The organism is Microcoleus sp. POL10_C6 (assembly GCF_036701585.1).
In the GTDB taxonomy this organism is placed as follows: Bacteria; Cyanobacteriota; Cyanobacteriia; order Cyanobacteriales; family Microcoleaceae; genus Microcoleus.
In genome coordinates this window covers 54,507-105,542 of sequence record NZ_JAUBRB010000020.1, presented here as the reverse complement: position 1 = coordinate 105,542, position 51,036 = coordinate 54,507, and the positions used below count along the sequence as shown (strand labels likewise).

Annotated in this window: 63 protein-coding genes and 1 pseudogene (1 of these 64 cut by a window edge); 37 read left to right on the top strand and 27 right to left on the bottom strand. The window is 43.3% G+C overall.

Translation table 11 applies throughout. The features are described 5' to 3' along the window. Together QUA34_RS13885 and QUA34_RS13880 are read right to left on the bottom strand one after the other, a co-directional pair. Positions 1 to 2,369: virulence-associated E family protein (locus tag QUA34_RS13885; RefSeq protein WP_333387394.1), on the bottom strand; the 2,369-nt coding region annotated here is incomplete at its 3' end. Beyond that, the gene (locus QUA34_RS13880; protein WP_333332939.1) at positions 2,366 to 2,656 is read right to left on the bottom strand and encodes a hypothetical protein; all 291 of its coding nucleotides are present in this window, start codon (positions 2,654 to 2,656) and stop codon (positions 2,366 to 2,368) included. The genes QUA34_RS13885 and QUA34_RS13880, both read right to left, overlap by 4 nt. Before the next feature lie 304 nt (positions 2,657 to 2,960). Here QUA34_RS13880 and QUA34_RS13875 point away from each other — a divergent pair, with 304 nt between their 5' ends. The 21 genes from QUA34_RS13875 to QUA34_RS13775 all read left to right on the top strand — a co-directional run bounded on the left by QUA34_RS13875 (position 2,961) and on the right by QUA34_RS13775 (position 14,905). Then, entirely contained in the window at positions 2,961 to 3,245 is a 285-nt protein-coding gene (locus tag QUA34_RS13875; protein WP_333102126.1) for a helix-turn-helix transcriptional regulator, read from the top strand. A gap of 233 nt (positions 3,246 to 3,478) precedes the next feature. After that, the gene (locus QUA34_RS13870; RefSeq protein ID WP_333387391.1) at positions 3,479 to 4,681 is read left to right on the top strand and encodes a hypothetical protein; all 1,203 of its coding nucleotides are present in this window, start codon (positions 3,479 to 3,481) and stop codon (positions 4,679 to 4,681) included. 332 nt (positions 4,682 to 5,013) lie between these two features. Then, positions 5,014 to 6,582: an AAA family ATPase gene (locus QUA34_RS13865; RefSeq protein ID WP_333387388.1), complete on the top strand. Its 1,569-nt coding sequence runs from the start codon at positions 5,014 to 5,016 to the stop codon at positions 6,580 to 6,582. Positions 6,583 to 6,711: 129 nt separating this feature from the next. After that, entirely contained in the window at positions 6,712 to 6,993 is a 282-nt protein-coding gene (locus QUA34_RS13860; RefSeq protein ID WP_333387385.1) for a hypothetical protein, read from the top strand. 48 nt (positions 6,994 to 7,041) lie between these two features. Continuing rightward, the gene (locus QUA34_RS13855; RefSeq protein WP_333387383.1) at positions 7,042 to 7,356 is read left to right on the top strand and encodes a hypothetical protein; all 315 of its coding nucleotides are present in this window, start codon (positions 7,042 to 7,044) and stop codon (positions 7,354 to 7,356) included. Positions 7,357 to 7,414: 58 nt separating this feature from the next. After that, positions 7,415 to 7,828: a DUF6876 family protein gene (locus QUA34_RS13850; RefSeq protein WP_333387381.1), complete on the top strand. Its 414-nt coding sequence runs from the start codon at positions 7,415 to 7,417 to the stop codon at positions 7,826 to 7,828. An 87-nt stretch (positions 7,829 to 7,915) separates the two neighbouring features. Beyond that, the gene (locus QUA34_RS13845) at positions 7,916 to 8,299 is read left to right on the top strand and encodes a hypothetical protein (protein WP_333387378.1); all 384 of its coding nucleotides are present in this window, start codon (positions 7,916 to 7,918) and stop codon (positions 8,297 to 8,299) included. A 132-nt stretch (positions 8,300 to 8,431) separates the two neighbouring features. After that, positions 8,432 to 8,773 carry a hypothetical protein gene (locus tag QUA34_RS13840; RefSeq protein ID WP_333292193.1) on the top strand — a complete coding sequence of 114 codons (342 nt, stop codon included), beginning with the start codon at positions 8,432 to 8,434 and terminating at the stop codon, positions 8,771 to 8,773. A gap of 75 nt (positions 8,774 to 8,848) precedes the next feature. Continuing rightward, the gene (locus tag QUA34_RS13835; protein WP_333119853.1) at positions 8,849 to 9,193 is read left to right on the top strand and encodes a hypothetical protein; all 345 of its coding nucleotides are present in this window, start codon (positions 8,849 to 8,851) and stop codon (positions 9,191 to 9,193) included. Positions 9,194 to 9,226: 33 nt separating this feature from the next. Then, positions 9,227 to 9,451: a hypothetical protein gene (locus QUA34_RS13830; protein ID WP_333041326.1), complete on the top strand. Its 225-nt coding sequence runs from the start codon at positions 9,227 to 9,229 to the stop codon at positions 9,449 to 9,451. A 5-nt stretch (positions 9,452 to 9,456) separates the two neighbouring features. Continuing rightward, on the top strand, positions 9,457 to 9,840 hold the full coding sequence (locus tag QUA34_RS13825; protein ID WP_333387374.1) for a hypothetical protein: 384 nt from the start codon (positions 9,457 to 9,459) through the stop codon (positions 9,838 to 9,840). Position 9,841: 1 nt separating this feature from the next. Continuing rightward, positions 9,842 to 10,513 carry an MT-A70 family methyltransferase gene (locus tag QUA34_RS13820; RefSeq protein ID WP_333041324.1) on the top strand — a complete coding sequence of 224 codons (672 nt, stop codon included), beginning with the start codon at positions 9,842 to 9,844 and terminating at the stop codon, positions 10,511 to 10,513. Positions 10,514 to 10,624: 111 nt separating this feature from the next. Continuing rightward, on the top strand, positions 10,625 to 11,200 hold the full coding sequence (locus tag QUA34_RS13815) for a hypothetical protein (protein ID WP_333387371.1): 576 nt from the start codon (positions 10,625 to 10,627) through the stop codon (positions 11,198 to 11,200). Between the two features lie 81 nt (positions 11,201 to 11,281). Next, entirely contained in the window at positions 11,282 to 11,560 is a 279-nt protein-coding gene (locus QUA34_RS13810; protein ID WP_333387368.1) for a hypothetical protein, read from the top strand. A 46-nt stretch (positions 11,561 to 11,606) separates the two neighbouring features. Beyond that, complete coding sequence (locus tag QUA34_RS13805; RefSeq protein ID WP_333387365.1) at positions 11,607 to 12,167, top strand: hypothetical protein; 561 nt, start codon at positions 11,607 to 11,609, stop codon at positions 12,165 to 12,167. A gap of 46 nt (positions 12,168 to 12,213) precedes the next feature. Beyond that, on the top strand, positions 12,214 to 12,435 hold the full coding sequence (locus QUA34_RS13800) for a hypothetical protein (protein WP_333348351.1): 222 nt from the start codon (positions 12,214 to 12,216) through the stop codon (positions 12,433 to 12,435). Positions 12,436 to 12,470: 35 nt separating this feature from the next. Continuing rightward, on the top strand, positions 12,471 to 12,863 hold the full coding sequence (locus QUA34_RS13795) for a hypothetical protein (RefSeq protein ID WP_333387361.1): 393 nt from the start codon (positions 12,471 to 12,473) through the stop codon (positions 12,861 to 12,863). 27 nt (positions 12,864 to 12,890) lie between these two features. Continuing rightward, positions 12,891 to 13,241, top strand: coding sequence for a DUF3846 domain-containing protein (locus QUA34_RS13790; protein ID WP_333387359.1), 351 nt, complete (start codon positions 12,891 to 12,893; stop codon positions 13,239 to 13,241). A 106-nt stretch (positions 13,242 to 13,347) separates the two neighbouring features. Further along, positions 13,348 to 14,100, top strand: coding sequence for a hypothetical protein (locus QUA34_RS13785; protein WP_333387356.1), 753 nt, complete (start codon positions 13,348 to 13,350; stop codon positions 14,098 to 14,100). Positions 14,101 to 14,138: 38 nt separating this feature from the next. After that, positions 14,139 to 14,621 (top strand): DUF1822 family protein, encoded by a 483-nt coding sequence (locus QUA34_RS13780; protein ID WP_333387353.1) that lies wholly within the window; start codon positions 14,139 to 14,141, stop codon positions 14,619 to 14,621. Positions 14,622 to 14,629: 8 nt separating this feature from the next. Continuing rightward, positions 14,630 to 14,905, top strand: coding sequence for a hypothetical protein (locus tag QUA34_RS13775; protein ID WP_333041315.1), 276 nt, complete (start codon positions 14,630 to 14,632; stop codon positions 14,903 to 14,905). A gap of 79 nt (positions 14,906 to 14,984) precedes the next feature. Here the strand turns inward: QUA34_RS13775 and QUA34_RS13770 are convergent, their stop codons facing one another. After that, positions 14,985 to 15,482 carry a hypothetical protein gene (locus QUA34_RS13770; RefSeq protein ID WP_333387348.1) on the bottom strand — a complete coding sequence of 166 codons (498 nt, stop codon included), beginning with the start codon at positions 15,480 to 15,482 and terminating at the stop codon, positions 14,985 to 14,987. 352 nt (positions 15,483 to 15,834) lie between these two features. Between QUA34_RS13770 and QUA34_RS13765 the strand changes: the two genes are divergently transcribed. From QUA34_RS13765 to QUA34_RS13725, 9 genes are all read left to right on the top strand, one after another. Then, positions 15,835 to 16,209, top strand: a complete 375-nt coding sequence (locus tag QUA34_RS13765) for a hypothetical protein (protein ID WP_333387345.1) — start codon at positions 15,835 to 15,837, stop codon at positions 16,207 to 16,209. 128 nt (positions 16,210 to 16,337) lie between these two features. Further along, positions 16,338 to 16,670: a hypothetical protein gene (locus QUA34_RS13760; protein WP_333342016.1), complete on the top strand. Its 333-nt coding sequence runs from the start codon at positions 16,338 to 16,340 to the stop codon at positions 16,668 to 16,670. 34 nt (positions 16,671 to 16,704) lie between these two features. Then, the gene (locus tag QUA34_RS13755; RefSeq protein ID WP_333387342.1) at positions 16,705 to 17,040 is read left to right on the top strand and encodes a hypothetical protein; all 336 of its coding nucleotides are present in this window, start codon (positions 16,705 to 16,707) and stop codon (positions 17,038 to 17,040) included. Beyond that, positions 17,030 to 17,263, top strand: coding sequence for an HNH endonuclease (locus tag QUA34_RS13750; protein ID WP_333387339.1), 234 nt, complete (start codon positions 17,030 to 17,032; stop codon positions 17,261 to 17,263). Before QUA34_RS13755 ends, QUA34_RS13750 begins: the two co-directional genes overlap by 11 nt. A 311-nt stretch (positions 17,264 to 17,574) precedes the next feature. After that, positions 17,575 to 17,799 carry a hypothetical protein gene (locus QUA34_RS13745; protein ID WP_333387336.1) on the top strand — a complete coding sequence of 75 codons (225 nt, stop codon included), beginning with the start codon at positions 17,575 to 17,577 and terminating at the stop codon, positions 17,797 to 17,799. 17 nt (positions 17,800 to 17,816) lie between these two features. Beyond that, positions 17,817 to 18,206 (top strand): hypothetical protein, encoded by a 390-nt coding sequence (locus tag QUA34_RS13740; RefSeq protein ID WP_333041308.1) that lies wholly within the window; start codon positions 17,817 to 17,819, stop codon positions 18,204 to 18,206. A 32-nt stretch (positions 18,207 to 18,238) separates the two neighbouring features. Beyond that, entirely contained in the window at positions 18,239 to 18,493 is a 255-nt protein-coding gene (locus QUA34_RS13735) for a hypothetical protein (protein ID WP_333387333.1), read from the top strand. A 60-nt stretch (positions 18,494 to 18,553) separates the two neighbouring features. Beyond that, positions 18,554 to 18,796, top strand: coding sequence for a hypothetical protein (locus QUA34_RS13730; protein WP_333387329.1), 243 nt, complete (start codon positions 18,554 to 18,556; stop codon positions 18,794 to 18,796). Positions 18,797 to 18,833: 37 nt separating this feature from the next. Beyond that, the gene (locus tag QUA34_RS13725) at positions 18,834 to 19,202 is read left to right on the top strand and encodes a DUF7694 domain-containing protein (RefSeq protein WP_333387326.1); all 369 of its coding nucleotides are present in this window, start codon (positions 18,834 to 18,836) and stop codon (positions 19,200 to 19,202) included. Between the two features lie 143 nt (positions 19,203 to 19,345). Here QUA34_RS13725 and QUA34_RS13720 read toward each other — a convergent pair whose 3' ends face one another. Next, entirely contained in the window at positions 19,346 to 19,747 is a 402-nt protein-coding gene (locus tag QUA34_RS13720) for a hypothetical protein (protein WP_333387323.1), read from the bottom strand. A 232-nt stretch (positions 19,748 to 19,979) separates the two neighbouring features. Further along, positions 19,980 to 20,216 (bottom strand): hypothetical protein, encoded by a 237-nt coding sequence (locus QUA34_RS13715; protein WP_333387320.1) that lies wholly within the window; start codon positions 20,214 to 20,216, stop codon positions 19,980 to 19,982. A 346-nt stretch (positions 20,217 to 20,562) separates the two neighbouring features. Here QUA34_RS13715 and QUA34_RS13710 point away from each other — a divergent pair, with 346 nt between their 5' ends. Together QUA34_RS13710 and QUA34_RS13705 are read left to right on the top strand one after the other, a co-directional pair. Continuing rightward, complete coding sequence (locus QUA34_RS13710; protein WP_333041301.1) at positions 20,563 to 20,835, top strand: thioredoxin family protein; 273 nt, start codon at positions 20,563 to 20,565, stop codon at positions 20,833 to 20,835. 10 nt (positions 20,836 to 20,845) lie between these two features. Further along, positions 20,846 to 21,388, top strand: coding sequence for a heavy metal-responsive transcriptional regulator (locus QUA34_RS13705; RefSeq protein WP_333387317.1), 543 nt, complete (start codon positions 20,846 to 20,848; stop codon positions 21,386 to 21,388). Between the two features lie 103 nt (positions 21,389 to 21,491). On the opposite strand, the gene QUA34_RS13700 is transcribed toward QUA34_RS13705, so the two are convergent. From QUA34_RS13700 to QUA34_RS13635, 14 genes are all read right to left on the bottom strand, one after another. Next, entirely contained in the window at positions 21,492 to 23,450 is a 1,959-nt protein-coding gene (locus QUA34_RS13700) for an AAA family ATPase (protein ID WP_333387314.1), read from the bottom strand. Positions 23,451 to 23,631: 181 nt separating this feature from the next. Continuing rightward, a complete protein-coding gene (locus tag QUA34_RS13695) occupies positions 23,632 to 23,790 on the bottom strand; it encodes a hypothetical protein (protein ID WP_333387311.1) in 159 nt (52 codons plus the stop codon). Positions 23,791 to 23,864: 74 nt separating this feature from the next. Continuing rightward, positions 23,865 to 24,344: a nucleotidyltransferase domain-containing protein gene (locus QUA34_RS13690; protein WP_333341765.1), complete on the bottom strand. Its 480-nt coding sequence runs from the start codon at positions 24,342 to 24,344 to the stop codon at positions 23,865 to 23,867. Next, on the bottom strand, positions 24,328 to 24,900 hold the full coding sequence (locus QUA34_RS13685) for an SLATT domain-containing protein (RefSeq protein ID WP_333341764.1): 573 nt from the start codon (positions 24,898 to 24,900) through the stop codon (positions 24,328 to 24,330). Before QUA34_RS13685 ends, QUA34_RS13690 begins: the two co-directional genes overlap by 17 nt. 163 nt (positions 24,901 to 25,063) lie before the next feature. Beyond that, entirely contained in the window at positions 25,064 to 25,969 is a 906-nt protein-coding gene (locus tag QUA34_RS13680; protein ID WP_333341762.1) for an S-4TM family putative pore-forming effector, read from the bottom strand. A 35-nt stretch (positions 25,970 to 26,004) separates the two neighbouring features. Further along, on the bottom strand, positions 26,005 to 27,009 hold the full coding sequence (locus QUA34_RS13675; protein WP_333341761.1) for a hypothetical protein: 1,005 nt from the start codon (positions 27,007 to 27,009) through the stop codon (positions 26,005 to 26,007). Between the two features lie 295 nt (positions 27,010 to 27,304). Beyond that, positions 27,305 to 27,550, bottom strand: a complete 246-nt coding sequence (locus QUA34_RS13670) for a hypothetical protein (protein WP_333387306.1) — start codon at positions 27,548 to 27,550, stop codon at positions 27,305 to 27,307. Positions 27,551 to 27,656: 106 nt separating this feature from the next. After that, positions 27,657 to 28,040 carry a GNAT family N-acetyltransferase gene (locus tag QUA34_RS13665; protein ID WP_333341757.1) on the bottom strand — a complete coding sequence of 128 codons (384 nt, stop codon included), beginning with the start codon at positions 28,038 to 28,040 and terminating at the stop codon, positions 27,657 to 27,659. After that, entirely contained in the window at positions 28,037 to 28,969 is a 933-nt protein-coding gene (locus tag QUA34_RS13660; protein ID WP_333341756.1) for a GIY-YIG nuclease family protein, read from the bottom strand. The genes QUA34_RS13665 and QUA34_RS13660 overlap by 4 nt, the downstream gene beginning before the upstream one ends. Further along, entirely contained in the window at positions 28,959 to 29,123 is a 165-nt protein-coding gene (locus QUA34_RS13655; protein WP_333387301.1) for a hypothetical protein, read from the bottom strand. Before QUA34_RS13655 ends, QUA34_RS13660 begins: the two co-directional genes overlap by 11 nt. Positions 29,124 to 29,505: 382 nt before the next feature. Then, complete coding sequence (locus tag QUA34_RS13650) at positions 29,506 to 29,697, bottom strand: hypothetical protein (protein WP_333387298.1); 192 nt, start codon at positions 29,695 to 29,697, stop codon at positions 29,506 to 29,508. Between the two features lie 131 nt (positions 29,698 to 29,828). Beyond that, entirely contained in the window at positions 29,829 to 30,254 is a 426-nt protein-coding gene (locus tag QUA34_RS13645; protein WP_333387296.1) for a hypothetical protein, read from the bottom strand. Positions 30,255 to 30,375: 121 nt separating this feature from the next. After that, complete coding sequence (locus QUA34_RS13640; protein ID WP_333341752.1) at positions 30,376 to 31,092, bottom strand: hypothetical protein; 717 nt, start codon at positions 31,090 to 31,092, stop codon at positions 30,376 to 30,378. A gap of 4 nt (positions 31,093 to 31,096) precedes the next feature. Continuing rightward, positions 31,097 to 31,918 (bottom strand): TIGR04255 family protein, encoded by an 822-nt coding sequence (locus tag QUA34_RS13635; RefSeq protein ID WP_333341750.1) that lies wholly within the window; start codon positions 31,916 to 31,918, stop codon positions 31,097 to 31,099. An 817-nt stretch (positions 31,919 to 32,735) separates the two neighbouring features. On the opposite strand from QUA34_RS13635, the gene QUA34_RS13630 reads away from it, so the two are divergent. Further along, on the top strand, positions 32,736 to 33,035 hold the full coding sequence (locus QUA34_RS13630; RefSeq protein WP_333387294.1) for a hypothetical protein: 300 nt from the start codon (positions 32,736 to 32,738) through the stop codon (positions 33,033 to 33,035). 185 nt (positions 33,036 to 33,220) lie between these two features. Here QUA34_RS13630 and QUA34_RS13625 read toward each other — a convergent pair whose 3' ends face one another. The 8 genes and pseudogenes from QUA34_RS13625 to QUA34_RS13590 form a co-directional block, all read right to left on the bottom strand. Next, positions 33,221 to 34,918 (bottom strand): restriction endonuclease subunit S, encoded by a 1,698-nt coding sequence (locus QUA34_RS13625; RefSeq protein WP_333387292.1) that lies wholly within the window; start codon positions 34,916 to 34,918, stop codon positions 33,221 to 33,223. Continuing rightward, on the bottom strand, positions 34,918 to 36,390 hold the full coding sequence (locus QUA34_RS13620) for a class I SAM-dependent DNA methyltransferase (RefSeq protein ID WP_333387290.1): 1,473 nt from the start codon (positions 36,388 to 36,390) through the stop codon (positions 34,918 to 34,920). Before QUA34_RS13620 ends, QUA34_RS13625 begins: the two co-directional genes overlap by 1 nt. Positions 36,391 to 36,448: 58 nt before the next feature. Next, positions 36,449 to 38,827, bottom strand: a complete 2,379-nt coding sequence (hsdR, locus tag QUA34_RS13615; RefSeq protein ID WP_333387288.1) for an EcoAI/FtnUII family type I restriction enzme subunit R — start codon at positions 38,825 to 38,827, stop codon at positions 36,449 to 36,451. Between the two features lie 821 nt (positions 38,828 to 39,648). Further along, positions 39,649 to 40,569: a vitamin K epoxide reductase family protein gene (locus tag QUA34_RS13610; protein WP_333387285.1), complete on the bottom strand. Its 921-nt coding sequence runs from the start codon at positions 40,567 to 40,569 to the stop codon at positions 39,649 to 39,651. 70 nt (positions 40,570 to 40,639) lie between these two features. After that, the gene (locus tag QUA34_RS13605; RefSeq protein ID WP_333387283.1) at positions 40,640 to 42,622 is read right to left on the bottom strand and encodes a heavy metal translocating P-type ATPase; all 1,983 of its coding nucleotides are present in this window, start codon (positions 42,620 to 42,622) and stop codon (positions 40,640 to 40,642) included. 201 nt (positions 42,623 to 42,823) lie between these two features. Continuing rightward, positions 42,824 to 43,198, bottom strand: a pseudogene (locus QUA34_RS13600) (transposase); the annotation flags it as partial. 99 nt (positions 43,199 to 43,297) lie between these two features. Further along, on the bottom strand, positions 43,298 to 43,888 hold the full coding sequence (locus QUA34_RS13595) for a cation transporter (protein ID WP_333387280.1): 591 nt from the start codon (positions 43,886 to 43,888) through the stop codon (positions 43,298 to 43,300). Positions 43,889 to 43,932: 44 nt separating this feature from the next. Continuing rightward, positions 43,933 to 44,277, bottom strand: a complete 345-nt coding sequence (locus QUA34_RS13590; RefSeq protein ID WP_333387277.1) for a metalloregulator ArsR/SmtB family transcription factor — start codon at positions 44,275 to 44,277, stop codon at positions 43,933 to 43,935. A 693-nt stretch (positions 44,278 to 44,970) separates the two neighbouring features. Here QUA34_RS13590 and QUA34_RS13585 point away from each other — a divergent pair. The 4 genes from QUA34_RS13585 to QUA34_RS13570 all read left to right on the top strand — a co-directional run. Beyond that, the gene (locus tag QUA34_RS13585; protein WP_333387274.1) at positions 44,971 to 46,920 is read left to right on the top strand and encodes an efflux RND transporter periplasmic adaptor subunit; all 1,950 of its coding nucleotides are present in this window, start codon (positions 44,971 to 44,973) and stop codon (positions 46,918 to 46,920) included. An 83-nt stretch (positions 46,921 to 47,003) separates the two neighbouring features. Beyond that, complete coding sequence (locus QUA34_RS13580) at positions 47,004 to 50,129, top strand: efflux RND transporter permease subunit (RefSeq protein WP_333387271.1); 3,126 nt, start codon at positions 47,004 to 47,006, stop codon at positions 50,127 to 50,129. A gap of 58 nt (positions 50,130 to 50,187) precedes the next feature. Further along, entirely contained in the window at positions 50,188 to 50,664 is a 477-nt protein-coding gene (locus tag QUA34_RS13575) for a DUF2808 domain-containing protein (RefSeq protein WP_333387268.1), read from the top strand. 101 nt (positions 50,665 to 50,765) lie between these two features. After that, positions 50,766 to 51,036, top strand: the 5' portion of a protein-coding gene (locus QUA34_RS13570; RefSeq protein ID WP_333387266.1) for a hypothetical protein. 224 nt of this gene lie beyond the right edge of the window; only the first 271 of its 495 coding nucleotides appear in the window; the start codon lies at positions 50,766 to 50,768; its stop codon lies beyond the right edge, outside the window.

Below are 51,036 nucleotides of genomic sequence, written 5' to 3'. Positions count from 1 at the left end.
GGTTCGGGTTCAGTTTTGCACCAAACTCGAACTCGTTTGCTGGATATCGATCGAAACTCTCGCTCCCACCCAAATTTTTTGAGGATGGCGGAACAGCGCATCTGATGCGATCGCTCTTGTCGGCTCAGGTCAACTTGGAGATGAGTGAGAAGGTCGCTGAGTCGGATATATTCGCGGTGTTCAATAAAATTTTCGATGACATCTTCCCAGGGATCTGATGACTGAAACTCTTGAGCAATGTGTTCGGCAGTTTCTTCATCTTCATAGTCAAGACAAGGTTCTTCGCCAGATTTGTAAGCCAGCATCGCAGCAGCCCAAATCGCATCTCGTTCTTTCTTAAGCAATTTAGTATCAATCCGGTGCTTGACCGGAATTACCCAAAATCGCCGGTTGCCTGTTTCATCAGCGAGAAATTCTTGCTTGTTGGTGGTTGCGACAATGATGCTGGGTCGGTTGAAGTCTTCAATATCTCGGCAATATGGCGGTCGAATTTTGTCTGTTCCGGTGGATAAAAAAGCTTTGGTTGCACTGACATCCCGCCGTCTGAAAACACTCTCTAGCTCTGCCCATTCTACAAACCAGGCTTGGTGCAATTTCAGCCGTTCATCTTTGTCAGAAACAGTTCCCAGGGAATCGTCAAAATATTTGCCTCCCGCCAGCACCTTAAAAAAAGTTGACTTTCTATAGCCCTGTTTCCCTTGCAGAATCAGAACTGTGTCTATTTTGCATCCTGGTTCAAACGTTCGTTTCACAGCACCAATTAATGTTTTTCGGACAAACATTTCATAAATTGGATCGTTGACACCAAAATATTTTTCAGCGAGACTATCTAAAAACGAAGTATCTGGTGCTGGTGGCAAAGAATTTAGATACTCTTCAATTGGTGAATACTGATTTTCTACTGCTATTTCTGTCAGGATATCTTGAACATCTTCTCGACTGGATTTTACGAGAATTCCGTGTTTAATTGCGAGTTGAATTCGCACTCGATCGAGTGATACTGGTGTACCGTCAATTTCGATTCGCTTGCTGAGTTTATTCAAACGAAGCCGTTTGCCAAATTTTCTAATGATTTTTCGGTAATCCTGAATCATTCTGTTATCTGAATTTAAAATATTAAATTCAGGTGATGAATCAGAGCTAGCAGCCGAATTAGGAGAGTTACCCAAATCAGATTCAGCCTCTGCCTCCATTCGCGAAACTAAATGATCGGGTTGCAAAGACTTAATGAATCGCCAGTATTCACCTTTAATGCAGCTTTCAATCCCATCACTAACATATTTAGAGATGCTGGCGATCGGATTCGACTTAACTGCGTAATTCCAGATTTGATCCCACTCTTCTTGATCCCAGCCACCGCCGGGAGAACAACGCCGACAAGCATCAAGAAATAGAGTGTAGGCATCCTCATTGGTTACTTGTCCGAGTCGGCTGAACTCAGATTGAACTCCAATTAAATCCCGTGCCAGTGTTGCCATTGAGGTATTTCTGAGAGTCGCTACTCCATTCAAAAATTCCTTGTTGGGCTTTCCCAGACCGCACTGTAGAGAAATTGGCACCGGCACCGGAACAGTGATGTCTTTATACCGTTGAGATATTTCCTCCGGTGTCGCAGTTAGAGTTGCGGTGGCAGTGCGCCCCGTCGTGGCAGTCGCACTGTCTAAGACAGTAGCGCTGTGGGTGGCAGTCGCAGTAGCAGTGGTAGAAAATTGCAGTAAAGCTTGGTGCTGTTCCTCAAGTTCTCGTTGTTTCCGAGCGAGTAACTCTTGATAGAGAATGAGAAGTCGATCGCGCAAATCACTGTAGCTGTAGCGAGTGCCGGACTCTTCAACAAAATCGGTTTTAACGGGTTCGCGATCGGGCTTAACGTGCCACGCACCCGCGAGCCGAAAAACACGACTGGGATTTTTGTTGCTCTCGTCTGCTTCCATCACTTCGATCAGAAGCACTTGCAGTTCCCGCCATTGTTCCTGTGCGATCGGCTCATCAAAAAGCCAATACGGTTGCATCGACTTGTCACCGCTAAATATGGTGAAAGTTGGTTCAACAAAACCTACTTCGCTCCATTTTTCAAATTGTTCTGCCAACGGGATATCGTCCCACTCGCAGAAAATACCACAGCACTGCTTAATCTCAGCATCGCTATGTCCGGCTGTACCTGCGCCTGCACCATTAACCACGACATAAACACCGCGCTTGTCTGCTTGATACTGCTCAATCTGTTGCCAGTTAAGCTCAGAACTTTTGCGACCTTTATCCTTTTTCTTGCGTTCATCAGAGCTATGATAGAAAAACCTCAACAAAGCTTCGCCCGGTTGATAGCCCAAGTAATTCAGGTGCTTTTGTGCCAGCTCACGATCTATATTCATTGCTTTCTGACTCCTGATTTTGATTTTGCTGCGACTAAAGTTTGCAATTGTTGGCGCAAACGATAGATTTCCTGATTGACCGACGATCGTTTTTCTTCCAAATCATTGATTCTTTCTCTCAGTCGTGTGATTTTTTGACTTTCATTTGCTTGAATTTCGCTAGCTGGGAAAGTACCTTGGGCTGGATCTGACCAATAGCACTCGGCACACAGCCCATTCGTTAATAAGCCGAAGCATCGTTTGCCGTCCTTGTGATAATTCGATCGACACCATCCGTTTTGGGTCATGTTCTGTACTGATTTTTTAGGGCAGTTTTTCAGTTAGCCAATAGCTGAGTTAGCTGTTTCCCAAATCCGTATGGAATTACCGCATTTTGTTTTCTGGAAAACTGTGCCTGTATGAAATGTGGTTTTGGGGTGCGTGGTTTTTCGTTACGGATTTTCAACATGGGTGAATTTGTTGAGATGGCTGCGAGAATAGTGCTAGCGATCGAGGTCGAATTAGCCCCCGGCCTCGATCGCTAGTTGTTCTACGAGAAGAGACAAACTGGCTAGACAAAATAAGTAGCCAATTTGTCCTGTAATTGATATTATGACAGAAAGACCTAAAGATCAATCCTTAGAAACTAGGAAAATTACTGTGTTGCGATACTTACGGGAAAAAGCGGGACTAAGTAGGGAGCAATTAGTAGCACGTTTGGGAAATCGGATTGCAGTGCGAACTTTGCAGCGATGGGAGACGCTGGGGAAAGAGCCAGCCCTTACTCGGGGCGACTGGATCGACCTTTGTGATGCTCTCAATGTTCATTGGGAAGAGCTTCCCAGGGATTTGTCAGATTTAGTAGAGGAGGAAACAAACTACGAAATGCTTGCTTAACCTTAACAAGACAAAATGGCTTGTCATAATGTCTTATTAAGTGGTATGATAATCGCACAAGCCAAAATTAACAGCCCCAAAAATCTGAGAACCAGCAGCCTCAGTAATCAACGATCTGCTTAGGAATGTGACGCAAGGCTTGCGCGATTCAACTTTTAGGACATTGCAAAAGCAAAATTGCTTCAGAAAGAAGTACGGAATCTTTTTGTCAAAATTACCGAGTTAAAAAAACCATGCCAAAACTACCCACAACGTTTCAAACGCTTGACTTGACAGGATTTGAGGTCGATCGAACTCAACAATACACAGGAATTAGTCGAGAAATGATTGATTTTACGTGTGCTGTGCTTAACAAGAATCGTATAGGCATTGTGGTTCGGAGTGTGGGTGCAGCGCTCAAGGAAATTTACGGAATCGGAGGGAGCACCGATATTATCTGCAAATTGCTGAAAGAATGGCGTACAGATAATCTGTCGCTGATGAAGCAAGGAAAATCAGAGAAGGATTTAGCAACAGCACTGTTGGAAGCAGCGGACGATGGTTTGCTGGAGGACTCCGAAATACCTGAAGATATTCTCAAGGTTTCTCATCAAATGGCGATCGCGTTCTACAGACTGGCTTATCAAAAAGCTGATACCAGCGTGAGTGGCGATCGGATGAAACAGTTAGCTCAGGAAAATGAGCTGATGCGTCAACAACTCAAAGATTTTCCTCAAAATCAAATGGAGTTGAAATTTTATCTAGCAGAGTATGAACGCCAACGAAACGAACTTCGGGAAGCGTACATGAATCTGAACAAACAAAAGTTGACCGATTCTGAAGAATTTCGTCAGCAGTTAGATTTGCTTCAAGCCGAAAACAATGAATTGAAAGCCAAATTGACACTTGCTGAAAAACGGTTGCTCGAAGTTGCAGAATTTGAAAATGCTTCTCGCGATCGACTCAGTGAGATATCTAAGCTTAATGGACAAATCGAAGCACGGGAACGAGAAGTGTCCAGTCTCCATTCTCAAATCCAAGCTCTGCAATCACAAGTTGGTGAGAAACAAGTCCTAGAATCTCAAATAGAACAGCTAAGAGCTCAACTTAAAGAAGCTTCGACAACAATCACTAACCTGCAAACTCAACAAAAAATCAGTGGGGCTTTAGAAGTCGATCGAGAATTTGAGGATTCAGATCAAGTTACCGATGCTCAGCTTATGGTTGAAAATGAAACACTCCAGGCTGATTTGTCTGATGCTCTCAAAGAAATTGAAGAATTGAAAAGCATCGTGGCTAATTTATCATCGGATAACACTCCTGATAACACTCCTGATAACATTCCTGATAACATTCCTGATAACGTTTCTGATAACGTTTCTGATAACGTTTTTGATAACGTTTCTGAAAAACCTCCCAGTAAAAGCAAGAAACCAAAACTTGCTCTTGTTCACTAGAAACAGAAACAGAAACAAAAACTCAGTAACAGCTTTGAACAACTGTTACTGAGAAAATTTGGGTTGCGGGGTTGGAGTTTTAAGTATTAAGTGAGGACTTAAACTCAATACTCAAAATCACTCTCGTATCAACCAGTAATCGTCAAGCGGTAATAGGGTAATTGGCAATCGGTACTTGGTAATCGGTAGTAAGTAGATAGACGGGATTAAAACGACTAATGTAACCGTATGTAAATAGGCTTAAGTTAGCCATTAGAAAGCATTTGGAAACTTTACATCGTTTACATAGTTGCGTTTTAAAGCGCCGACTTACTTAATCAGGGGATAGAAATATGATAGACCTAAAAAAAGAAATTCAGCTAATGTTGATGGCACGATTTCCTTTGTTGTGGGTAGTAAGCCCAGAAGAGGAAACCGCCGAAGAAATTTTGTGTGATATAGCAAAAGCTAAGGAAGGGCAAATCTACTTCTGGGATTTTGCCCGTGGTTGGACGGATTCGGGTACATCCAAGGGAAATCCGATGCAAGCCTTGGAGCGGATCAGCAAAGCGCCGACAATGGAACAAGTCACTGTCTTTGTCATGAAAGACATCGCGACTCTTATTGCCCCCGGTGCCAATGGACAGATTGCTGTTAACCAGCTAGCGATCGTCCGCGAACTGAAAAATTTGGCAGTGACCATCGCCCGTGACCGTCGCTGTCTCGTCATTCTCTCCGATCAACTCAGAATGCCTCAAGAGCTGCGGGAAGAAATTACGGTGGTAGATGTCTCTTTACCAGGCATCGAGGAGATATCGAAGTTGATTGATCGACTGGTTGGCAAGAATATCAAACTGAACCCAGAACAACGGCAACAGCTAACAAAGGCTTGCCAGGGGCTGACTCGGTGCCGGATCTCCCGCGTCCTTGCCAAGTGTTTAGTTCTTGGAAAAGTTGATATTCGGGCCCTCGCTGCGGTCATCGAGGAGAAACGGCAAACCATCCGAGAGACAGGCATCCTTGAATTTGTCCCGGTTCAGTCAGGGCTGGAATCTGTCGGCGGACTCGAAAATCTCAAGCAATGGGTGAAGGTTCGATCGCGCTCTTTCAGCGACGAAGCCCGTGAGTATGGCTTGCCCAATCCCAAAGGGGTACTGCTGGCCGGCATTCAGGGAACAGGTAAATCCCTGCTGGCTAAAACCATTGCTGCTGAATGGAAATTGCCCCTGCTACGCCTCGATGTCGGTCGGGTCTTTGGCAGTATGGTCGGCGAAAGCGAAAACCGCATCAGGCAAGTCATTAAGTTGGCAGAGGCGATCGCACCATGTATTTTATTCTTAGACGAAATAGACAAAGCGTTCGCCAACATTATGTCTGGTATGGATGGCGACTCTGGCACGAGCCAGCGGGTATTCGGCGCGCTGCTGACCTGGATGCAAGAAAAGACCGCGCCAGTGTTCGTGGTGATGACCGCCAACCGCGCCGAAGTCCTCCCCGCCGAATTGATCCGCAAGGGACGGATCGATGAAATTTTCTGGGTTGACTTGCCAAACCACTCAGAGCGGGAAGCAATTTTCCGAGTTCACCTCAGCCGCATCCGTCCCGATCGAGTGAAGTTGGGAGACTTCGATTGTGGAATGTTGGCAAGTCAGTCAGCCTGCCTGTCCGGTGCAGAAATTGAGCAAGTTATTTTTGATGGAATGCAAACGGCCTTCAGTGCCGGACGGGAATTCACAGAGCGAGATTTGAGCGTAGCAATCATCGGCTGTGTTCCTCTGGCACGGATTGCTCAAGAACAAATTGACGATTTAAAAACTTGGGCAATTCGATCGGGCGCTAAATCCGCCAGCATTGCCGATCGCACTCAAACCCATTCCACTTCTTACTCTCATCTTTCACCTCTTGAGGTTGACGAAAATTAATTGTTATTAAAAAGCGAAGCGTCGCCCTGAGCGTAGCCAAAGGGTCGAAGGAACCGCCTAGCCGAAAGGTTAAATGCTTCGCTTTTTGATTCTGATTTATAAAACAAGTCATTTACTCTCAAAAATCAGATGGAAGAAATTGAACTAGGCAAAGTATTTGCTAACCCTGATGTTAAAAGAGACGGATATCTTCTCAAAAAATTGATTCTGAGAAATAAATGTGCTATTGGATGGTGGAGTTATGGCAGATGTGGAAGCACTAACGGTCTTTTGTGGTTGCAAAATTACGCAGGCTATTACTCACCTGATTTCTGTCTAGAATTCCAATCTGAAGAAATAGCATTAGAACGGACTCGGAAAATTCTTGAAGAGTGGGACAAGAATGATAAACGTCCTACTTGGACAGTTTAATGCGAGAGTTTAAAGTTGAGGAATTGGTCACATAAATTGAGGCAGAATATGGAACCCCATTTTGTTCATCCTTTGTCAAGCGTGGAAACGATCGATACCGATGAAGGTCAAAAACAAGTCATGAATAATTGGGCATTTGCCTCAATGATTTGGACAGCTACTATAGCTGGCAACATAAATGCTATTGCTATGGCTACCGAACTGTTTACTGACCAAGAACAATTTTATGTTTTAGTTACAGGTTCTAAAGCGGGAAATCAAGCAGCTATAGCAACGGCGATCGCACTTCTTGCCTTTGCGATCGATGACAAATTAGAACAAGCCTTTCTCAATCAACAAAATCAACACAATCAAGACAATTGAAATACTCGTGTAATGCTTCGCTGTAAGGAAGTGATTTTTTAGTTTGTGAGTCAGATTTATGTCAAAAGTAAAGATGGATGCTGAAACACTGTCGAAGAATTTAGAACACTTTCATGGAAGTGAGGAATATTACAAGCATTTCCTTGGACTTCTGTACACCGATGGAGTCAAATACTTGGCTGAAAATGCTGAAGCTTACTGGTTGATTGATGCGATCGTCTCCTATCAACCCAGACTGAGGAAAGTTCGTAGTTTAAGCGAGTTTCAACTTTGGTTCCTTCATGTTGGCGATACGCATGAATTTATCAAGCCTAAATCGCCTAATGATGCTGTTCTGACTTGTTGGGAAGATACGCCAAAACTCGGAGTTACACCTGCCGTTATTCAACAGATACCTTATACCGAGTTTCCCCTGCCGGAAATCAAGCTTTTCTTACGAGATAGAGTTCTTTTCTTGCCAAGCGAAAATTAAGCCTTGAAAGCCTGTCCAGTTCTCCTACTCTGGAGACTGGACACAGTTTCGCACTACATCACTCAACTAATATCAGGAGCAAATCAAATGACTGCTACCCAAGAAAATTCCGATTGTACACTCCAAGAAAAGCATAAACAACTGGCAGAATTGCAAGCAGAGGTTAACAAAATTTTTGCTGAAGCAATTACTAATCAGGTCACAACTGTTGACTTTGCAACTGAAATTTGGGTTCAGGCAATGTTAGAGAAAAAACCTTATGTAGCAATTGCTTGTCGCATGATTCACCACAGCACAACTTTTCTGGGAGATGAATTGCTGCAATTTCTGCGATATCTAGCTACTGGAACTCTGCAACAAGATGCTTCGATAGTATACTGGGCAGTCGATTTAGTTAATCAAGGTTTAATTATCAACAACACCCTCAAAGAGAATAACGAAAATGGCGAATGTGAAATGCAAAATCTGTAACGGTCAGCTCATATTTCTGGGTCAACTCGGATACTTGAGACATTACACTTGCCGAAACTGTGGCATGAATTTTAACAAAAGTCCCAAAATTGTCAGAGACGAATTCGACCGCATTATTTCTGTCAAATACTAATGAAAAAACTTGTCCTAACTCAAACCAAACAATGCCAAAATTGTCCGTGGAAAAAATCAGTAACAGTGGCTGATATTCCTAACTACTGCGTTAAAACTCATGAAGCATTACGCGAGACGATCGCTGATGAAACTGGCAATGTTTCTCAGCTTCAATGCAAAAATATTACAGTGATGACTTGTCATAAGTCGATTCGATCGCCCTGCATTGGCTGGCTTCATAATCAGCTTGGTAAAGGTAGCAACGTCCCTTTACGAGTACACATGATATTTTACTCCAACGTTAAAGAGATTGAAATTGACGGTGAACAGAAAGACACCTTTGATGAAACTCTTATTTAGGCTCATGTCAATCAAACCTAAGTGAAGCAAATAATGCTTCGCTTAGAGGGATTGACCTTGAATATAGGAAACCAAATGTTTCAAGAAACTAATGAACAAACTCCAGAAGCAGAAATCCGAGAATTAAAGGATGGAATCAAGGAAATTGTGAACTGCGCCGGAAAACGAGGCTTGAAGATTAGAGAGTTTGCGATCGAAATTTGGCAGAAGGTGATCGATCGAGATGTTAATTATTTAGCATTTGCAAGTCTCTTGTTAACAAGTGTCACAGGTCTACAAGGAGAATCCTGCTTTCTATACATTGAGCAAATGATAGAAGCTACTTTGTTGGGTAATTTAGAGACAGAAGAGACAGCTATAACTCTGATGGCTGATGGATTAGTGAAATATCAGGAACCAATTAACAAACTAATCACTTGATTGAGTTAATCTCTCTCAAATCAAATAGTTACCATGAAACACATTGTCATCTTAGAAGTCATTGATGAAAAAAATCTGACAGCAGAAGTTATGCAGGAACCGCCGATGGTTTTAACTTGGTGGGGAATGTTCTTCTTGTTTAATCGTAAAACAGCTCAAGATTCGATCGAAGGTCAAATCATTACCTATATCTATGTCGAGATATACGGCTGTGCTTTACGAAGTATCAAAGTTTCAGAAGTAAAAAGAATGAGGTGAACATCATGAATGCTCAAAGAGAACAACAAGTAATAGACGAAGCTGCCAGAATTCAAAAAGAGGTTGATAAAGTCTTTGAAACGGCTCGATCGAATAACTGGAGCTTGGAACAATTTGCAATCAAAGTTCTAGCAGGCGCAACAGAATTTGAACTGGCATATATTGCCATTGGTTCTCAACTTGTTCAAAATGTAACGGGATTAGATGGTCAAACTTCGGTGGAAATTCTCAAGTATTTGATTGCTGAAACGCTAAATAAGAATACTGTGAAAATTAGACAGGCACAGGAACTATTTTATCAGGGATTACTTATCAACAAAGAAAACGCTGAACAACAGAAACAGCAACAAAAAATGGCAACAAACACCTCAAAAGAAAATAGAAATTAGGATGAAAACTTACAAAGCTGATGACAAAGTAGGACAACTGAAACTATCGATCGCCATCAATCTAATTCCAAATCTGCCCCCGGTTCCCTGCAAAGATTATCGGCTGATAGTTCTCGATCCGCCGTGGCAGTATGGTTTAAGAGAAACAGACCCCAGCCACCGAGGGCGATGTCCATATCCTGCGATGACTGACCAGCAGATTATGGATATGCCGATTAGTGCGATCGGAGCTGATGATTCCTATATCCTTCTCTGGACAACGAACAATCACCAATTCTTAGCCTTCCAATGTCTCCTAGCGTGGGGATATGAACATAAAAGTACATTCACCTGGGTAAAGGTGACGATCGCTGGCAAACCCCACATGGGAATGGGGCATTATGGTCGCAACTGTACCGAGCACTTATTGGTAGGAAAAAAGGGTAAGGTTCCTAGCATGAAGACACTCGGAATGACCAATGTTCTTAACGTCATTTATGCCCGTCGTCAGGAACATTCAAGGAAACCTGAAGAGTTTTGGGTGCTTGCAAACACCCTGGGTCAGAGACTAGAAAACTGTGAGAGCTTGGGCAAGTTGTCCCAGCCGTCAAGAATTGAACTATTCGCTCGGCAACAGCGCCCTAACTGGGATGCTTGGGGTGCTGAAACTAACTTGTCTAATGCTTTAGTTTGATGACTTAACCCTAGTTTTTCATCGGAATTACTAGGGTCAAGTTTTTCATTAATGCTTCGCTTTGAGATATTGATTTTTCCTTTCTTATTTACCATCATGCTTGATGATTCCATGAAAGTTATAACGATTAACGATGAGGGCTACATTGTTCGAGTCCAGGGCTATAAATATTTAGCTGCTGAAAACTCTTCAGAAACTGTCTTAAAAACTTACATCGAAGTCCTGAAAATGGTCGATGAGGTTACAAAGTTCACTGGTGATGGAACTCAGTTAGTAGGTTATCTATCCAACACTCATGACTTAGCTAATTCAAATCCTGAAATGTGGGATGTGCCAAAGTTTATCCCGTTTGATGACCAGTTTTATGATGAGAAACGAGCAACTTACTTCGATGATACAGGCTTTGACTTTGCTCAAAAAGAACTAGAAAAACTCTCAGAAGTTCGTCTAGTGAAAGGCATCAAACGCCACCTAATCAAAGATTACGATCGAAAGATAATCGTATGTTTGCGGATGTACGACGCTTGCCGAGAGGGTTGGTTTACAGCATTCAAAACTGAGTTAATAGCATTCAAAGCTCCCGAAATCTACAACTGGAATAACTCTGTGTATCGCTTAACTTTGACTGCCGATGAAGATGAAATAACAACTGCTTACTACACACTTTCAGGAAAGTACAAACGATGATGGAAGCAATTGGAGTTAACTTAAGTCTCTGGGTTAGTGCTTCGCAGAAAGGTATTGATTTGTTCTCTCGTATTGACAATCATGACTAACCTTGATAACGACTGCAAAACGACAGAATCCGAATCTAATGAATTGCCAGACACCACTGAAAACGGATTTATTACTGTAAGTGATTTCTTTGCATATCAGCATGAATCAATCGAAACTGCACTGAAAAATAGTGAGTTTCAATACCTAATAAAGTTTCATCTGTTTGACCCTGATGCGCTCTGGAAACAAGGTGCTTTTAGAGTCTATGTTGCCCCAGAACATCTCGAAGCAGTTAGTAATTTGTGTAGAGTTACAGAAAAATCCCTGTAAATTAGGAAGAGCGTAATAACTGGGTCGCTCCCAGTTGATAACTATCATGCGATCGAATTCTGAGCCTTTGATTAATTTACCTTTCCCAACTAATGAACAATGCGATGTACCCCGAATTTATCTTCAACAAGAAGGTTCTTTCCAGGGTACTTGGATTGATGCTATCAACGCTTCTGAAATGCAGCAAAATATTGAATACATTCAGGCTTCAGTTAATGGTTCTGTCAAAATTAGTTCATTTCAACGCTTTCACAGCGTTGAGTTTCTGATGACACCAGAAATGCCAATACCATTTATCGCACAAGTAGGTAAAGGAATTGTCAAATATGGCAAGCCATTTTGTGTCTATTTCTCCTTCTACGAGCATCGGCAAGAACCAGAAATCTTGAAAAACTTTGGAGAAGATTACAGAGGTTGTTTCGATCGCACTGAAGATTTTATCAAAGAAATTCTTACCCAAGAAGCTTTTGATTCACAGTTAAAACGCAACAATCTTAGCTGGAAGCATCTAAATATCGAAGAAATTATCCGAGATTGGTTCTATTCGACAGAGGGAATTTATCGTCGGATGTTGGATGAGAAAGTCTACATTTTCAAACGTCGTTAATGATTTCAGATATAGCGTAATTACTGGGTCGCTCTCAGTTCTAAAAATGGCTTCACCTGAGACAAATATTGCCGGATTGCAGAAAGTAGCTGATTTTCCGTTGAATCAGCTTCATAGAGTTGTTTCTTCTATGAAGCAAATGACTCATCAGCTAGAGTTTTACGTTTATCAAGGCAAGTTTTGCCTCTACGTTTTACCCGAAAATACTGAAGCTGCCAAAGTGTTGCTTGGAATTCCGATGCGCTCCGCGCCCGCAAGCTACGAATAGTAGCGTAATTACTGGGTCGCTCCCAGTTTTAACCCATGCCTTACTACATTTTAGTCACAGAGGAGCAAGAGGTAGAAGTTTATACCACTCCTGAAATGTTGACGATCGAAGAAATTAACGAAGTAATTGGTAGTGAAGCAGTGCCAGCTAATTTCCAAATAGTAGAAGAGTTGAGTTTTTCTGATCCTTCGATCGTCATGCTTTGTGATGCTGATGCTGTATCGAAAGAACTTCAGCCAACTTGTCTGACACAGAATGGCGATATTGTTTGTGGTCAGGTACTAATCCTGGCAACTGATAAATCACCAGACAATTTGTGCTTACTTAACGTCCGCCCAGCCAAACTTGTCAAAGAAGAACTGAAATTGTACCCAAAATCAGTCAAACCAGAACACGATTTCAGTGCTTCGCTATGGGATATTGATTGATTTTCTAAGTCGTTTACAGGAGCCAAGATGCCACGATTTTACGCTTTAATTAACTCAACAGGAATTCAAGAAGTACAAGTAACTGAAATACCAAAACTGCCTGAAATTCAAAAGCTTGTAGGAATTCCAGGTAAAGAAGCATTTTTGGAAGCGGTTTATCAGTGCTATTGTGACCCGTCGATCGCTATTCTGTGTGATGACGAATTCTTGCTTAAAGGTTGTCAACCAACTTTAGTTCTTCCTAATGGGACTATTCTTCATGGACAGCTTTTCATTGTGGCACGGAATATCCAAATTGAAGATTTCTGCCTTTTGACTCAGCAACAGCTAGAAATTGTCAAAAAAGAAAGCAAAGTTTATCCGTTAACGCCACGCTAGCAACAAATTCACCCGTAGCTTGCGGGCGCGTAGCGCATCGTCATGCTCTAGTTGAAGCACTGGGCATGACTGGCTTCAACATCAATAAAACACGAAGTAGCAAATAATGTTAGACCAACAAAACCCTAGAGAATATGATGCGGTACTCGGCAATCAAGTCTTAGTTCCGATCGATGATGCTGCGGTGCTCGGAGGTCTATTCGGTGTCAGGAGCCGTTTAGCATCAAGTCATCTGGCATCCCAAATTGGTGCTACGTCTGAAGCTTGCAAATATGGTAAGTCGGGTTTCGATTTGATGATTCAGTTTTTGCAGGATAAGTCGATCGACCCAACAGTTAAAAGTGCTGGGAAAATTTCTGTTTCTTCAATGTTAAACGATACTTTAGTGACTGATGATTTGGGATGGTATCTTGTTGGGCGTGGGCAGTTATACCCTAAGAGCAAAATAGATACTTTGCGATTAGCTTGTGAACAACTTCTTGCTTACATAAACACGTTGTACGGCAAAAGGAAATGGTATTTCGGCGGAGGCTACAGCTATATCACCTTCTCTCAAGTTCAAGATTGGGAATGGGCTAAAGGCAACCGAAAAACTTTAAGTGATTCAATGAACTACTTAGTACAAATTCTGTCAGCCGAAAAGCTCAGAAGAGTAATAATCTTGAACTTTGTTTACTACTGCCAAACTTACTATGATATTTCGCTAGCCTATCAGAGAGAAGTAATTAGGAGCAAATTTCATAGCAATATTGAGCCGAGATTGTTAAGCCAAGGCATTTATCATAGTTTGCTTCCTTGGTTTGAAGAGAGTTTAGAAGAACTAATTGCCTCTTCATTTGAAGATTTAGTAATGGAATAATGCTTCGCTTTCAGAGTGTGATTTCTCAATTACACAAAATGAAAGACAATTTGATGGAATTCCCGATCGACCAGCAAGTCTACAATTTAGCTTTAGGTTATGCCTCAGAACAAGCAAACCTACAACATGGGCTGAAAATTTTCTACAATACAATGACAGTGTGGGCAGTGAATTATCTTCTAGGGCGGATGAACTTTGAAACCCTGATAGATAAAGATGATGATTGGACTGTGGGAATTGAATCAGCTTTAGAATTGGCTGACTTGATGTTGCCCGGAATCGGAAAAATTCAATGCTGCCGAATTGATGAAGGAGAAACACGAATTATTGTTCCAGCCCAAGACGATCGCATTGCTTATATCTTTGTTGAATTACCGGGGTCAGTAGAAAAGGTCAAACTTTTGGGCTTTCTTCCGGCTGCCGACATCCACGGCGATACTGTCGAAATTTCCGTTACCAACCTTCAGCCATTTGACCGCTTATCTGACTATTTGGAAGCTATTCAATTACAAACTGTTTAAGGAGAACAATGGCAACTTTAAAAACTTTGATGATGTCTCTGGCAGGGAAGCCCAAGCCTGATCCAGCTCAAGCGGTTTGGATCGTTAACTGCCCCCCGCCAGAACAGGATGATTTTGCGGGAGCTATCGGACAAGCTGAATGTCAACTTGAAGATAAATTCCGATTCGACAGAGAGGGCGTTTATCTTGGCACTACAGCTTCCTTAGCGGGTGCCGTCGCCCATCTCACTGCTGAAGAAATCGATCGGGATTGGCAATCTGTTTGCAGGATGATGAATTGGTAATGAAACCCCGTGCCTTGGGTATAGCCGAAGTATACCCAAGGTATAAACTCAGCAGCGCAGTGACGGGAGTAGCGCCCCGTCAAGCGCGTTGTAATGTAACTCCCGGAGAACGCTCCTGATTCATGAAATCTTGTACCTCATGAGTCAGTCTGTGGGCATCTTCAGCGCTCAGGGAATCTTGATCATGATCATTCAGGTAATCAGCGAAGAATGCTGCCGTTACATAACTTTGCCAGACAAACATTTCGTTTTGGGTTCCGGCAATGGGACTATCGAAGCTTTCGCCTACATGAAATACCGAGTTATCTTCGGGATTTCCATAGAATTTAGCTGATTCTTCTTTCATCGGAGTGCTAAAAACTCTGTAGCGTTTCCTAACTACCGATGTTAAATGGGTAATTGTCACCCCTGGCGGTGGATTATTCTTATCTCGGTAGTTGCCTTGGTTCATCCAGGCATAGAAAGCATCTATGTTCCCTGATACTTGATATCGATCGCCTTGCTCACTATGATTTCCGTACTCAGACAGTAGCATTTCCTTGAATAACTCAAAAAGTTTTTCATCTGATTGGTTCACTGAGAAACAGCATTTCTTCAAGAGTTCGTTGCAGTCTGTCAGAACTTGGAAAGCATCTGTTACCTTGGTATGAACTGACAACGGTTTACTGCTTACTATGTTAGAGTTCTTTCTTCTGATTCCTAAGTAAACTGTATGTCGATCGCTTATTACTGCTGGAGCAAGATAGCATCCAATAATTAAACTTTCAGACTCAGGTTTAAATCCAAATCCTACTGCTTTTTGTCGTCTCCGTTTCGCTTCACCCATATTTCCTCACTTTGAAACTCAATATTATTCTATTTTAACGCTATTCTTTACTTAGCGAACATTATCAGCTTCGCCCTTAAGTAGTGATTTAGCAGTTCGTATTATGCACAACCCAGATTTTTTAATCCCTCCTGAAGTCGAAAAAAAACTCAGAATCTGTACTGTAATTGAAGAAGCTTCATGGCTCTGTGAAGGTCAGCTTGTACCTTGTGAGGTCAATCATGAAGTCGTTGCCCCCCAATTTTTAACTGGCAAAGCAGAGAAATTGATTTGCTTCTCTCGACAAAAGTATGTGACGATCGGCTTAACTCCAATCAAACTCTTTCTAACCAAGGAAAGTGCTTGGGAAAGTGCTTGTCTTGACGCTGTTTCTGATTTAGGTTTATCAAATACTCAGGTTATTACTAAATCGATCGTCACTCAGGTAGTTAACAAAGCTACCCAATTGATTCAGACTTTAAATTGGTGGTCTGTATAATAACTGTTTCTTGTTTCCCGTTTCTAGTAATGTTTCTAGGAATGTTTCTGTTATTTGTTTCTAGTAATGTTTCTAGTAAAAAGTAAGATTTTGCTTCGCTGTGAGGGTATGAGATGGAGGATTAAATAATGACAGCATTTGAGACAGAACATGGCACTTGGCAAAGCAAAGATGGTAAATCAATCCAATATACCAAACAAAGTTGCCTGCTTCATAGTCACGATGATTGGAGCGAGTATCATCTACAAATTACTAGATGGCCGAAAACTACCTCAATTGAAATTGTGGTAATGAGTGGAGATCAAGCCTACGACGATGCTGAAAGCCGATGGTCAAGTTCCGACGTTTATCGGTATGTCAAAATGCCTCATGCAGAATTTGATGCCAAAAGAGATGAGTTAATTCAGAAAGTTCTTGAGTTAGCAAATACCCAATTTGGTGTTTTAACACTTCCAAGTTAAGAGCGTATTTCTGGGTCGCTCCCAGATTCTTATCATGTACGACCATAGCCTGATAACGCTAGGCAGAACCCTTAAGAATGCTCGACAACAGCACGGTTTTAGCCAGAAAGACTTGTGTAAATTGCTGATTGTACCGTCAGACAATTTTCAGACGATCGACCGCTGCCTGCTCTCAAAAATAGAAAATAACCGAGTCGATGTGCGATCGAGTGAGTATGACTGGCTGATATCCAGAATTGCTGGAATATTTGCCCTCGATGTTGTTTGGCTTGAAGAAATCCGTCAGCAAACTGAAGTTGAACCATTCGATTTGAGCAAAGCGCTAGCCGTATTTCCCGTTTACTTCAATCAACAACACTATGAACTATAAAACAGTGTATCTGCATCGGGTGGTGGCGGAACAAAACATCAATCGTAAGCTCAGGCCCGGTGAAGTTGTTCATCACCTGGACGAGGACATATCTAATAACTCGCCAGAAAACCTGGTGATTTGTTCTAGTCCTTCTGTTCACGGACGATACCATGTCCGTTCTCTAAGACAGAAACTTGAAGCCGATCGAGCTCTGATTCAAGTAGGCGATTTGTGGCTTTAAATCAACAGCTTGCTCAAATAAGTTATTCCAGTTCCAGTAAACCATTTTAGGTATTTCCATAAAAAGACAACACATGGTTCTGACCGTCACAACAGCTTTGATCCTCGTAACAGCTTTGACCACTCCTTTGTTTACTGGTGTTCAAGGAACTGAAACTGGACAAACCGATGTTGACCAATATCGGGCGTGAATACGATGAAGAGTCCTATCCGATCGGCATTCAAATTGAAGAACTAGAAGGCAACCGCCAAAAGTCACAGTAATTCTTCAGTAATGCTTCGCTGTAAGGTAGTGTTGTTTCTTTCAATGCTATGAACTTAGAACAATTAGTTCGATTTCTGAAATATGAAGCCGATCTCCCTACCTTTTTCCAGACTTCTGCCAACTATTACTATCATAATCAGAAACTACCTTCAGAGATTGAAACTCAGAAAATCAAGGTAGTTTTAGCCGTCAGCGATCAAAAAGAAGGTCAGCAGCCAAAGAGTAATGATCCACTCTATCAACAAGCCTATCAAATCGCTCAGTCTATCTAGTTGGAGCTGATAAGTAGATGGAAGGCATTAATATTTGGTCTGGCTCTGATATGGGAATTGGTGCAGCTTTGACCAATCCCACAGAGCTAGCTTTCCGAAAGGGCAACATCAAAAAGCGCTACCCGGTAGTATTCAGAGACGTGAATTTTCCTGATGCTGAAGCTGCATATCAAAAGCACAAAAGTCGTGATTTGCAGGAATCGATCGAGATTATGACGGAAATCATAGTCTGTAAATTACAACAGCATCCACGACTGTTTGAAGAAATTACCAAACGAGGCGGTGTTGAATGGCTTAAGCAATGCCGTCACATTGTTGGAGTCAAGAATAGCCGTTGGGAAGGCATAGGATTAGAAAGCAATTTCATCCTGTGCTTGGTATTTGCTTATCAATTGTCTAGTGAATAGCAGGATTGCCGGGTCGCTCCCGGTCTTAAATTATGTCTCTACCTAACCCTCGGTCTAAGTTTGACATCAAGTTTGCGATTGTTCAGGCGAGTTATTGGGTTGGTCATGCTACTGAATATGGCATCGTTTATTGGTGGGTCGAGCTAGGAAGATGGACTCAAGAATTTGAAGATGCTTATTTGTTTGATACTCGATCGGCTGCTGAACAACGCTTAGCTGAAGAGAATCGTATTTCTGAAGAGGCTCAGATTAATTCGATCGTCCCGGTTAAGCTCTATCGTGATTAAGTTTGAATGCTTCGCTTTGAGTTAATGACTTTAATCAGTTAAGGAATGAGATTTATGGCAATGTCAGTCGAACAAATCAAGTTAATCCTTGCTGGCACTGAAGAAACTCTGCGACTTTTGCAGAACCAGCCAGAGTATCAGGCGATCGAACAGAGCGAGAATTTTGTTACACAGAATGAACTACGTTTGGCGGATGCTATTCAGGCACTGAGTGAAATTTATCAGGCAATTACTGAATCTGAATGCGATTTAGTCAGTCCTGTCGTTAGTTCACATCTACCCCCCAGCGGAATTTCTTACTAATTAATCAGCGCATTGCCGGGTCGCTCCCGGCAGTCTCATGAAATCTACAACTGTTAAATGGAATCCCCCCACTGCTGAAGAGTTGCCGTGTAATTGGTCAGTGCAGGCGATCGGTGATGATGGCGGAGCTTATAAAAGTCGTGACGGTTTGATTGTAATAATTTCTTGTTCAATCGAAAAAGACGGCAATTCGTGGGTTCATCTCTCACTGTCTCGTAAAAAATCAGTTCCAACTTGGATAGATTTGGTCAAAGTCAAAGAGATTTTCTTGGGTGCAGAGGCTTTGGCAATTCAGATTCTGCCTGCTCGATCGGAATGGGTAAATGTTCATGAGTTCTGCCTCCACCTTTATCAATGCCTTGACCAACGACCAATCCCTGATTTTCGGAAACTAGGAACAATTTAGTCAACGACCCAGCACTAAATCATAGATTCTAGTGAGGGCTTGCAAAAGTCTGTAGTTGACCCGTCTAAGTTCCTTGAGAACTACGTTATCTAGGTCATAGCACCCAAGAATGCTTCAACAGTTCTCGGCTCTGCTGTCAGCCATTAAACGTCCGATTTGGGTTTAGGCAGTGTGGCTGACCTAACAAGCTTAGATAACATTGACCAGTTGAACTTTACCCTAGCCATAGGAGCTTTCAAATGCCCAATAGAAATGCAGTTTTTGTAATTGATGCCGATCGCCTGTTGCCGGGGAATGTACCGGGGTTCAACGATCGGTGAAGCAACTGTTGGCAAAATATTCTTACCAACCATGATCGCTGCAATCATGTTTCGCTTGTGGCAATCGTGGCCGCATGAGTTTGTGGTGTTAAGTGTGTGGCCTCTAGGCGCGTTTTGGGTGTTTGTTGGGGGATTAGTCGGCTGCACTTCCAATTGGGGTGTCGAGCGAGTGTTTTCCCGTTGCTGATAATTATCGTTGCGAACCATCGCCTCAAACCGAATCATTCATCCATCCGCATTCTGGGCAATCCCAATGCACCGGAGGGATTTCGGGCGTTGCTGAATACAAGTATGAATTCAAGATTTCCCAATTGCTATAAGCCAAGTATGGTGAGTTCTGTAACATCAAGCGAAAAGTTGATTCATACCCTGATTCAGCAACGCCGTTTTTAGCTTATGGGGCGGTTATTCCGGCGTGGGAAGGGGGTCTAGTCGATCGCCCGAGCGCAATAACTGTCTATCTGGAGGGGTTGCTTTGATTTCCTGTCATCCCAGGCATATTGTTCATCATATTCTTGCAACAGCTACATCCGCCTTCAGTAGGCTGCTGCGGAGCCTGATTGGTTTGCGCTATTGTTTGACTAGCAGTCTGGTTGTGAGTGTCTGCAAACGAGGAATTAGCTGTCAAAGCTAACAACGTTAAGCCAGCTATAGTTCCACCGATTACTGTTTTAGCAAGTGTGAGCATACTCATCTTTATCCTCAATTGAGTGACTAATTTTCTTAGAACTAAGTCCATACTAAACTCTCCACCTGACTAGAGAGTCAAGACCTAAATTCAAAAAATCGAGTAAATATGCCTGAAGAATGATGTTGACTTTTCTACTTGACTCTCTACTCGATTTCAGGGAGCTGGGTTTGGTCAGCCTACAATTTCCCTCCCTTCAAGCATATATTTTTATGCGGGTATGGGCATATAGAGCGTTTATCAACAATTCACTTTTTGCTAGCGCTGTAAAAAAAGTTTCCCATCCCCTTGACATTGAAGTCAGGTTCAAGGTTTAAGCTACTCTTATAACTCTTCAAAAAAGGTTAAGAGAATGGCCAAACGTATAGTCGAAGTCTTCACTGCTGGGTGTCCCTTGTGTGATGAAACCGTTAAGTTGGTGAGGGAGTTAGCCTGCCCGAACTGCGAGGTGCAGGTGTACGACCTACGCGAGGGTTGCGCTACTAATGAGTGCCGTGAGAAAGCAAACCAGTACGGCATTCACCGCGTCCCTGCTGTTGTTGTAAATGGCAAGCTTGCTGAGTGCTGCTCCAACCAGACTCCAGTATCCCGCGAAGCACTTGTGGCTGCTGGCATTGGGCAATGATAGAGCAAGTATGGGGAAGGAAACTATCTTTCCCCATCACCACAACAAAGGAGATGGTACGAAAGTGAAACAAGGTCTATTGATAGGTGATTTGGGCAAGCAAGTAAATCTCCCCACTCAAACGATTCGCTATTACGAACGCTTGGGACTACTCAAGCCACCTGAGCGAACACAGTCACAATATCGTATCTATTCAGAAGAAGCGTTAGAACGTCTGCGGTTTATTCAAAAAGCTAAGCACTTCGGACTTTCCCTAGATGAGATCAAAAAGCTCATTGACATCAGCGCCCAAGGTATTCCTCCCTGTGCAAGCCTTAAGGCAATAGTAAAGCAGCATCTAGATGAGTTGGAGTGCCGTATTGAGGAAATGGTTGAATTTCGCCAGGATTTGGCTAATCGGTATTCAAAGATTGAGGCTTTGGTTGAAGAAGAGTCAACCACACCGAACAATGTCATCTGTGGTAGCACAATCTGTCGGCTGATTGAGCAAGAAAACGATACCCCCCCAAACATTACCAGCGAAACAGTTGTTAAAGAGCGTCTTAAGCGTTGATATGCGATCGCACTCATGAATTTTGGGCATGGCGGAGGTTTTGAGGTTTTGGTTTGGGTTTAGTTTCCCAAAAATTGAGGTGTTGGTGGCGATCGCACTCGCGTCAAGACACCGTTGCGTTACCCGCATCAAGGATACCTCGCAAAAACTCGACTAATTCAGCAAAGCTATCGGGGTTATTTTCAAGCAACCATTCTGTAAGCATGATTGAGTGTTTGGTTTTCCTAAACTTGACCCGCGCGAACGATAACTCGGCAAACAGCACATCGAGCAGTTTGGCTGCGTTAATATTTTTGTCAACGTATTGGGGATTTGATAGCTCCTCTGGAGTAGCATCTTTAGAGAAACAATCCTTCTTCTCCTTCAACTTATCTTTATTGCTTTCCAGCCTTTCTCGAACAGCTTCGCTGGTAAGATCGTGTTCTCGTCCCGCATCGTCTTGATTGAGAACGGCTGCTATAGCATCGGGATGCAGCAGGTAATTTTCATACATACACCTTTCTAGAAAATGAACTGCTTCCGAGCTTCTTTTCTGCAAATCCGCGAGATCCTGTTTAGTCCTATTTTCCTGGTCAAACACAAATCCAACAGCAGGAGGGTACAAATTATTCCCACCGCTGAGCCGTTGGTATAGGTCAAACATAACATCAACAAAGTGAGCTTTCTTTCCCAATAAATCACCCGTGTTTTTGATGCTGACAATTTTAGTTCCTGTCAAGAGTTTTGGAGCTAGCTTGGACAATATGAGCGGAAAGCACTGCTCCTCGGTCGGCCCTTCCACCCAGAGGATGCTGTCCGCACCGAAAACGTCAGACAAACTCACTCCCAGTTCAGCTAAAAGAGAGCGCTGTTCCCTAATATCTCCGGCATTCATCGTTGATGCTTGGGTTTCGCCATCCTCATATCGAAGCTTCACGATAGTTGAGGGATTGGCAGCAGCAATAATCTGGGCCGAATGAGTGGTAATAAAATACTGGTGTTGCGGAAACTCTTTGAGGATTTGTATCAGCTTCTTGGCAGCGCCTGGATGCAAATAAGATTGGGGTTCGTCAATAATAATCGGTCTGGATTCTGGGGAAGCCAGTATCGCGTAAAGAATCGCCAGCACTTGACCGGTGCCAGTCCCGCAGTCTGACAAGGAAAATGCCAAATCCTTTCTCTTGCTTTCGGCGGCTTTTGCGGGCCAAAGCAATATTTCAACAGGGTTGGGTTCCCGAGAGTGCTGCTTCGAGAGAATTTGAGTTGAAACTGACGCGAACTGAGGAAACATGGTAGAAACATAGTCATTGAAACGCTCGTACAGCTCTTCTTTACCTCGCGACTCTAATAAATGAATAACTTCGGCTAGGTTTGAAGCCCTTGGATTAAGCTCTTCATTGTTTCCCACAGAGCATTTTCCAATGAACCGCTGGGCTTGAAGTTGGGAAACGCAGTTTCTGAATTTGTGAAAAAGTGTTACGAAAAAATCTTCACTTGTATAGTTAGAGTCTATTTCATTAGTTTCTTGGTAAAATGTAAAACGACCGCTTTCGTCTTTTTTAATAAGATTTATGTTTCGGTTCCTTGAAAATCCCGACCATGTTTTGCTTGGTTGGTAGTATGTTAATTCAATAGCCGGATCTAAATCTTTGATTGAAATGTTATCCCGGTTTACTGAATTAGCCGTTAATTTTGAAACACTTAACTCTACATCATTGGGATTGTCCATCCAATTTTGGAATAAAACAAGCACTTCGGATGGGGATAAGAACGAATCGCGAGTAGAAGATAATTCTACATAGCAGTCTGCTGATAAATCATCGAAGAGGCGATGAATTTCTGCTTTTGTGAAGATTAAAGTTAATTTAGCGGTAGATTCTCGGTTCGGCGTTGAATTGGGTTGCGGGAACGTTTCGATAGTGCGGTGCGGGCTTGTCTCAAAGCTCAGGCTCAAAGCTTTCAGCAGCGCTGTTTTTCCTGAATTGTTGGCTCCCACAATAATGTTGATGCCAGGTTGGAATTCTAATACCCCAGAATCCTGGAAGGATTTGTAATTAAGTAACTGGAAACGGGAGATGTACATAACTGTGTTTTTGAGGAAACGATACTTGAGCGCTCCGAGCCTGGTGCGGTAGCGAGGCGGGCTGACTACACTTAAATTCAAACACAAACATAGTCTGGTTGGAGTAAAAAAGCGATAAATTTTCACATCGGCACTTCAAATTCGAGTTACGACCATTGGGAAGATGTGCTTTATCCACCACCTACCGCCTCGCAAAGAGTTCGATCGCTACATTCAGCAATATCAAACAGTCGAAGTTAATAGCACCTGCTACCGCAGAGATTAACAGCAAGACTGAAACGACAAGGGTGATGATCGAGAAGCGCAGAACGATCGGGCGATCACGGAACAATGATTGCACCCTTCGATATCTCGCAGCAATTCTCCTCTGATTGTTGGCAGCCCCAATCACCGGACACAGATACTCTTTGCAGTTTATTTATTACTTGAGTTTGTTCCGTGCATTGAAATTGTTATGCAGTCTTGAATATCTTTAACTCTGGTCCAGTTATCCAACTCTTGATTGATACGTTTTTCGTAATCAAGTGTAGTCACTGGCACCAACATATTCCCGACAAAAATGTGTTCGACATTGGACATCCAGCCAGTATTTATAACCCACCTGCCATTGATCTTATTCTCAGGGTTGCCCATAACTTCAATAGTGCAGTCATCTATAACAGCTTGAAAAAAGTCGGATCTGACGTTTTCCGCCTCGGAGTGAGATATTTTTCCTTTTGCATATTTCTCTAGTCTGCCAAAAATCAATACTGCACCGTCGTGGCTTGTAATAATATCAATATCGCTAGTAGATGGCAGGCAATCTCTCAAATATAGATTGCAACCACCCACAATAGCCCATATACACTTTAATCCATCTAAGTGCTGAACTATTTTTTTAACGGTAGATATCATGTCGTTTTTCCTCTTCTTCAAACGAGTATTTCGACACATCTTTGTTACCAACTTTTGCTCTCATTTTCTCAATCTTTCGCCAGAGCACTGATGACAAATGAGGTGCGTCGCGGTTGATATCGTTCAATTGCTCTCGGTATTTTTGAACTACCAGTCTAGCTTGTTCTAATGTTGAGTTATCTGGAAAATCTGTTTTCCAATTCTTGCAGGCTCTCCAGAGCGTATGGTATCTCTTGGCTGCCTGTTCATGAGTAACAGCCTTATCTTTGAATCGAAAAACGTGTTCAATGATTGTCAACACAGATACAATAATAGCTAAAACCGTAGGAGTTGCCCTTACTATTGAATTATCTTTAGGAAGAAAACCCTCGAATTGAGTGCTCAACAACCAAGCTGTTATGACGGTGAGTCCGAATGACTGGAAATAGTAGAGTATATTTGCTTTTTCATAATAGTAGTCAGCAAGGTCGAAGTGCGCTCGTTTGGAATCATGACAATCCACTAGATGCCGTTGGAACTCATCTTCTATTTGTTGATATAACGAATCAGTATTCATAAGAGGTACTACAGACGCACTATTTTGTATTCATGCCCCGTGCAGCACTGCTTCATAACGGGCGTGCTTACCGAACGCAGATGATCTTGATCTTAGCAAGGCAACCAACCATTTTGGAACGTTGCAGTGCAGCGTGTTTATTATACCGTGCCAATCAACTGTGTCAAGGGTTTTGCGTCAATTGCTGAACTAAAGATTCAGCAACTTTATTCATTTGTTCCTCATCTTTGTTCCTCAATCGTGAATAAAGCCAGTCCATAATAAGTGGACTGCGCCGCCGATTATCATAAATTTGCGTTTGCAAGCTGTATGATTCTCTCTCCAGGTCTTGCGGAGTGTACCTTCCACTGATTACCTCTTGGACAAGTACCTCTGCGTTTTCTCTCAGCCGATCAAGTCTGGTAGCAGCTTCGTTATGTTCAGTGTATTGACGTAATCCAAAGACGAAAGCTGGAATTAATGGAACTAGAACAGCCAGTAGGAACTTTTCAAGGGTTAAGCCTCCAATCAAACCGATCAGAAGAACAATCATTGTCAAAGAAACCAAAATAATGATTATCCATTTAGAGTAACGGCGACGCAATTGAGCATCCCACCTAACGTTAGAACGTTGACAAATAATTCGTGCTTGATGAATTGGCAACTGCCCAACACTAACTGGATACCAATCCTGGAGTTTCGTAAAGTCTATATTTTTACGTTTATATCTATTAGAAGCATCAATAATCGTTTCTGGCTCAACACGAAATCCACAGTTTAGCCTGGCCCAATTGAACTGAAGAATCTCACAGTCAAATAGCTGTTGAATCTTTGCAGCTTTCTCCTGGATAGATTTTTGTAACCGTGAAAATACGAGAAGTTCCAGGAATGTAGCAATAATTCCCCACAAAGCAGCATAGACAGCGAGAGCAGGAAATAGAGCAACCAAGATCGACCATGCAATCACTATTGGTACACTAATGATAAGGCTGATTATTTGTAAGTTTTTTGCGTCAGAATAAAGTTGACGCTGTGCAGATAATAGCTCTAACTTACGTTGAAGATTTTGTTCTTGAGGAATATTATTCATGGGTAATTATCTAAATCTTTAACTGAGATGGTTGCTCAAGTATAAATTGGAAAATTTAATCCAAAGATTTCGCCCCATTTTGCAATAGAAAGCTCGTGATCACCGTCATCTTCTAAAGCTCTAGCTTTTGTAGCTCTCAAATAATCAAGAGCTGCTCTTTTGGAGATTTTATCTTGATTCTCACGGCTTAGTTGATTAATATTGCCCTGAATTCCTTTAGGATCGTCAACCGGATAAAAAATTGCAGTATGAATGTATTGCAAGATACCAGGAACTTCTAAATCCAGATATCCAGATGCTTTTGTGTCCTGTTTAGAGTAGAAATCTAGAATCATGTTTTCAATTAGATATGAAGACATTGATGGCATAGTTAATCTTTTGTTCCAATATTTCATCAATCTGATTGCATTCAATACATTGCCGTTGTGAAGTCGATTAATATCAGTAACTCGATTTCTGTCAATTCTTGGATCAGTCTTTTTCCAATGTCCCTGACCATCAGGAATAAGATAATAATCCTTGTTGAACCAGTCCTTTTGTGTAATAAAGCAAGGTACAAGGTCGAACGTCCAAGGATAGCTTCTTAATTTAAGAGTCGCAGCCTCCTTGTTACGTTCAATATCTTCAGCTTTTTTATATTGTGGAACTTGATTGAGAAGATTGATAAACTTGTTGATAACTTTTCGTGAACTAAGAGTGTTTGTGTTGTCAAAACACAGTGCTTTCAGTTTATAAGTAGACTCGGAGACGTAAATCTCAATCTTGTTTATGAACTCGTGATAAACCCCTCCTTCGGCACCCAGAGCAATCATTATGTCAATGTCATCAAGTTCCCTTTTTTTGGTACGTCTGGCAAAAGAACCGAAAAAAATGTCCTTTTCTGAATACAAGCTTGGGAAGCTTACGTCTTTACTGGGGAATAGATGAATTTGAGATAATAGCCAATTTCGACTAATTCTAGCTCGTTGAGTTTCATCTGGATCAAGATTGACATAATCTCTTAAGAAAATGCTGAAGGCTTCGTTAACCGTTTTAGCCATGCTTTTCTAGGTAAATTAAAATTCAAGGGATGTGCTACATCTAGCGTTTTTATTAAGCACATTGACGTTAAATGTAGTATTTTTGAAATACTAGCTTTCAAATCCCTGCATATGTACTACTCGAAGGTGCGGATAGCCGTACCTCTCAGTGTTGCCTCAGAGATAACCTTCAGGTTGCGTCCCAACCGAGGACTGAGCGGCATAACTATGTATTCAACGTCAGATGTGCTGGATAACACCTTGGACAGCACCGCAAGTTAAGCAATTCGTTACGTTTGACATAACTACCCCCTGCTTACTGCTCTGCAAGCAGCTTGTAAATATCACGTTTTACCTGAACCACCCGATCGCGTACTTGATTGGCTTTCTCCAAATTGCCACTTCGAGCAATTTGGGTGACAGCATCATTTAAATCCGTTAAAGAACGTCGCAACTCAATCAATTTAGAAGGCTTAATTTCTGCAAAACTGTCGTGAGCGTTTCTTGAATGAGATTGCTGGTAGCGATCGCCCCTCGCTGTAGGTTGGGTTGAGCCTGTCACGTCCTTGCTTATAAATCACTAGATAACGTGAAACCAAACATGACTCGATTGGGCGACGCGATCGCCCCTCTATAACCAAGTAAACCTTGATACTTAACATCTGCACTTAGAGCTTTTTGAAGTATCTGGCAACTGGGAATAGCTCGAAGCCCACCTTTTCATAGGTGTGACGGGCTCTTTCATGACCAGGATCGCCCCCAGTCTCAACCATAGCAATAGACATCCCAGCATCTTTCATCCAACCCAGAGCAAATTCTATCAAAGCGGTGCCAATCCCTTGACCTTGAAAGTCTGGATCGACAGCAACCATATAAATTTCACCCATGCTGTCCCAAACGTGTAGTTTCACGGGTACAAAGCCCACAGTAGAACCTGCATCGATCGCAACCCATACATTCGTGTCTTCCGCAGCACAGACATCCTCCACAGCTTTTTCTTGGCTCACACACCAATGATTGGGATAGAATGCCTGGTAAACATCCGCGTTCATCGCGTTCTGAATCGAACTCGGACATCCCGATCGCCGATCGCATCCGACTCAACATCACTCAACACTTTTGCTTCCATCCCGTACAAATCATTCAGCACCGCCTTGACGTTCGGAAACGCAAAATACTCTGTCAGCTTGCCAATGCGATAATTAAAAGCTTTGTACCGGTGCTTGAAGTACAGCTCCACATTCCCCCGGTGTTCCCACAGTCCCAGCAAATTGACGGTCACATCCGAGTAATGCGCTTTCACATCCCGCTGCACTTCCGCGATGCGTTCCTCGATCGATCGAGTTGTTACCCCAATTTTATAGAAGCAGCTTTCGTCAGCTTTTACCTCAAGGAAGTAGAGCGAGTTCACCAGAATCCGACGAAGCTGTGCTCGATAAATCAGCAAATCAGCCCGCCGTTCATCCAAACAAGATAAACCCGCAGCTTCAGCAATCTCTACAGAGCCTTCCAACGAAGCCAGCTCCGACAGCAGCAAAGGTTCCTGGACTTTGTTGAACAGCGCCAGGGGAAGTGCGCCGACGGGGATTTTGCCGAGGTCGGTAAACTGATAAGTGCGATCGCCCTCCGACTCTAGCAATCCTTTCAATTGCCACCGAAAGTTTACCAAGTCTTTGGGAATGCCGTAGTCCTGTGCGCCGTACTCTTTCCACAGCACTTTCAATTGCTCCAATTCCTCACCCTTAAGCTGGATGGTGAAGTTGTCATACAGAGGCAGCGATGGGAAAGCTCTGGTTTTAATCCGCTGCGACACGGGCTTGCAAGTGTCCTCGGTGTGCGCGAAGTGATGTTCTTTCACTTTCCCCTTTTTCGCTGTCAATCCGCCACCGCAGTAGAGGCAAGTTAGCTGAGTTTTTCCGCGCACAACTTCATCAATGCTCGCCAAGTTACCGTCGGGAGCAACACCAAATTTAAGCCACATAGTCAAAAGTTCTCCTAAAAGCAGGTTTTCGTAGATGCACCTGCTCCACACGATCGAGAATTGTAACAAATCCAGGGGTGAGAACTTCTGGCTTGGTGAGTAAAGCGATCGACACTCGATGCTCTTGATGCGTGACTTTAATCCTTGCATCCAAAATCTAAAATCTAAAATCTAAAATCTAAAATTGCTCGTCACCAATCGGGAATTTCTTCAGTCCGAGTCTGATAGGTATTGTGAGAGTTGCTCTCTCGCTAACGGCACAGCGGGCAATTCATGCTCTAATCCGCTACTTGGTTCAAGACCGGACTGGACAAAATTAGCCCGTTCCTTCGCTGACCGTCATACAGCGCGATCGCACAAATTTGTCTGGTAAGCGTGATTATGGTTTGGTTCGGCTGCTCTGGGGTAATGCTTTGAGACGAAACAACCGGGGCCGCCACCAACAAGCCGTTACCGAAATGCTTGACTCTATGTTTTGAATGTTTTTACAGGGTTGTCTCAGTAATTCGTTGATTAGAGCTTGTTTTTGCCTGCCATCAAGTCGAGGATTTGGTGGCGTTTGACCTTTGTCTGTCTGTGGGGTTGAGTTTTGAGGTGGCGGCGATGATGTTACAAAGGCTGAGGGAGAAGGAACCGGAGTTTACAAATTCGGTTTCGCTAAGGCGGTTTATGTTGTGTTGGGATTCATTCATAGCGATCGCTCGAACTGGTAGAGTTTGGTAATACACAACCAACTTGAGTGGAAAACCAGAAATAAGGGGGAGCAAGACCCTTTCATTCTAGAATTTAAAAAAATCTCTAACTCTTGTACAATCAGATGTTTAATAATGATTAGCTTTTACGTTTAAAGAGATATCTATCAATCCTTAATCTGAGAATAATTCTTAGATGCTAGTTCTGCTAACTTGGAACGCAAATCCTTACGAAGAAGCTTCTTTTGGCTTTTAGTTAATTCATTAGTGACTGAATCCTCCTCAAGCCCTGTAATACCAGCATGACCCTCAGCACCAGGGCGAGGGTCTTTAACACTTTTATCTTTGACTTTACAGTAAATGTAAATATAAACCCAAATAACATTTAATAGATTAGGATAAACGCATTGTCCAGAATTTGCTTGAATTTGACGAATTTCATTAACTTTAAGATAGAGAACTAATTTCCGAGGCGAGTCTGTTGGAAGAAATTGGTAAGCTTGTTCAGGGGTTGTAAGATAGTCCACCCAAACGCTCAGGTGAGGTGGAACAGATTTTTTATCTTCTGTTGATAAAATAAAATCGAGTTCCAATTGAGCCGCTGAGATGTTGCCATTTTGTACAAAATCTAGGGGTGGTCGAATAAGTCTAAGGACGTAGCAAGCATCCGGGACTGGGGCTAAATTAGCTCCAGCCGATTTTATCTCAAAGAACTCACTCACTAAAGAACGAACCTTTATTCAAAATATTAGCCGAAAAACCCTGTTCAAGCGTAGTATCTTCTCCCCAAACTTCTCCAGTGTTTCTATTTCGATAGAAAAATTCTATTTCACCAGAGCCAAAGATTTCGCACTCTAAATAGTGTTCAGATTTTGACCATGTGTACATGAAATTATCTCTTAAACCTGGACAAGCATCTGGCACTTCTAAGCATAGCCCGGTTTCTTCAAAAAAACGTTTGAGTGCTTCCCACACAAACCAGGATAGATTGAGAACTCCTTCTGTAAAGCCTGCATCTATTTCCTCTTTTACCTCACTTTTTAGTGAATCAAGATATAGTCGAAGTCTCTGGGCTCGTTGTCTCTGATAATTTTTAGCTTCAATCTTTTTATGAATACGGGGTAAATTATTGGATAAATCATTTATCGGAAGTGAAAAAAATTTACTACGTCGTTCTTTAATATTAGTTTTCGGCAAACTATCGTAAGTGCTCGAACCAATCTCTACCTGTTTTGGAAGGTAATTGCCATAATATTTATTACCTTCATAAGTCCCAGGCTCTACCGATATCTGTGCTAGTGAACGAGTTGATTTAATTATGCGGCTAGAAGTAGCACGATAGTTTTTTTTATTATTAATGAGTGGGGTTGTCAAGAAAATCGTTTGCTCTTCTGGTTCTTGTTTTTTTAATGGAGGGATAATTACAGTCATAACTTTACTCTCCCCTCTTCCAAACGGTTGTCTGTATTTTTTTATCAGTTAAATCCGCAAATGTCTGGACAATCCATTCATGTGCTACATCAAACCAACTTTGCATAGAATCCAGAGAATTATAATTGCCCATTCCATGCACACTTAGTTCAAATAAAATAGTTGGGTGATTGTTGAGAATAACATTCCTAATAGATATATGTAATCTGCCCAATTCTTCCGGCAAGTCAAAAGTTGTGTCCCAGTCAATATTCTGAGGTTTTGGAAGAAAGCGCTCTAAATCTACCTGCCATTTAAAGTCAGGGAAAATTTTACCTATATCCTCAAGAGTTTCCCATGCTTCTCCTTGTGGAATTTCATTAACATAACTTAGTTCATATTGATGTATCTGAATTTTACCTAAATCGCCCTCTTCTATGAAGGAATTAAAGCGGTTTAAATGAGCTTGAAACATTTTAATGAGACTTCCATACCTGGGATACTCACTATCTGAACTAATTTTTCTCCAGTTATGAATAAATCGGTCACGTTGAACTTGGATAACCCTTGTTTCATCAGAACTAATGAACCATACTCTTGGCAAAGGAATAATATCACTCAGTTCTATCGAAGCTTCAATAATTCGATTATTGACAACTTCTAGTCTTGGTGCCAATGGGGCAACGTCGCTGCAAAACGGGTAGTCAGGTTGAAACCTCTGCCATAACAAGCCAATATGGGGACTAAGAAAAGCTTCGATAGGGTCAAACTGAACACTACAAACCACTTCGTTAACAGGTGGTTGATCATAAGATGGCAATTGTCTGGTGTTCACGCTGACTGTCACGCTGTCTCCTTTAGTTACCCGAACAAACTACTCTATAGATTTATGCTCTACCATTCAGCCTAACGGAAAATGAACCTGATTAGTTAATTATTTAAAAAATTGACTCACACCTCGATATTTTTATAGATCATAAGCGTCTTCTTATCCCGGGGCAAGGCTATCAGTTTTTTCAGTTTAGGTTGTTCATGTCAGGCTTCCGAATTTTAGTAGCATCTTAGGATTTTTGGTAGTCCCTCATCTCCCCAAAACCCAGAAAACACCTTTGACACCACCTATTCACCTATAACGCCGGAACTTTAAACCTAGCTCCACAGTTGGGACACTCCGACAGCAACCGCAACTGATGTTGATCGCACCCCTGCATACTCTTAAACTGCTACTCAATCTTATGACAAGGGGACTCAGCATAACACGCCCCACACAACCGAATCGGTTCCAACTTCATCCCTACTCCAAGAGACGGTAACACTCCCTGTAACCCTTGGATTGTACTTACCCATACTCAGTAGCTACGAGCTATCAGACAAAGATTCGAGATTATGGATTTTAGCGGATGATTACCCGTCAACTCTTCTCAACCGTGTCTAATCTGTGCGAGGTAGTTGCAGGCGATCGAACCCTTGCCATAGCCAGCAAGTACCTGATGTAGGAGCAAGGGTTTGGGGCTGTCTATCAGGATATTGCTCTATCCTGACCTAGATTTTTTGGTACGCCCGCCCTAATGAAGCTGTAGCGGTTTCAACCCCTAGGCTGGAAAATATAACAAAGCTGGCAAAGTACCAGAAAAGCAACACGCATTAAACCAACAAAACGACCTATGACACTTGGCAAGCTCGAACTCATCATCAAAATTAACGAACTTCCTACCAACGTACAAACTAATAAAGACAACTGGAAAACCTTTGAGCTTGACTGTGACGACCGGGTAGTGTCCGTTAGTGTTAAGCCAAAAATATGGAAGAAGCTTGAAGATGCTGCTGCCAACTATCCCATGTGGGTGGCTGCTATCGGTGGCAAGATGGGTGAATCAACCCCTAACGGCTTTGTGCTATCAGACCCAAGTATCCAAGTCTTTGAGAAAAAACCAAAGGAACCCAAACCTGAAGCAGAGCAGTAAAAGGTTCGATCGGCTGCACGATCGGCAAGTGCCGGAGTGTGACTGGCGGCAAGGCGATCGGGCTTTTTGTGTTCTAGTACGAAAAGTCTGATCGACGCGGCAAAAGCTGTAATGCTGTGTAGATCGGCTGCACGATTCAGTCAGAATAGCTCATGTGTACTGGCTGAAGCCTAACCTACCAATATCTAAATTGTCAGGTGGCTGATGGCGGATGCGGCAAGGCTCTCTGCTTGTTGCTGGCTCTCGCGCAGGCTGGCTTCAAGCTGGTCGCAAAGTTTCATCAGTTCATCAACTTTGGCGACAATGCGTTTTTGTTCAGCAAGGGGTGGAAGTGGAATCAACACTTCATCCAAAATACCTAAGTTAATGTTCTTTTGAGCAGTTGAGGGCGCAAAATCTTCAAGTCTACTCTTCAAAGTTCTTATGAAAAACTCAAAATATCTTGAATCTGGAATTGGTTGAGTTGGTAGAAATCCAACAATGCTATCGGGGAAACAAGCATCAAAGCCTAAAATCGCCGAATCCCCTATATTAGCCGCGATAGTGATACAAAGAGTACCTTTCGACCAAAGACGACTTTGAGCAAGTCCTTGGTTATTATAGAGGGTGGTGTATGTCTGAATTATACCGTTTGCGCGAGCTACATCTCCAGTTTGTACCAATGGTATAGAACCATTTTCGTAAAGTACGGAATCATTTCTTGGTCGATGCTTAGACTTTCCTCTATCTAGCTGACCAATCTCTGTAAATCTGCACCAACACCATCCAAGCGGCAATTCAAAAGGCTTATCTACATCCTTAAGAGAAGGAAGACCTTTTGGCTGCCTTAATTTTTTGGTGTAACTAGCGTGCTTGGTAGCAATAACCTTCAACAATTTTTCAGCAGGTTCATCATAAGGATTTTGAGGAACAAGCTTGCCACGTACAGCTAAGTGAAGAAGGGTCTGCCGTAAACTGTCTATGTCTTCAGCGTGTTGGCTAATATTGTGCCAGTTGTCGCGCACAAATATCCAAGCAGCATCCAATTCCTCATCAGTTTCGGCGTTTATGATAGAAGCGATCGCACTTCCCCTCAGTTTTTGCCGCAGGTTGTCTCGCGTTTGCTTGGCGGCTTCGTAGCGATCGCATAACGCCATCAACTCATCCACCTTCTCAACAATCCGCTTCTGTTCAGCAAGAGGAGGAAGAGGAAATATCATATTGCGAATGATACCTGCATTTATGTTAGGGTCTTTGCGAAGTCCAGCCGCAAATTTCATCCATGTAGCTCTAATAGATTTTACATATATATGTATAAACTCTGGGACAACATAACTGCTCGGATAAATTCCACAAACAGATTGATTGATAGTAGTTTTTATTCCTAGTATTCCTGATTTGCCAATCGTTCCACCTCCTCCATACATTGCAATACATATAGTCTTAGGTGGGTAATACTTAAGATTGCAATCAGTAACTGCTTGTTGGGTTATTTTTTCTTCACACTGTAAAACGATTCCATTATTTAGATCAGTAGTCTTGACCCAGCTTTCAGTACCATTTATAAAATACTCTTGCTTCGTTCTGCTAGGAGTTGTTCCGCTAGACAAAACAAATAACTCACCTATTTGTGAATAAATCCAATTTTTGGGAATTTCAAAAGGGAAGTTATCCAGGACTACAGACTCCACAGGCTTATCTCGGCCTAATTTATTATTGTTAATAAATTGAGCTTTCTCAAATTTAATGTCCTCCAACAAAGAATCAGCGGACTCATCTTCTGGATTCTGTGGAACTAATTTTCCCCTCACTGCCAAATCCAGAATGAGCAATCGCAGTTTTGGAATACCACCAGGCGCTTCTGCGATCGCATCAAAGTTTTCTAAAAACGTCTTGAAATCCATCAACTATCACCTCGTTCTAGGGCTGCTACCAGGCTGTTTTTTAGAGCTTGGCGGTCATTCTCTGCCTTAATAACAGCTTCCTGATATTGCTTCAGCAGCGCTATTGGGTCTTCATGGATATTTTCTGGGGCGTTAGGGTTCTTGATATCCAGGTTGTAGCCATTGGAAGCGATCGTTTCAACAGACACCTTCCAGGCATATTCCGTTTCCTCTCGGTTCTTCCACCAGGCTTTCTCGACATCAAACTCCTCAATCCGCATCGGCTTGGTCTTGTTGTAAGACTTCGCCCCCGCTGGGTAAGGATGCTCGTAATACCAAACCTCTGTAGTAGGTTCGCCTTTGGTGAAAAACAAAACATTGGTGCGAATACCGGTGTAAGGACTAAAAACCCCATTCGGAAGCCGGACAATCGTGTGCAGGTTACAGTCACGCAGTAGCTTCTGTTTAATGCGAGTCTTGATGCCCTCCCCAAACAACGTACCATCTGGGAGAACGATCGCAGCTCTGCCACCATCCTTCAGCAATTCCATCACCAGCACTAAAAACAGATCTGCCGTTTCCCGCGTCTGAAACTCGCTAGGAAAACCCCGCTCAATTCCATCTTCTTCCATGCCACCAAAAGGCGGGTTCGTCACCACAATATCCACCTGGTCATCGCGCCCATAGTCCCGGAGAGGCTTGCGGAGTGTATTGTCGTGCAGCACAGTCGTCGGCACCTCAATGCCATGCACCATCATGTTCGTCACACAAAGCAGGTGAGGCAGTTGTTTTTTCTCCACACCCAGAATGCTTCGTTTCACCCGTTGTAACTGTTCAGGCGAATTCGCTTGTTTTTTCAGATGTTCATAAGCACAGGTCAAAAAGCCACCCGTACCGCAGGCAGGATCAAACACCTTCTCGCCCAGTTGTGGATTCACCATATCCACGGCAAACTGAGTCACCGCACGAGGCGTATAAAACTCTCCGGCATTCCCGGCATTCTGAAGGTTTTTGAGAATCTGTTCGTAAATGTCACCAAAGACATGGCGGGTTTGGGACTCGTTAAAGTCAATGCTGTCATTAATCTTGTCTACCACCTGCCGCAGCAGTGTACCCGACTTCATGTAATTGTAGGCATCCTGAAACACACTTCGGAGCAGTTTGGCTCGTTCTAAAGCGATTCCTTCCAGGTCATCAACCGCGAGTTCCTTTAGTGTGGGAAACAATTGTCCATCAACTAATTGCAACAAGTCCTCTCCCGTGGGTGCATTCTTGCCCAATTTCTTGCTATCTGCCCACTCATCCCAGCGCAGATCCAAAGGTAGCGGTGAATTGTAGTTATCATCATTCAACTCTAGCTCGGCATCCTGGTCGCTGAAAATTTTGTAAAACACCATCCAGCCAAGCTGACCAATGCGCTGGGCATCGCCATCTACCCCGACATCTTTCCTCATGATGTCTTGAATCGATTTAATGGTGGCACTCAGCGACATAAAAACGTCCTTCTCAAAAGATACTAAAAAACAGTTGTACTCTAGGCAGGTAACAGGCTCAAGCTCCTCGGTTTTCGTACAACAGAGACTCTAGCTCTCGAATCGCGGCTTTGTACTGTTGTTTGTTACCAAAGCTGCGGACGAGCTCCATCGGAGTTCCCAGTTTGGCAAACGGGTCAAGCTGTAAGACAGTCGTATCTTCGATCGCAATGATGCCCCGATCGGCATACTTATCCAATAGAGCATTCAATACAATACAGGCAGTTGCACCATATTTGGCAAACACATCGCGCTTTCGTACTTTATCGGCCCGTTCTTTACGAGTTAGGGGTGGACGGTCAAAGGCAACATGGCAAACTAAATCGAAGAGGTCATAGTCCTTACCGACCATATCCTCCAAAGCTTCTAGAATCACCCCATGCTCTTTCAACTCTTCAACAATCGCTTGTTTGCGATCGGCTTCGTTCCACTTATTGAGAAAATGGTCGAGAGACTGGTATGCCTCGCTGACAGTGCGACGAGTATAATCCTTTAGCGACTCTGTAGTTAGTTGTCCATCCTTGTTGTAATAGCTCACCCGCTCCTTTGCTACCTCGAACTCCTGCCGACCGACTCGATACTTGATGCGAACTGACAAGTCAGTGCCGATGCGATCGTCATTATCGTCCACGTCCTCGCCATCATCATTGCCTTTTGCTTCTGTATTAATGACCGTTCCGGTTTGTTGACTTTCTGTACCAAAGTTTTCATCCTGAATCGGTGGGCCGTCCCAATCCGGATCATCAAAGAGTTGGGTGGCGTTGCGGAAATCAATAATCGTGAAGAAATTCTTGCCATAGTCCGGGCGTAAGCGCGTACCCCGACCAATAATCTGCTTAAACTCTGTCAGAGATTGGATACGGCGATCCAACACAATCACATGGCAGGTTTGGGCATCTATCCCCGTCGTCATTAGCTTAGATGTCGTGGCAATCACTGGATACGTCTCTTTGGGATTGATAAAGTTATCGATTTGAGCTTTACCTTCCTTCTCATCTCCAGTAATTCGCATGACGTAACGATGGTCTTTGAGAACAAGCCCTCGATTCAGCGTTACGTTAGCCAAGGCTTCTCGCATTCGTTCGGCGTGGTCAATGTCCTCACAAAAAACAATGGTCTTCCGCATTGGGTCGCCATCGTGAAGAAACTGAGTGACATATTCCGCGACCCGTTGAGTCCGTTTGCCAAAGGTAATGTTTCGGTCATAGTCCAGCAGGTTATAGTCCCGCTCCTCAATTAGTTGACCATTATCGTCATATTCTCCTGCTTCTGGCGTCCAACCTTCCAGGTCTTTATCTAAGCCAACTTGTATCCTGCGGAAGGGAGCCAGGAAACCATCTTCGATTCCCTGCTTGAGGGAGTATTCAAAAATCGGTTCACCAAAGTAATCAATATTTGAGACGTATTTGGTTTCCTTTGGCGTTGCCGTCAGCCCTACCTGAATTGCCTCTGAGAAATAATCGAGTACCTGTCGCCAATTGGAGTCCTCTGCTGCGCTGCCCCGGTGACACTCATCAATCACCACCAGGTCGAAGAAATCTCGGTCGAATTTCTCGTAGAGGTTATCTCGTTCTTCATTGCCGATGATTGCTTGATACAGTCCCAGATAGATTTCATAGGCGGTAGTAATCTCCCCATTTTCATTATCAACCAGCCTGCGGTCTAGCTTGGTCATGACCTCACCAAAGGGGCGAAAGTCATTAATAATCGTTTGGTCTACCAGTGCATTGCGATCGGCCAGAAACAAAACCCGTTTGACAACTTTCGTCTTCCACAGTCGCCAGATAATATTAAAGACTGTGTAAGTTTTACCCGCTCCGGTTGCCATCACCAACAAACACCGTCTCTGACCACGAGCGATCGCCTCAATTGTGCGATTGACTGCAAGTTGTTGATAGTAACGGGGTTCCTTCCCGCCAATCTCAACGAAATAGGAGGACGTTAGCAAATCCTGATTAACGGATTGTAAATCCTGCCACTGTTTATAGTGCTGCCATAGTTCCTCTGGTGATGGAAAGGCATTCAGGCCGAGTTGCTGTTCTATCTGAGCGTAGGTTCCACTCTTGTCATGGAATAAGAAGGCATCCCCATTCGAGGAAAAGACAAAGGGAACTTTCAGAGCCTCTGCGTAGGCAAGTGCCTGCTGTATCCCTGCCCCCACACTATGCTTGTTGTCTTTGGCTTCAATGACTGCGATCGGCTGATTTGCTGGGTAATACAGCAGGTAATCTGCCCGTTTCCCAGATCCTCGCACCGCCATCTGACCCCGGACTATCATCTGACCGTCTGTAAAGCTATATTCCCTGCGGATTTGACCCTTTTTCCAACCCGCGTCATAAAGGGCAGGTGTAATGTAGCGATCGCAAATATCGGCTTCACTCAGGTCTTTCTTATTCATTATTTGGCGCCTGAAAGTTTCTCTATAAAATATGCCTAAGAAATTAGCTCCATCAGCACTTATGAACTTAGCTGGCGGAAAGGCTTTTGGGAGAGCTTACATCAAAGCTAACTCATTAGGCAGTATCTCGTACCTGGTAAACTCACGGAATTTGGGTAAGTGAAATGGCTGAAGCGGAGTGACGGGGCGATCTGATTTATGATTGTTCGCGTTATTTGGCGTGTCTAACCGTTAGATATGTTTTTAGTGTAAGAAATTTGCCTGTGAAGGTGTCAAGGTTATCTCCATCGAGTTAGCTCAAGTTAATCCAGAAAAATACTTCGCTCAAATAGCTTTGTGATATGCACTCATCCCTCCAAAAGGCAACCGACACCGCTCAGCTCCTACAACGCCGGAACCTTAAACCTCGCCTCACAGTTAGGACATTCTGACAGCAAGCGTAACTGATGCCGTAGCTTGCGGGGCGGAACGCCATCGCACCCCTGCATCCTTTTAAACTGCTAGATGAATTATTTTCTATTCTTAAAGAAGTTTCTACACGGGCTGCTGCATGAGGCACAGCAGTAAAACCTGGGGCGTTACACATAATCTCACCTGAAGCCCAATTGTGATTGCAGTGAAACCTGGCTTCTTGTGCTGAGGAACGCGGGAAATGGCAGTTTTCCTGGCTCTTGAATGTTTAAAATCCAAGATAGCCAGCGATCGCCCATTAGCTACAACCGCACGATTACCATAAATATAAAATTGTGTATTTTTTCATACCTTAAACGGAGATGCGTGCGATCGACTATGATGAGGTCGATCGCCAAAAATCACTCTTGTCAACGTTGCTGATTTGAGAGGTTTCTAAATTCGCGAGTTCCCTGATAACCTGATAAATCAGCTAACTCCTGCAAAGATTTTTGCCCTGAGTAGAACTTACCATTAATTTCCCAAGTAGGAGTACCCTGAATCTTGGCCGCTTCGCAAAGATCGCGACGAGCATTTTTCCCTTGCGGATTGCACTCGATATAATTGATAATGCGAGCCGCTTCTTTGCCAAAACTTTCCTTCTGCATCTGACAGTGATCGCAGGTAAAAGAACCGTACATTTTAGCTCCCACTCTTTTTAAATGTTGGGCTAAAGCAATTTCTGAAGTACCAGAAGATGTTGTAGTGTTCATACTTGTTTCCTTAGCCGTACCGAGATTATTGACATCGGCATAAAGAGCCAGAGAGGAAATCAGCACTAACATAGACACCAGAATTCCTATAAAAAATAGTTGCCCGATATCATCCCATTCGCGACCGATTAATGCTAAGACAAACAAGCTAGTTGCAAACAAAGCAGAAGCAATACAGTAAATACAAGCTGCTTTAATATCAACAGCCAGTACATACATCAGATAGCCGCTGAAAATCGTCATAGCTGTGCTACCAGCAAACAGAAATAGTCCCGTCCAAGACTCTAACTTAGAGCGGAGACTCTTCTGTTCTGCTGGATTAACAAGTAGGGGAGCTACGGCAAAAACTATCATGCTCAAGTAGCCCAAAAAACCGAACAAAGAAAGAGGCAAACCAAAGACATAGGCATAGGGACTCGAAAGCACGATATCGCAGCCTTCGATCGGACAAACTGCCGTTCCGTTGGATAACTTGACCACTGTTAGATAAGCAGTGATCGCAGCCCCTATCGAGGCAATTCCTGCCGTGATGGGACGAGAATAGCGGTGAATCCAAGGCTGAGAACGTTGACGACGCATAGTATATTTGACCTCAAAATGTATGTTTCAATTGTGGCGTAAGTTCGGCAATGCCCGCCCAGCGAACACTCTATTTCAAAACTCTAGTCGCATTGAAAATTGCTGCTAAAGCGACCCCAACATCGGCAAAAACGGCCTCCCACATTGTAGCTAACCCAAAAGCACCAAAAGCAATAAATATGCCTTTGACTAACATGGCAAAAATGATATTTTGCCAAACAATATTGTGAGTTTTTCTGGCAATTTGGATAGCTTCAGCCACCTTGGACGGTGCATCTGCCATAATTACAACATCGGCAGTTTCGATCGCCGCATCCGAACCCAGACCTCCCATTGCTATGCCAACATCGGCTCTAGCAAGTACGGGGGCATCATTAATTCCATCCCCAACGAAGATAATTTTATCGCCTTTTTTAGATTGGGAGATCAGTTTTTCTATCGCCTCTACTTTTCCTTCAGGTAATAACTCAGCTAAGTAGGAATCTAAACCGAGCTTTTTCGCAACACTCTCAGCTACAGCTTGATTATCTCCTGTTAGCATCACGATTCGATCGACACCGACTTTCTTGAGATCGCGAATAGCCTGTACTGCGTCTTCCTTAAGCTCATCAGCAATTGAAATATAGCCAGCGTAGCGGTTGTCTACTGCTAAATGGACGACAGTACCTTCAGCATTGCAGACATCGTGAGGGATATTTTCTCGGTGCAGCAAACGGTCATTTCCCGCAAGCACAATTTGATTATTTAATTTTGCTCGGATGCCGTGTCCCGCTATTTCTTCGTAATCTTTCACATCCGATGAATCTATTTTTCCGCCGTAAGCTTCCATAATAGATTTCGCGACAGGGTGATTTGACTGAGATTCTACTTTAGCAGCTATTTCCATTAACTCTGTCTGGGAAAAACCATTCGTAGGCACAATTTGTGCTACTTTAAAAACTCCTTTTGTCAAAGTTCCAGTTTTGTCCAAAACAACTGTCTTGACTGCTGTCAGGGTATCTAAAAAAGTCGAGCCTTTAACCAAAATCCCGCGCTTGGCTGCACCGCCAATTCCCCCAAAGTATCCCAGAGGAATGCTGATAACCAATCCGCAAGGACAGGAAATAACTAACAAGACAAGGGCGCGGTAAACCCATAAAAAGCGATCGGCATTAGTTGCCCCTGAAATCAACAAAGGCGGAATTAAAGCCACTGCTAGCGATGCAAACACTACAAAAGGCGTGTAGTAACTGGCAAATTTGGTGATAAATTTCTCAGTTTCAGCTTTTTTGCTTCTGGCATTTTCTACTAATTCCAGAATTCTGGATATTGAAGATTCACCGAATAGTTTGGTAACTTTGACGGTAAGAACTCCTGTCTGGTTAATTGTTCCTGCTAAAACTATTTCTCCAACTTTCACGGTTCGAGGTACTGATTCTCCAGTTAGTGCAGATGTGTCAATCTGAGAACTGCCGTCTATAATTTCACCGTCTAAGGGAATTTTTTCTCCCGGTTTGACAAGGATGATCTCGCCGACGGCTACGGTTTCTGGTGCAACTTTTTTGATGTCGCCATTTGCTTTGAGGTTGGCGCTGTCAGGGCGAATTTCTAAAAGCGATCGGATCGATTGACGCGATCGCCCTACGGCAAATTCTTGAAAAAGTTCTCCGATTTTGAAAAACAACATCACCCCGACTGCTTCAGGGAGTTTGTGAATGGCTACAGCGCCCAGTGTTGCTATAGTCATTAAGAAATTTTCATCAAAAAATCGACCTCGCAGAATGTTGCGACCCGCACTGGTTAAAACATTCCATCCGCTTAAAAGATAGGCTGGGATGAAAACCAGATATTCACCTATTGAATAGGGCGTGTTGTGCAGTTTTTCTTCAAAAATTAAACCGCCGACAAATAGTACAACAACCAATATCACAGGAATCAATTCTTGCTTGAGGTTAAAATCTCCGTTCCCCTGGCCGTGGCTTTGGTTCTGGTTATGATTCTCATGACTGAGATCGGGACGATCGTCGTGACTGCAACTACAGCAGCCGGAATCTGATGCTTTTGTCTTTTTCATGATGCCTCCTAGATAGAAAAATACAATTAACTTATGAACATATATTCATACTATATCTCCAAAGCTAACAATTTGGTAAATTATTGAGTTAAAAGTTTGGCTGCTAATTAGCTCATGTTTGCGGTCAAAAGTTGCGATCGAGAGTAAGAATTATTATCGTTTTGCTCATGTTAAGTAAAAATTATTGACTCATATTATTTGCTTACCTGTGTCACATCCCATTGCTTGGTTTACCATTGCTGCATTTTTGATGCTTTGACTATCCACGATGGCTTCAGACGGACTCACCGCTCGGTTGTGGCTAACTTTAACCCAGGCTCTAAGTCGGTCATGTAGCCTCAGCAAAGTTCCGTCTTTACGCCAGGTGCAGAAGTAGCGATAGACGCTCTGCCAAAGTGGGAAGTCTCCCGATAAGTCACGCCAAGTACAGCCTTGGGTTAACAGGTAAAAGATTGCATTCAGGACATTCCACACCTCAACCTTGCGAAGACGTTCCCTAGATTTTGCAGGTGGGATTAAAGGTTCAATCAACTCCCATTGTTCCAGGGTTAAGTTGCTGGAGTACATTTTACTCATAGCTATCTTCGGTACTGTTTCTATGTCTCGGCGATGAAAAAACTAAAATGAAGCGAGAAACGTTCAAATCGTTGCTGCAAAACCTGTTAAGCGATATTACTACAGCCGTGGTTGCTTCATTCTGTCGCGTTGTGCATCCCGAATAATACTGATTCCACCCCAAACGACTAGGCTTGCGATTCCAAATCCAACAATTAAATCGGGAAACCGAGAATTAAATAGAGTGACTAGGAAACCTGCGACGATCACACTAAAATTTGCAATTACATCATTCTGCGTAAATATCCAACTTGCCCGCATATGTACCTCACCCTTACGATGCTTTGAGAGAAGGTACAAACCATAACTGTTAGCAATCAGCGCCAAGAAAGCCATTGCCATCATCCAACCTGATTCCGGTGAGCTTCCCCAAACAAACCGTCGAATCACATCGACGACAACCATCACGGCTAACGTGATCTGAAAAATACCACTTAGAGTCGCTGCACGATTCTTGTGATGCGCCGATTTGCCAACTGCATACAGCGACATCATGTAAACCGAAGCATCTGCAAACATATCTAATGAGTCTGCCACTAAGGCAGTTGAATCCGCTAAAACTCCTGCCACAATTCCGACGACAAACATTGTGCCATTGATAAGTAACAGAATTCGCAACGTTTTACGCTCGGCTGCGTTCTTGGCTTCCATGTGACATCCACAGTCTGACATCGTGCCTCCTGTTTAGCTTGTTGTTATTCGTTCTCTGAGCAGTTGTAGCGGGTACATTCATAAACTCCTTTTGCTACATCAGCCAGTAACTCTTCAACCATTTCCAAAATCTCAGCAACTCGTGCATCGGCGAGTTGATAGCTCGTGTACCGTCCTTGCTGTACGGTGTTTACCAGACCGCAATCACGGAGACAGCCCAAGTGGTTTGAGGTGTTAGATTGCGATAGCCCGGTTGCTTCAACAATTTCACTCACGGTCATTGGACGCGATCGCAGCACGTCCAAAATCGCCAATCGGGATGGATCGGAAAACCCACGAAAGAGTTTTGCTTTCAAGCGAGTGGACTGGGATTGAGCAGAGAAAATCATATGCTTAGCTTCAATACAAAGCTCTTTTACATCATCATATCAGCAGATAATGATATGTCAACACCTGAAAGCTTATTTATACCCTTACATGAGCAGCGTCGCAGTTCCCACATCCGCTATTGCCCAAGCCGGAGCATCGTTAATCCCATCTCCCACCATCGCTACAATTTTCCCTGGTGCTTGCAGTGTTTAGATTTGAGCTGCTTTTGGGTCTAGTCCAACTTCAGCAAAAACGCGCTGGATACCAGCAGAAGGGGCCATCCACTCAACTCATGCCTTGGAATTTGACTGTCAGATGATCCATATATGCACTGTGAAATTGGGAATGGGTAATATTCTGACTTCTGTCTTCAAGCGCCTGGATAGCCAAGAGATGCGCTCGCTTTCCTAACTTCATTTTCCGGTAGCACAGTTTGAATTGTCCTCAATTTCGTCTTGAGATCGGCTTCAACATTGGCATTTTAGCAGCCCGTAGGCATCTGGGCTGCTGAAGCGAAATTTCATCCTAATTTCATTTGACTGTGAAACACTAGGTTGAGTAGAGCATTTCTAGCTCTCGGTCATTGCTTATCGGTCGCTTATGGGAAAATGCTAATAAGTAACTTTACCTAATGGGTGTCACTTACTTACCTTGGCAAAATACCAATCGTTAAACCTGGGGCACTCAACCTCATTTCAAGGACACTGCCAACGATGATATTCCACAAGTATGTTCAATCTCCGGCAATTATTAGCAGTTTTTCTGGAACTTTGTTCAGCATAATTTTGCTAAGTTCTCCTGTCGCTGTTTTTGCCCACGCTGGCCACGGAGATGAATTTAAGCATAGCGACGAAGCAACTGAAACTCCTACTGCTATTTCTGTCGATGCCGAAACAGCAAAACGATTAGGAATTAAAGTTTCCCCTGCCGCTCGACAGCGACTAGATATCGGCATCAAAACCACCGGACAAATTGAAACTTTACCCAACGAAAAAGTAGAAGTTACGGCTCCTGTTGCTGGGAAAGTAGTAGAGTTGCTAGTTAAGCCTGGGGACAAAGTATCAAAAGGTCAACCACTTGCGGTTTTATCCAGTTCAGAATTAGGACAATTGCGGGTTGAATCTCTCTCGAAACGTGCCGAAGCTGAGGCAGATTTGCAGCAAGCTGAAGGCGATCTAAAACTAGCACGAGAAAATTACGATCGCCAACTTCAAATATCCGCAGCAGAAATCGCCCAAGCCAAAACCCAATTGACAGCGGTAACTAAGCAGTACCAGCAAGAACAAGAATTAGTAAATAATCGTTCCGTGGTGCAAGCCGCTAAAGAAAACTATCAGCGCCAAGTTGAAATATCGCAAGCTGAGATCGCCAGAGCCGAAACTGAACTGACTGTGGCAAAAGAACAGTTCGATCGCGACAAAGAATTAGTGGCATCTGGGGCGATCGCGCGGCGCACAATGCTGGAATCGCAAGCTCGCTTCGCCGAAGCACAAGCCGCTGTTGCTAAGGCAAAAAGCCGTCCTGAAGTAATCAAAGCTCAAACCGAAATTAAACAAGCCGAAGTAGACCTCCCAATGCGGGAATTGCGGGATGCCCAAGGCAGAGTAGCAGAAGCAAAAGCTCAACTTACCAGAGCTCAGAGCCGCCGGGAATTCCTAGAAGCCGAGAACCAACTCAAACGCGGCAAAACTGCCGTCGAAGTCGCTCAGTCGCGCATTCGCTTGGCTGATGCGGCGTATCAAGCGCGGCTGCAACAATTAGGAACTGCTGCCAACGATCGAGGACTCGTTACCGTAGTTGCTCCGATTTCGGGGACGGTAGCCGATCGCGAAATCACTCCAGGAGAGTCAGTAAACGCTGAAAAACCGTTGATGAGTCTGTTAAATGACAGCCGCGTTTTTGCCACAGCCAATATTTACGAAAAAGACCTGAATCAAGTAAAACAGGGTCAGGAAGTCAGGGTAAAAGTTGCTAATTTACCCGATCGCATTTTCAAGGGAAAAATCACCTTCATTGGGTCATCCGTGTCAGGAGAAACGCGGGTTGTGCTGGTAAAAGCAGAAGTAGATAATATTAACGGCGAATTAAAGCCCGGACTGTTTGCGGAGTTGGAGATTTTAACAGACAAAACTGCCACAAATATTTTAGCAATTCCGAGTGCAGCGGTAGTGGAGGTTAGCGGTAAAAAAACCGTTTACGTCCAAAATGGCAATGCTTATCAAGCTGTTGAAATTGAACAAGGTCAAACTGCCGGAGATTTAGTTGAAGTTAAGACCGGTTTATTCGAGGGAGATTTGGTAGTAACGCAGCGAGCACCTCAACTTTACGCACAATCTTTGCGAGGCGGTAACGATAAACACTCAGAAGATGAGGAAAAAGAAGAGGCAACTCCAAAGGCAACAGAGGTTAATTTTAATAATTTACCCGTGTCTTTATGGTGGGCGGGAATAGGGGGAGGAATTGCGATCGCATCCCTAACTTTCACAGCCGGCGTGTTGTGGGGAAATCGGCGCAAATTGCCAGCAATAGCAGCGGATTCAGGAAACCATGCCGCAAATAATGGTTTTTCCGCCTCTGCATCGGCCTTAGACACTGAACTGGTGTTACACAATGACAACCATCACGTTAAAACTCAAGAGGAAGAAGTCAAGAGTTTGAAGTAACAGCACGACACAGAAGTCACGGATACACGGATAGCTGTTTTTATCAATGCCCAATGCCCAATGCCCAATTCCCAAATTATTAAATGTTCAGCACAATTCTTAGATGGGTCATAAACCGCCGGTGGCTAGTCGTTGTGGCTACCATTATTGTTAGTCTTTGGACATTTTCTATCATTCCCCAAATGTCGCTGGATGTCTTTCCGCCTTTCGCACCGCCACAGGTGGAAATTCAGACGGAAGCGCCGGGGCTCGCGCCGGAAGAAATCGAGTCTTTGGTAACACTACCGATCGAAAGTGCGATTAACGGAACTCCTGGGGTAACAGCAGTGCGATCGGCTTCTGCTGTGGGCCTTTCTGCTGTTAAAGTTATCTTTGATTGGCAAACTGACATTTATCAAGCGCGCCAGTTGATAACAGAAAGGTTGCAGCAAGCTCAAAGCAAACTCCCGGCTGGGGTAGAAACACCGCAAATTTCTCCGACAACTTCACCTGTTGGTCTGGTGATTACCTATGCTTTTACCTCGGAAACTACTCCTTTGATGGAAGTGCGCCGTCTGGTTGACTGGCAAATCACAAATCGCCTTTTAGGCGTGACTGGCGTTGCCCAAGTCATGGCTTACGGTGGCGAGCAGAAGCAATATCAAGTATTAGTAGAACCTGCCAAGTTAAAAGCTTTTAATGTGTCGTTGCAGCAAGTTGCCGAAGCGACAGCGGCTGCGAATGTTAACGCGCCGGGGGGGTATTTAATTACGCCGGATAAAGAAACTTTAATCCGGGGGGTGGGGCGGATTGAGTCTGTGGAAGATTTGCAGCAATCTGCGATCGCATCTCGGCAAGGAACAGTCGTCAGAATTGGTGATGTCGCTGATGTCAAGGTTGGTGCTGCTATCAAGCGGGGCGACGGCAGCTTTAACGGCAAAAAAGCTGTGATTGTGATGGTAAACAGACAGCCCGTTGCTGATACTCCAGCGGTAACGAAAGCGGTTGAGGCAGCAATGGCTGAGGTGAAGGAAGCTCTGCCAAAAGATATTAAAGTTACTGTGACTTTCCGACAGGAAGAATATATTAATTCCTCGGTGGAGAATGTGCGCTCGGCTTTAGTTGAAGGCAGTATTATCGTCACCCTTATTCTCATCCCGTTTTTGATGAATTGGCGCACTCTCGGGGTTGTTTTGTTGGATTTCTTTCTGACTTGGCTGTTCGCGCTGCTGGCGATGTATTGGCTGGGGCTGGGGCTGAATACGATGACTTTGGGGGGTTTGTCGGTGGCGATCGGTACTGCGATCGACGATGCTATTGTATATGCGGAAAATACCTACCGCAACTTGAGAGAAAATACGTCTTCTCTTCATCCTCGTCCGGTGATGGATGTGATTTTTGATGGCAGTCAGGAGGTGCGCGATTCTTTAATTGGAGCGACTGTTATTGGGATTGTGGTGTTTTCGCCAATTTTTAGTTTACCCGGTATAGAAGGTCGAGTTTTTACGCCGATGGGGATTACTTATTTGGTAGTTGTGGTAATTTCTAGTCTGGAATCGCTGTTCATATCTCCGGCTCTTTGCGCTATTTTGTTGCCTACCAAACGCATGAGTGGTAAAGAACCTTGGTTACCGAGATTTTGCAAGCACATTTATCATTATTGTATCAGAATTTCAATGCGTTATTCGTGGATTATTTTAGCTTTAGCTGCTGCTAGCATGGTGGCTGCATTAATTATTTTGCCTTCGTTTGGACGGGTGTTTTTGCCGGAGTTTCAGGAGCAAACTTTGGTGAATACTATTCAGCTTTATCCGGGAGTGTCTTTGGAGACAACAGATAGCGCAGCTTTTGCTATTGAAGATGCACTTAAGAATGATAGCAGGTTTGAATACGTGCAAGTGCGATCGGGCAGAGCTCCGGGAGATGCTGATGCTGCGGGAGTCAATTTAGCTCACATCGATATCGGTTTGAGCGAGGAGGGCATGAAAAATAGACCGAAAACTTTGGAGGCGCTGCGGCAGGAATTTGCTAAATTGCCGGGAGTTGCACCAAATATCGGCGGTTTTATTTCTCACAGAATGGATGAGGTTTTATCTGGTGTCCGAAGTCAGATTGCTGTCAAAATCTTTGGCCCGGATTTGGATCAGCTTCGCAGCCTCGGGGCAAAAGTTGAAGAGCAAATGAAAACTGTTGAGGGAATTGTGGATTTGCAACTCGAACCGCAGGTGCCAGTGCAACAAATTCAAATTAAGTTTAACCGCCAAGCAGCGGGTAGATACGGTTTGAAAATCGGAGAGCTTTCTGAAATAATTGAGACAGCTTTAAACGGCAAAGTTGTTTCTCAAGTTTTAGAAGTTCAGCAAACTTTTGATTTAGTTGTTTGGTTGCAGCCTGAAGCCCGAAATAACTTAGAAACTATTCAGAATTTGTTGGTTGATACTCCAAGCGGTAATAAAATTCCCTTAGCCCAAGTTGCTACTGTTAAATACGGTACGGGCCCAAATACGATTAACCGCGAGAATGTTTCTCGCTTGATTGTAGCAGCGGCTAATGCTAAAGGTAGGGATTTGCGAGCAGTTGTGAATGAAATTCAAGCTAAAGTAAAACGAGAGGTGGAGTTGCCTTTTGGTTATTTTATCCAGTACGGCGGTCAATTTGAAGCAGAACAAAGAGCTTCGCAAAATATTATGATATTTAGTGCGATCTCCTTTCTTGTAATAACAGTGTTAATGTATATTTCGGTCAAGTCAATTCCTTCAACTGCTATGATTATGATTAATTTGCCACTCGGATTAGTGGGAGGAGTAATCGCGGTAGCTTTGACGGGTGGCATCATCTCTGTAGCTTCCCTGGTTGGCTTTGTTACATTATTTGGCGTTGCCACCCGCAACGGTTTGCTTTTAGTAGACAACTACAACACTAAATTGGCAGAGGGAATGCCTTTTAAGGAAGCAATTATTAAAGGCTCGATGGAACGGCTTAATGCTATTTTGATGACTGCTTCAACTTCAGCTTTAGGTTTAGCACCTTTAGCATTAGAAGGCGGCGCGGGAAAAGAAATCCTGCAACCTTTGTCAATAGTAGTTTTAGGCGGATTGTTTACTTCTACAGCCTTAACGTTGCTGGTGTTACCAGCGTTGTACGCCAAGTTTGGAAGATTCTTAGTGCCTAAACAAACACCGCCCGTTTCGGATAACGGGAAGGTAGTTCAAGCCGTTTTTGAAAAGTAATTTTCACGGTATATTGCTCAGATTTTCTCCTTCGTTTATGTCATCCAAAAGAATCAATATGAAGAAAATACTAATTAAGGCTGTTGCATTGACTTTGGCTAGTACAGTTTTAATGGCTCCTAGTTATGCAAGTTTCGAGACAGATGAGAGTAGGTTTTCTAATGTTGACGAAGATGTGTACTTTTCCCCCGCTCGCTGGCGGCTTGTCAAACAAACTTTCGTGTTACACTTTCCTGAAAATAGCAACGCTGTTACTCAGATAATTATTGCTACTCCACCCACTGTCGCTGTGAGTAATGATATTGAGGTGCTGGAACACAAGGGTAGGAAAATTAGCATCAATGTTTCTGTCAATGGCAAAAACATTATATTAGACTTCCTTAAACCCGTCGCTCCTGGCAGCAGGATTGATATTAATCTCAACCAAGTTAAACAACCCATTCTCGATTCTACTTCTGTGTACCGATTTTCAGCTAAAGTCGTTGGTAGTGACACAGAGATTCCCATAGGTGTAGCTGAGTTTCGCACAGATTAATTAATCTAAAAATTGGCATTAATTCTTAGGGGAGTATGCAAGATAAATATGATGTAAAATTTGTTAAGATTACTGATCATTGAATGCAAGGAGTAAAGCACATGAATTTTTTCAAATCAGGCTTGATTGTTCTAGGAAGTGTGGGTCTGCTTTTCTTAGGAGCTTGTGGGAACAGCAACCCAAGCGCCAATTCAGATGCTAGTTCTACTGGTGCCCAGCCTGCTAAGTCCGAGGCGTCCGATGGAGCAGCAAAAAAAGAGCCCTCTACCCATGCCGGCGCGTTTCACAAAGGCGCTCAAGTTGTCGAGTCAGCTCCCTATCACTTAGAGTTTATCTCTGAAAAAGAAGATAATGGAACTCGTTTAGATTTCC

Coding starts and splice junctions, on each gene's coding strand:
- QUA34_RS13880 (WP_333332939.1), bottom strand. CDS start 2,656: ATGACCCAAAACGGATGGTGTCGATCGAATTATCACAAGGACGGCAAA.
- QUA34_RS13875 (WP_333102126.1), top strand. CDS start 2,961: ATGACAGAAAGACCTAAAGATCAATCCTTAGAAACTAGGAAAATTACT.
- QUA34_RS13870 (WP_333387391.1), top strand. CDS start 3,479: ATGCCAAAACTACCCACAACGTTTCAAACGCTTGACTTGACAGGATTT.
- QUA34_RS13865 (WP_333387388.1), top strand. CDS start 5,014: ATGATAGACCTAAAAAAAGAAATTCAGCTAATGTTGATGGCACGATTT.
- QUA34_RS13860 (WP_333387385.1), top strand. CDS start 6,712: ATGGAAGAAATTGAACTAGGCAAAGTATTTGCTAACCCTGATGTTAAA.
- QUA34_RS13855 (WP_333387383.1), top strand. CDS start 7,042: ATGGAACCCCATTTTGTTCATCCTTTGTCAAGCGTGGAAACGATCGAT.
- QUA34_RS13850 (WP_333387381.1), top strand. CDS start 7,415: ATGTCAAAAGTAAAGATGGATGCTGAAACACTGTCGAAGAATTTAGAA.
- QUA34_RS13845 (WP_333387378.1), top strand. CDS start 7,916: ATGACTGCTACCCAAGAAAATTCCGATTGTACACTCCAAGAAAAGCAT.
- QUA34_RS13840 (WP_333292193.1), top strand. CDS start 8,432: ATGAAAAAACTTGTCCTAACTCAAACCAAACAATGCCAAAATTGTCCG.
- QUA34_RS13835 (WP_333119853.1), top strand. CDS start 8,849: ATGTTTCAAGAAACTAATGAACAAACTCCAGAAGCAGAAATCCGAGAA.
- QUA34_RS13830 (WP_333041326.1), top strand. CDS start 9,227: ATGAAACACATTGTCATCTTAGAAGTCATTGATGAAAAAAATCTGACA.
- QUA34_RS13825 (WP_333387374.1), top strand. CDS start 9,457: ATGAATGCTCAAAGAGAACAACAAGTAATAGACGAAGCTGCCAGAATT.
- QUA34_RS13820 (WP_333041324.1), top strand. CDS start 9,842: ATGAAAACTTACAAAGCTGATGACAAAGTAGGACAACTGAAACTATCG.
- QUA34_RS13815 (WP_333387371.1), top strand. CDS start 10,625: ATGAAAGTTATAACGATTAACGATGAGGGCTACATTGTTCGAGTCCAG.
- QUA34_RS13810 (WP_333387368.1), top strand. CDS start 11,282: ATGACTAACCTTGATAACGACTGCAAAACGACAGAATCCGAATCTAAT.
- QUA34_RS13805 (WP_333387365.1), top strand. CDS start 11,607: ATGCGATCGAATTCTGAGCCTTTGATTAATTTACCTTTCCCAACTAAT.
- QUA34_RS13800 (WP_333348351.1), top strand. CDS start 12,214: ATGGCTTCACCTGAGACAAATATTGCCGGATTGCAGAAAGTAGCTGAT.
- QUA34_RS13795 (WP_333387361.1), top strand. CDS start 12,471: ATGCCTTACTACATTTTAGTCACAGAGGAGCAAGAGGTAGAAGTTTAT.
- QUA34_RS13790 (WP_333387359.1), top strand. CDS start 12,891: ATGCCACGATTTTACGCTTTAATTAACTCAACAGGAATTCAAGAAGTA.
- QUA34_RS13785 (WP_333387356.1), top strand. CDS start 13,348: ATGTTAGACCAACAAAACCCTAGAGAATATGATGCGGTACTCGGCAAT.
- QUA34_RS13780 (WP_333387353.1), top strand. CDS start 14,139: ATGAAAGACAATTTGATGGAATTCCCGATCGACCAGCAAGTCTACAAT.
- QUA34_RS13775 (WP_333041315.1), top strand. CDS start 14,630: ATGGCAACTTTAAAAACTTTGATGATGTCTCTGGCAGGGAAGCCCAAG.
- QUA34_RS13765 (WP_333387345.1), top strand. CDS start 15,835: ATGCACAACCCAGATTTTTTAATCCCTCCTGAAGTCGAAAAAAAACTC.
- QUA34_RS13760 (WP_333342016.1), top strand. CDS start 16,338: ATGACAGCATTTGAGACAGAACATGGCACTTGGCAAAGCAAAGATGGT.
- QUA34_RS13755 (WP_333387342.1), top strand. CDS start 16,705: ATGTACGACCATAGCCTGATAACGCTAGGCAGAACCCTTAAGAATGCT.
- QUA34_RS13750 (WP_333387339.1), top strand. CDS start 17,030: ATGAACTATAAAACAGTGTATCTGCATCGGGTGGTGGCGGAACAAAAC.
- QUA34_RS13745 (WP_333387336.1), top strand. CDS start 17,575: ATGAACTTAGAACAATTAGTTCGATTTCTGAAATATGAAGCCGATCTC.
- QUA34_RS13740 (WP_333041308.1), top strand. CDS start 17,817: ATGGAAGGCATTAATATTTGGTCTGGCTCTGATATGGGAATTGGTGCA.
- QUA34_RS13735 (WP_333387333.1), top strand. CDS start 18,239: ATGTCTCTACCTAACCCTCGGTCTAAGTTTGACATCAAGTTTGCGATT.
- QUA34_RS13730 (WP_333387329.1), top strand. CDS start 18,554: ATGTCAGTCGAACAAATCAAGTTAATCCTTGCTGGCACTGAAGAAACT.
- QUA34_RS13725 (WP_333387326.1), top strand. CDS start 18,834: ATGAAATCTACAACTGTTAAATGGAATCCCCCCACTGCTGAAGAGTTG.
- QUA34_RS13720 (WP_333387323.1), bottom strand. CDS start 19,747: ATGATTCGGTTTGAGGCGATGGTTCGCAACGATAATTATCAGCAACGG.
- QUA34_RS13715 (WP_333387320.1), bottom strand. CDS start 20,216: ATGAGTATGCTCACACTTGCTAAAACAGTAATCGGTGGAACTATAGCT.
- QUA34_RS13710 (WP_333041301.1), top strand. CDS start 20,563: ATGGCCAAACGTATAGTCGAAGTCTTCACTGCTGGGTGTCCCTTGTGT.
- QUA34_RS13705 (WP_333387317.1), top strand. CDS start 20,846: ATGGGGAAGGAAACTATCTTTCCCCATCACCACAACAAAGGAGATGGT.
- QUA34_RS13700 (WP_333387314.1), bottom strand. CDS start 23,450: ATGTACATCTCCCGTTTCCAGTTACTTAATTACAAATCCTTCCAGGAT.
- QUA34_RS13690 (WP_333341765.1), bottom strand. CDS start 24,344: ATGATATCTACCGTTAAAAAAATAGTTCAGCACTTAGATGGATTAAAG.
- QUA34_RS13685 (WP_333341764.1), bottom strand. CDS start 24,900: ATGAATACTGATTCGTTATATCAACAAATAGAAGATGAGTTCCAACGG.
- QUA34_RS13680 (WP_333341762.1), bottom strand. CDS start 25,969: ATGAATAATATTCCTCAAGAACAAAATCTTCAACGTAAGTTAGAGCTA.
- QUA34_RS13675 (WP_333341761.1), bottom strand. CDS start 27,009: ATGGCTAAAACGGTTAACGAAGCCTTCAGCATTTTCTTAAGAGATTAT.
- QUA34_RS13665 (WP_333341757.1), bottom strand. CDS start 28,040: ATGAACGCGGATGTTTACCAGGCATTCTATCCCAATCATTGGTGTGTG.
- QUA34_RS13660 (WP_333341756.1), bottom strand. CDS start 28,969: ATGTGGCTTAAATTTGGTGTTGCTCCCGACGGTAACTTGGCGAGCATT.
- QUA34_RS13640 (WP_333341752.1), bottom strand. CDS start 31,092: ATGACTGTAATTATCCCTCCATTAAAAAAACAAGAACCAGAAGAGCAA.
- QUA34_RS13630 (WP_333387294.1), top strand. CDS start 32,736: ATGACACTTGGCAAGCTCGAACTCATCATCAAAATTAACGAACTTCCT.
- QUA34_RS13625 (WP_333387292.1), bottom strand. CDS start 34,918: ATGGATTTCAAGACGTTTTTAGAAAACTTTGATGCGATCGCAGAAGCG.
- QUA34_RS13620 (WP_333387290.1), bottom strand. CDS start 36,390: ATGTCGCTGAGTGCCACCATTAAATCGATTCAAGACATCATGAGGAAA.
- hsdR (WP_333387288.1), bottom strand. CDS start 38,827: ATGAATAAGAAAGACCTGAGTGAAGCCGATATTTGCGATCGCTACATT.
- QUA34_RS13610 (WP_333387285.1), bottom strand. CDS start 40,569: ATGCGTCGTCAACGTTCTCAGCCTTGGATTCACCGCTATTCTCGTCCC.
- QUA34_RS13605 (WP_333387283.1), bottom strand. CDS start 42,622: ATGAAAAAGACAAAAGCATCAGATTCCGGCTGCTGTAGTTGCAGTCAC.
- QUA34_RS13595 (WP_333387280.1), bottom strand. CDS start 43,888: ATGGAAGCCAAGAACGCAGCCGAGCGTAAAACGTTGCGAATTCTGTTA.
- QUA34_RS13590 (WP_333387277.1), bottom strand. CDS start 44,277: ATGATTTTCTCTGCTCAATCCCAGTCCACTCGCTTGAAAGCAAAACTC.
- QUA34_RS13585 (WP_333387274.1), top strand. CDS start 44,971: ATGATATTCCACAAGTATGTTCAATCTCCGGCAATTATTAGCAGTTTT.
- QUA34_RS13580 (WP_333387271.1), top strand. CDS start 47,004: ATGTTCAGCACAATTCTTAGATGGGTCATAAACCGCCGGTGGCTAGTC.
- QUA34_RS13575 (WP_333387268.1), top strand. CDS start 50,188: ATGAAGAAAATACTAATTAAGGCTGTTGCATTGACTTTGGCTAGTACA.